Source organism: Streptomyces sp. NPDC059718 (assembly GCF_042733315.1).
Taxonomy (GTDB): Bacteria; Actinomycetota; Actinomycetes; order Streptomycetales; family Streptomycetaceae; genus Actinacidiphila.
Genome location: NZ_JBHWGA010000003.1, coordinates 1 through 57,671 on the forward strand (window position 1 = coordinate 1; position 57,671 = coordinate 57,671).

41 protein-coding genes and 2 pseudogenes (1 of these 43 running past the window's edge) are annotated in these 57,671 nt (G+C 72.7%); 25 read left to right on the plus strand and 18 right to left on the minus strand.

Annotation, left to right across the window (positions count from 1 at the left end; genetic code table 11):
- Positions 1–134: 134 nt before the first annotated feature.
- Entirely contained in the window at positions 135–944 is an 810-nt protein-coding gene (locus ACFV3E_RS04855) for a phosphatase (protein WP_500533398.1), read from the minus strand.
- Positions 945–1,047: 103 nt separating this feature from the next.
- A complete protein-coding gene (locus ACFV3E_RS04860) occupies positions 1,048–2,544 on the minus strand; it encodes a PucR family transcriptional regulator (RefSeq protein ID WP_500533399.1) in 1,497 nt (498 codons plus the stop codon).
- A gap of 128 nt (positions 2,545–2,672) precedes the next feature.
- Between ACFV3E_RS04860 and ACFV3E_RS04865 the strand changes: the two genes are divergently transcribed.
- The 5 genes from ACFV3E_RS04865 to ACFV3E_RS04885 all read left to right on the plus strand — a co-directional run bounded on the left by ACFV3E_RS04865 (position 2,673) and on the right by ACFV3E_RS04885 (position 12,324).
- On the plus strand, positions 2,673–4,145 hold the full coding sequence (locus ACFV3E_RS04865) for a sodium:solute symporter family protein (protein ID WP_500533400.1): 1,473 nt from the start codon (positions 2,673–2,675) through the stop codon (positions 4,143–4,145).
- Positions 4,146–4,197: 52 nt separating this feature from the next.
- Positions 4,198–5,160 carry an agmatinase gene (speB, locus tag ACFV3E_RS04870; RefSeq protein ID WP_499511985.1) on the plus strand — a complete coding sequence of 321 codons (963 nt, stop codon included), beginning with the start codon at positions 4,198–4,200 and terminating at the stop codon, positions 5,158–5,160.
- On the plus strand, positions 5,157–6,764 hold the full coding sequence (locus ACFV3E_RS04875) for a thiamine pyrophosphate-binding protein (protein WP_500533402.1): 1,608 nt from the start codon (positions 5,157–5,159) through the stop codon (positions 6,762–6,764). Before speB ends, ACFV3E_RS04875 begins: the two co-directional genes overlap by 4 nt.
- Positions 6,765–7,003: 239 nt before the next feature.
- A complete protein-coding gene (locus ACFV3E_RS04880) occupies positions 7,004–10,780 on the plus strand; it encodes an ABC transporter ATP-binding protein (RefSeq protein ID WP_500533691.1) in 3,777 nt (1,258 codons plus the stop codon).
- Positions 10,781–10,914: 134 nt separating this feature from the next.
- Complete coding sequence (locus ACFV3E_RS04885) at positions 10,915–12,324, plus strand: S28 family serine protease (protein WP_500533404.1); 1,410 nt, start codon at positions 10,915–10,917, stop codon at positions 12,322–12,324.
- 7 nt (positions 12,325–12,331) lie between these two features.
- Here the strand turns inward: ACFV3E_RS04885 and ACFV3E_RS04890 are convergent, their stop codons facing one another.
- From ACFV3E_RS04890 to ACFV3E_RS04905, 4 genes are all read right to left on the minus strand, one after another.
- Complete coding sequence (locus tag ACFV3E_RS04890; RefSeq protein ID WP_500533405.1) at positions 12,332–12,952, minus strand: hypothetical protein; 621 nt, start codon at positions 12,950–12,952, stop codon at positions 12,332–12,334.
- Positions 12,953–13,050: 98 nt separating this feature from the next.
- Positions 13,051–14,844 (minus strand): glycoside hydrolase family 3 protein, encoded by a 1,794-nt coding sequence (locus ACFV3E_RS04895; protein WP_500533406.1) that lies wholly within the window; start codon positions 14,842–14,844, stop codon positions 13,051–13,053.
- 79 nt (positions 14,845–14,923) lie between these two features.
- On the minus strand, positions 14,924–15,922 hold the full coding sequence (locus ACFV3E_RS04900) for a hypothetical protein (protein ID WP_500533407.1): 999 nt from the start codon (positions 15,920–15,922) through the stop codon (positions 14,924–14,926).
- A gap of 61 nt (positions 15,923–15,983) precedes the next feature.
- Positions 15,984–16,889, minus strand: coding sequence for a LysR family transcriptional regulator (locus tag ACFV3E_RS04905; RefSeq protein WP_500533408.1), 906 nt, complete (start codon positions 16,887–16,889; stop codon positions 15,984–15,986).
- A 111-nt stretch (positions 16,890–17,000) separates the two neighbouring features.
- On the opposite strand from ACFV3E_RS04905, the gene ACFV3E_RS04910 reads away from it, so the two are divergent.
- Positions 17,001–18,002 carry an EamA family transporter gene (locus tag ACFV3E_RS04910; RefSeq protein WP_500533409.1) on the plus strand — a complete coding sequence of 334 codons (1,002 nt, stop codon included), beginning with the start codon at positions 17,001–17,003 and terminating at the stop codon, positions 18,000–18,002.
- A 10-nt stretch (positions 18,003–18,012) separates the two neighbouring features.
- Here the strand turns inward: ACFV3E_RS04910 and ACFV3E_RS04915 are convergent.
- The 3 genes and pseudogenes from ACFV3E_RS04915 to ACFV3E_RS04925 all read right to left on the minus strand — a co-directional run.
- Positions 18,013–18,666: pseudogene (locus ACFV3E_RS04915) on the minus strand (sugar phosphate isomerase/epimerase family protein); the annotation flags it as partial.
- A gap of 10 nt (positions 18,667–18,676) precedes the next feature.
- A complete protein-coding gene (locus ACFV3E_RS04920; RefSeq protein ID WP_500533410.1) occupies positions 18,677–19,588 on the minus strand; it encodes a bifunctional helix-turn-helix transcriptional regulator/GNAT family N-acetyltransferase in 912 nt (303 codons plus the stop codon).
- A gap of 105 nt (positions 19,589–19,693) precedes the next feature.
- The gene (locus ACFV3E_RS04925; RefSeq protein WP_500533411.1) at positions 19,694–20,800 is read right to left on the minus strand and encodes a LacI family DNA-binding transcriptional regulator; all 1,107 of its coding nucleotides are present in this window, start codon (positions 20,798–20,800) and stop codon (positions 19,694–19,696) included.
- A 609-nt stretch (positions 20,801–21,409) separates the two neighbouring features.
- Between ACFV3E_RS04925 and ACFV3E_RS04930 the strand changes: the two genes are divergently transcribed.
- Genes ACFV3E_RS04930 through ACFV3E_RS04940 form a run of 3 tightly spaced genes read left to right on the plus strand, consistent with a single transcriptional unit; the run spans position 21,410 to position 24,608 of the window.
- Positions 21,410–22,567, plus strand: coding sequence for a Gfo/Idh/MocA family protein (locus ACFV3E_RS04930; protein WP_500533412.1), 1,158 nt, complete (start codon positions 21,410–21,412; stop codon positions 22,565–22,567).
- 2 nt (positions 22,568–22,569) lie between these two features.
- Positions 22,570–23,754 carry a dihydrodipicolinate synthase family protein gene (locus ACFV3E_RS04935; protein ID WP_500533413.1) on the plus strand — a complete coding sequence of 395 codons (1,185 nt, stop codon included), beginning with the start codon at positions 22,570–22,572 and terminating at the stop codon, positions 23,752–23,754.
- A gap of 2 nt (positions 23,755–23,756) precedes the next feature.
- Positions 23,757–24,608: a sugar phosphate isomerase/epimerase family protein gene (locus ACFV3E_RS04940; RefSeq protein ID WP_500533414.1), complete on the plus strand. Its 852-nt coding sequence runs from the start codon at positions 23,757–23,759 to the stop codon at positions 24,606–24,608.
- 239 nt (positions 24,609–24,847) lie between these two features.
- Here ACFV3E_RS04940 and ACFV3E_RS04945 read toward each other — a convergent pair whose 3' ends face one another.
- The 6 genes and pseudogenes from ACFV3E_RS04945 to ACFV3E_RS04970 all read right to left on the minus strand — a co-directional run bounded on the left by ACFV3E_RS04945 (position 24,848) and on the right by ACFV3E_RS04970 (position 31,206).
- Positions 24,848–25,291, minus strand: a complete 444-nt coding sequence (locus ACFV3E_RS04945) for a DUF937 domain-containing protein (RefSeq protein ID WP_500533415.1) — start codon at positions 25,289–25,291, stop codon at positions 24,848–24,850.
- A 64-nt stretch (positions 25,292–25,355) separates the two neighbouring features.
- On the minus strand, positions 25,356–25,745 hold the full coding sequence (gene rbsD, locus ACFV3E_RS04950; protein ID WP_499511972.1) for a D-ribose pyranase: 390 nt from the start codon (positions 25,743–25,745) through the stop codon (positions 25,356–25,358).
- Entirely contained in the window at positions 25,742–26,644 is a 903-nt protein-coding gene (rbsK, locus tag ACFV3E_RS04955; protein WP_500533416.1) for a ribokinase, read from the minus strand. The genes rbsD and rbsK overlap by 4 nt, the downstream gene beginning before the upstream one ends.
- Before the next feature lie 43 nt (positions 26,645–26,687).
- Positions 26,688–28,656 (minus strand): annotated as a pseudogene (locus ACFV3E_RS04960) (ABC transporter permease/substrate-binding protein).
- On the minus strand, positions 28,646–30,166 hold the full coding sequence (locus ACFV3E_RS04965; RefSeq protein ID WP_500533692.1) for a sugar ABC transporter ATP-binding protein: 1,521 nt from the start codon (positions 30,164–30,166) through the stop codon (positions 28,646–28,648). Before ACFV3E_RS04965 ends, ACFV3E_RS04960 begins: the two are co-directional and overlap by 11 nt.
- Positions 30,167–30,192: 26 nt before the next feature.
- Positions 30,193–31,206 carry a LacI family DNA-binding transcriptional regulator gene (locus ACFV3E_RS04970; protein ID WP_500533417.1) on the minus strand — a complete coding sequence of 338 codons (1,014 nt, stop codon included), beginning with the start codon at positions 31,204–31,206 and terminating at the stop codon, positions 30,193–30,195.
- A gap of 192 nt (positions 31,207–31,398) precedes the next feature.
- Between ACFV3E_RS04970 and recD2 the strand changes: the two genes are divergently transcribed.
- From recD2 to ACFV3E_RS04990, 4 genes are all read left to right on the plus strand, one after another.
- Complete coding sequence (recD2, locus tag ACFV3E_RS04975) at positions 31,399–33,618, plus strand: SF1B family DNA helicase RecD2 (RefSeq protein WP_500533418.1); 2,220 nt, start codon at positions 31,399–31,401, stop codon at positions 33,616–33,618.
- Between the two features lie 131 nt (positions 33,619–33,749).
- On the plus strand, positions 33,750–35,039 hold the full coding sequence (locus ACFV3E_RS04980) for a citrate synthase (RefSeq protein WP_500533419.1): 1,290 nt from the start codon (positions 33,750–33,752) through the stop codon (positions 35,037–35,039).
- 424 nt (positions 35,040–35,463) lie between these two features.
- Positions 35,464–36,210 carry an SDR family NAD(P)-dependent oxidoreductase gene (locus ACFV3E_RS04985; RefSeq protein WP_500369397.1) on the plus strand — a complete coding sequence of 249 codons (747 nt, stop codon included), beginning with the start codon at positions 35,464–35,466 and terminating at the stop codon, positions 36,208–36,210.
- Between the two features lie 219 nt (positions 36,211–36,429).
- Positions 36,430–37,167, plus strand: coding sequence for a DedA family protein (locus ACFV3E_RS04990; protein ID WP_500533420.1), 738 nt, complete (start codon positions 36,430–36,432; stop codon positions 37,165–37,167).
- Positions 37,168–37,206: 39 nt separating this feature from the next.
- Here ACFV3E_RS04990 and ACFV3E_RS04995 read toward each other — a convergent pair whose 3' ends face one another.
- Positions 37,207–37,869 carry a TetR/AcrR family transcriptional regulator gene (locus ACFV3E_RS04995; RefSeq protein WP_500533421.1) on the minus strand — a complete coding sequence of 221 codons (663 nt, stop codon included), beginning with the start codon at positions 37,867–37,869 and terminating at the stop codon, positions 37,207–37,209.
- Positions 37,870–37,988: 119 nt separating this feature from the next.
- Here ACFV3E_RS04995 and ACFV3E_RS05000 point away from each other — a divergent pair, with 119 nt between their 5' ends.
- Positions 37,989–40,268 (plus strand): MMPL family transporter, encoded by a 2,280-nt coding sequence (locus ACFV3E_RS05000; RefSeq protein WP_500533422.1) that lies wholly within the window; start codon positions 37,989–37,991, stop codon positions 40,266–40,268.
- A gap of 18 nt (positions 40,269–40,286) precedes the next feature.
- Here ACFV3E_RS05000 and ACFV3E_RS05005 read toward each other — a convergent pair whose 3' ends face one another.
- On the minus strand, positions 40,287–40,490 hold the full coding sequence (locus tag ACFV3E_RS05005) for a MarR family transcriptional regulator (RefSeq protein WP_499511963.1): 204 nt from the start codon (positions 40,488–40,490) through the stop codon (positions 40,287–40,289).
- A 193-nt stretch (positions 40,491–40,683) separates the two neighbouring features.
- Positions 40,684–41,352 carry a TetR/AcrR family transcriptional regulator gene (locus tag ACFV3E_RS05010; RefSeq protein WP_500533423.1) on the minus strand — a complete coding sequence of 223 codons (669 nt, stop codon included), beginning with the start codon at positions 41,350–41,352 and terminating at the stop codon, positions 40,684–40,686.
- Positions 41,353–41,411: 59 nt separating this feature from the next.
- Here ACFV3E_RS05010 and ACFV3E_RS05015 point away from each other — a divergent pair, with 59 nt between their 5' ends.
- The 11 genes from ACFV3E_RS05015 to ACFV3E_RS05065 all read left to right on the plus strand — a co-directional run.
- Complete coding sequence (locus tag ACFV3E_RS05015; RefSeq protein ID WP_500369407.1) at positions 41,412–43,433, plus strand: M3 family metallopeptidase; 2,022 nt, start codon at positions 41,412–41,414, stop codon at positions 43,431–43,433.
- A gap of 357 nt (positions 43,434–43,790) precedes the next feature.
- Positions 43,791–44,309, plus strand: coding sequence for an FxLYD domain-containing protein (locus ACFV3E_RS05020; protein WP_500533424.1), 519 nt, complete (start codon positions 43,791–43,793; stop codon positions 44,307–44,309).
- Positions 44,310–44,961: 652 nt separating this feature from the next.
- Entirely contained in the window at positions 44,962–45,672 is a 711-nt protein-coding gene (locus ACFV3E_RS05025; protein ID WP_500533425.1) for a hypothetical protein, read from the plus strand.
- Positions 45,669–46,697 (plus strand): phosphate ABC transporter permease subunit PstC, encoded by a 1,029-nt coding sequence (pstC, locus tag ACFV3E_RS05030; RefSeq protein WP_500533426.1) that lies wholly within the window; start codon positions 45,669–45,671, stop codon positions 46,695–46,697. The genes ACFV3E_RS05025 and pstC overlap by 4 nt, the downstream gene beginning before the upstream one ends.
- A 1-nt stretch (position 46,698) precedes the next feature.
- Positions 46,699–47,931 carry a phosphate ABC transporter permease PstA gene (gene pstA, locus ACFV3E_RS05035; protein ID WP_500533427.1) on the plus strand — a complete coding sequence of 411 codons (1,233 nt, stop codon included), beginning with the start codon at positions 46,699–46,701 and terminating at the stop codon, positions 47,929–47,931.
- Between the two features lie 56 nt (positions 47,932–47,987).
- On the plus strand, positions 47,988–49,694 hold the full coding sequence (pstS, locus tag ACFV3E_RS05040) for a phosphate ABC transporter substrate-binding protein PstS (RefSeq protein ID WP_500533428.1): 1,707 nt from the start codon (positions 47,988–47,990) through the stop codon (positions 49,692–49,694).
- Entirely contained in the window at positions 49,691–52,165 is a 2,475-nt protein-coding gene (locus ACFV3E_RS05045; RefSeq protein WP_500533429.1) for a hypothetical protein, read from the plus strand. Before pstS ends, ACFV3E_RS05045 begins: the two co-directional genes overlap by 4 nt.
- Before the next feature lie 100 nt (positions 52,166–52,265).
- Entirely contained in the window at positions 52,266–53,255 is a 990-nt protein-coding gene (locus ACFV3E_RS05050) for a hypothetical protein (protein WP_500533430.1), read from the plus strand.
- A gap of 56 nt (positions 53,256–53,311) precedes the next feature.
- A complete protein-coding gene (locus tag ACFV3E_RS05055; RefSeq protein WP_500533431.1) occupies positions 53,312–54,886 on the plus strand; it encodes an Ig-like domain-containing protein in 1,575 nt (524 codons plus the stop codon).
- 161 nt (positions 54,887–55,047) lie between these two features.
- Positions 55,048–56,937 (plus strand): hypothetical protein, encoded by a 1,890-nt coding sequence (locus ACFV3E_RS05060; protein ID WP_500533432.1) that lies wholly within the window; start codon positions 55,048–55,050, stop codon positions 56,935–56,937.
- Positions 56,938–56,985: 48 nt separating this feature from the next.
- Positions 56,986–57,671, plus strand: the 5' portion of a protein-coding gene (locus tag ACFV3E_RS05065) for a hypothetical protein (RefSeq protein WP_500533433.1). It continues 196 nt past the right edge of the window; the window shows 686 of its 882 coding nt (coding positions 1–686); the start codon lies at positions 56,986–56,988; its stop codon lies off the right edge, out of view.

The window sequence follows — 57,671 nt, forward strand, 5'->3', positions numbered from 1 at the left end:
TACTATTCCGCCTACCCCGGGGGGGGGGACTCCCCCGCGTGTTTCTCACCGGGGCCCGGGCGCGTCGGCTCGGAGGGGGCCGGGGGCCGCGTGGTCAGTTCCGGGCAAGGCCCCCTCGGGGGCGTGGCCCCCTGTCATGCGGAGCCGGTCAGGCCCGCCGCGTCCAGCAGGTAGGCGGTCATCGCGTCGTAGTGGCGCGGGTCGGTGACGTGGTCGTCCAGCGGGACGGTCACCGAGACCGTGCCCTCCGCCTCGGCGAGGAAGAGGGCCGGGTCGTTGCAGTCCGCGAAGCCGATCGCGTCGATGCCGCGCTGTCCGGCGCACCCCGCCCAGCCGTGGTCGGCGACGACCAGGTCGGGCAGCGGCCGGCCCTGTGCGGCCAGCGCGTCGAGGACCGCCGCCATCGGGCCGGGGGAGTGGGTGTGCCACAGCGTGGCGCCGCGCTCCAGCATGGCCACGTCGCAGAACTGGAAGACGCCGCCCTCGTCGGTGGACAGCCCGCCGGGGATCGCGATGACCTCGGCGCCGGCGGCCCGCACGGCCGCGGCCAGGGTGCGGTGGACGTCCAGCAGACCGCCGGGGTGGCCGGTGGCGAACAGCACCCGCTGCCCGCCCTCCACGGCCTTGCAGAGCATCCGGGCGGCGCGGTCCAGGGCGCTGATCGTCAGCTCGGGGTCGATGGTGTCCTGCCCGTAGAGGTACCCGGGGTCGGCCACGACCCCGCAGCGCTCGGCCATGACCGCCAGCACCGCCTCCTCGTCCGTCCACCGGTCGCCGAACTCCAGGCCGAACCAGTAGTGGCGGTCGCCCTCGGCGAGTCTGCGGTAGTGCGAGCGGTTGTTCTCGCGGGGAGTGGCGACGTCGCCCGCGATGCGCGTGCGTACGAGATGGTCGGCGAGGGCCTTGCGGGACGGCACGGTGACATGGGGCAGCATGACCCCCATTGTCGCCTGCTGTCGGACGTGCGTGCGGAGGGCCGCCGATCGACGCCGGTCCGTTACCTCCTGCCGGGACGTCAGAAAGCCCGCCGCGGCGGGGCGCACGGGTTCACAGCCAGCGCAGCGCGAACCACAGCTCCATGCGTACGTCCGGGTCGTCCAGGTCCGCCTCCAGCAGGGCCGCCGCGCGCCCGATGCGCTGGCGCACGGTGTTGCGGTGCACCTCCAGGGCGACGGCCGTACGGTCCCAGCTCCCGTGCAGGCCGATCCAGGTGCGCAGCGTCTCCACCAGGGCGGGCGAGTCCGCCACCGGCGCCAGCAGCTCCCGCGCCCTGGACCGGGCGTCGTCCGGGGTGACCAGTCCGCTCATGCCGGGGCCGGCTCCGCGATGGATCACCAGCGGCGCACGGGTGGCGACTGCCCGGCGCAGCGCGCCCGCGGCCTGGCCGTCCCCGGTGACGAGGGCGGCCACCGCGACCGGGCCGCTCACCCCGAGGGTCCACCCCGGCTGGGCGGTCACCTCGCGGCCGGCCGGCAGGAGGAGGCGTACGACGGTGTCGCCCGGCTCGATCAGCGCGGTGCCCAGCGCCGTGCCGAGGGCGGCGGCCGCCAGCGGTCCGGCCGGCCCGCCGCGCCTGCGGGCGTGCACGACGGCCCAGCGGGACTCCGGCCCCAGCAGCGGGGCCGCCTCCTGCGGCTCCGCGCCCAGCAGCAGCCGTACCAGAGCCGCCGACCGGCCCGCCTCCGCGCTGCCCAGATGCGGGCCGGTGAGCAGGGAGAGCAGGACCGCGGCGACGTTGGCGACCGCGTGGTCGCCCGGATCGGGGCGACCCGTGACCAGGACGAGCGCCGGCCGCTCGCTCGGGGTGCCGCCGGCCAGCGCGTACGCCGACAGGCGCGTCCCGCCGTGGGTGTCGGTCGCCGAGGAGGGCGCGTGCGCGTCCGGAGCCGGCAGGACCACCCCGGCCAGCCGTACCGCCGCCGCACGCGCCTGCGGGTCCGGGGCGGTGCCCGCCGCGTACACCTCGGAACCGTCCGGGGCGATCAGCGCGGCCCACGCGCCCAGGCGGCCGGCGAGCCTGCGCAGCACCGAGGGCACGGGGTCCGGGCGCCCGGCGGCCGCGGCGAGGGCCTGCTGTGCCTCGGTGACATGCCGCAGCTCACGGACCCGGGCCTCGCCCATGGCCTGCCAGACGGCCCGCGCGACCGCGGTGAAGGGGGTCCGCGGCGGCACCTCCACCAGCGGCAGGCCGTGCCGGTCGCAGGCGGCGACCAGCGCCGCCGGGGTCTCGTCGTGCACCGGGGCGAGACCGAAGCCGAGCGCCGCCGCCCCCGCCTCGACCGTGCGGGCCACGTAGCGGTCCAGGTAGGCGCCGGCGCCCGCCGCCGACGCGAAGTGCACCCCCGCGGTCAGCAGCAGCTCCCCGCCGAGCAGGTACGGGAAGGGGTCCTCCATCTCACTGGTGTGCACCCACTGGACGCGGACGTCCCGGTCGGCCGCGGACGGTCCCGCGACCTGACGCAGCCCGAGGTCGGGCAGGGCGAGCAGGGTGGCGAGCGGGATCGGCGGCGTGGGCGGCGCCAGGTCCTGACGCGGGGGAGCCATGTGCGTTTCCTCCATACGGACCGGGTGTGATGGATGAAACGTACACTTCAGCGCTTCTTCCCGGCCACCTATCGTCACCGCAAAGGAAAGCCCGCGGCACCGCCCGCGCGACCGATGGAGGAGGGCTCATGGCCGTCGACTACGCCGTGATCATCGGCTATCTGGCCGGCATGCTCGCCGTGGGCTGGTGGGGCATGCGCCGCGCCAGGTCCAAGAGCGAGTTCCTGGTCGCCGGCCGCAGGCTGGGCCCGTCGATGTACTCCGGCACCATGGCCGCGATCGTCCTCGGCGGCGCCTCCACCATCGGCGGCGTCGGCCTCGGCTACCAGTACGGCCTGTCCGGCGCCTGGATGGTCTTCACCATCGGCCTCGGCCTGCTGGCGCTGAGCGTCTTCTTCTCGGCCCGCATCGCCCGCCTGAAGGTCTACACCGTCTCGGAGATGCTCGACCTGCGCTACGGCGGCTCGGCCGGGGTCATCTCCGGCGTCGTCATGTGGGCGTACACGCTGATGCTCGCGGTGACCTCGACGATCGCCTACGCGACGATCTTCGACGTCCTGTTCGGGATGGACCGCACCCTGGCGATCATCCTGGGCGGCGCCGTCGTGGTGGCGTACTCCACGCTGGGCGGCATGTGGTCGATCACGCTCACCGACATGGTGCAGTTCGTGGTCAAGACCCTCGGCGTGCTGGTCCTGCTGCTGCCGATCGCGGTGATCAAGGCGGGCGGCTTCGCGGAGATGAAGGCGCAGCTGCCGAGCGAGTACTTCGCGCCGCTGGGCATCGGCGGGCAGACGATCTTCACCTACGTGCTGATCTACACCTTCGGCATGCTCATCGGCCAGGACATCTGGCAGCGGGTGTTCACCGCCCGCAGCGACAGGATCGCCAAGCTCGGCGGCACCGTCGCCGGTGTCTACTGCCTGGTCTACGCGATCGCCGGCGCCGTCATCGGCACCGCCGCCAAGGTGCTGTACCCGAACCTGGCCGCGGCCGACGACGCCTTCGCCACCATCGTCAAGGACGCGCTGCCGGTGGGCGTGCGCGGCCTGGTGCTGGCCGCCGCGCTCTCCGCGGTGATGTCCACCTCCTCCGGCGCGCTGATCGCCTGCGCCACCGTGGCCAACAACGACATCTGGTCGCGGCTGCGCGGCGTGGTCGGCCGCGGGCGGGACGACGAAGAGGGCGCGCACGACGAGGTCTCGGGCAACCGCGTCTTCATCCTGATCATGGGCGTGGTCGTCATCGTCACCGCCATCGCGCTGAACAACGTCGTCGAGGCGCTGACCGTGGCGTACAACCTGCTCGTCGGCGGGCTGCTGGTGCCGATCCTCGGCGGTCTGCTGTGGCGGCGCGGCACCGCGCCGGGCGCCCTCGCCTCGGTGGCCGTCGGCGGCCTGGCCGTCGTGGGCCTGATGGTCTGGAAGGGCATCCTGGCCAACGAGCCGGTCTACTACGGCCTGCTGGCCTCCCTCGTCGTCTACGTCGCGGTGAGCCTGACCACCAAGCCGACCGACGCCGCCGTGCTGGCGGCCTGGCGGGAGCGGCTGGCCGGACGGACCCCCGTCCCGGCCGCCGAGGGGACCGTCCCGGTCGGATAAGGTCACAAAGCGAGCAGAGCGCAACGAAGCGTACGAAAGAAGGCAGTTACCCATGAGCAGCACCGAACCGCGCGGCCCCATCGACTCCTCCCGCACCCCGCGGTACGCCGGTCCCGCCACGTTCGCGCGGCTCCCGCGCCTCGACGAGGTCGGCACCACCGACGTCGCCGTGGTCGGCGTGCCCTTCGACGCGGGCGTCTCCTACCGTCCCGGCGCCCGCTTCGGCGGCAACGCGATCCGCGAGGCCTCCCGTCTGCTGCGCCCGTACAACCCGGCGCAGGACGCCTCGCCCTTCGCGCTCGCCCAGGTCGCGGACGCCGGTGACATCGCCGCCAACCCGTTCAACATCAACGAGGCCGTCGAGACCATCCAGGCCGCCGCCGATGACCTGCTCGACACCGGCGCCCGCCTGATGACCCTCGGCGGCGACCACACCATCTCGCTGCCCCTGCTGCGCGCCATGGCCCGCAAGCACGGCCCGGTCGCCCTGCTCCACTTCGACGCCCACCTCGACACCTGGGACACCTACTTCGGGGCCGAGTACACCCACGGCACCCCGTTCCGGAGGGCCGTGGAGGAAGGCGTCCTCGACACCTCCGCGCTCTCCCACGTCGGCACCCGCGGCCCGCTGTACGGCAAGCAGGACCTCACCGACGACGAGAAGATGGGCTTCGGCATCGTCACCTCCGCCGACGTCTACCGGCGCGGCGCCGACGAGGTCGCCCAGCAGCTGCGCGAGCGCATCGGCGACCGCCCGCTGTACATCTCCATCGACATCGACGTCCTCGACCCGGCCCACGCCCCCGGCACCGGCACCCCCGAGGCCGGCGGCATCACCTCCCGCGAGCTGCTGGAGATCCTGCGGGGCCTGGCCTCCTGCCACTTGATCTCCGCCGACGTCGTCGAGGTCGCCCCCGCCTACGACCACGCCGAGATCACCAGCGTCGCGGCCTCCCACACCGCGTACGAGCTGACCACGATCATGACCCGGCAGATCGCGGCCGGCCGCGCATGAGCGGGCGCAACGGAGGCGACCTGGTCGTCGAATCCCTGACGGCGCTCGGCGCGACGACGGTCTTCGGCCTGCCCGGGCAGCACGCGCTGGGCGCCTTCGACGCGCTGCGGCGCTCGAAGCTGGAGTACGTGGGCCTGCGCGTGGAGAACAACGCGGGTTTCGCCGCGGACGCGTACGCCCGCGTCACGGGCGGCGCCGCGCCGCTGCTGGTCTCCACCGGCCCCGGCGCGCTGATGACGCTCGCCGCGCTGCAGGAGTCGGCCGCCGCCTCGGCGCCGGTCGTCGCCATCGGCAGCCAGGTGCCGGTCGCCGGGCTCGGCGGTGGCCGCCACGGCTACCTGCACGAACTCGCGGACCAGAAGGCGTCCTTCCGCGACATCGTCAAGTCGGTGCACACCGTCCGCACCGCGTCCCAGATCCCCTCGGCCCTCGCCGCCGCCTGGGAGTCGGCGCTGACCGCGCCGTACGGGCCGGTCTGGGTGGAGATCCCGCAGGACGTGCTGCTCGCCCCCGTCACGGTGCCGCCGGTCGGGGAGCTGGCGGCCGGGCCCCGGCCGCTGCGCCCTCGCGCCGAGCTGATCGCCGAGGCGGCGGTGCTGCTGTCCCGCGCCGAGCGGCCGGTCGTGCTGGCCGGCGGCGGCGTCGCGCGTTCGGGGGCCGAGGCCGAACTGCGCGCCCTCGCCGAGCGGCTCGACGCCCCGGTCGCCTGCACCTTCGGCGGCAAGGGGGCCTTCCCGTGGGAACACCCGCTGTCGCTGCGGAGCTGGCTGGAGGACCGGCACACCACCGACTTCCTGGAGGAGGCCGACGTCCTGCTGGTCGTCGGCTCCGGGCTGGGCGAGCTCTCCTCGAACTACCACACCTTCCGCCCGCGCGGCCGGGTGATCCAGGTCGAGGCCGACCTCGGCAAGCTGGAGTCCAACCACCCGGCGCTCGGCATCCACGCCGACGCCCGGCTCGCCCTCGGCGCGCTCGCCGCGGCCGTGGACGAGCGCCGCGACGCGGGCGCGCCCGAGGCGGTGGCGGCCCTGCTGGAGCGGGTCCGGGAGCGCCTCGACGGCCAGGACCTCGGTCTGGAGCGGCGCGTCCTCGCCGCCGTGCGGGACGCCCTCCCCGAGGACGCCCCCAGCTTCTGGGACATGACGATCCTCGCCTACTGGGCCTGGTCCGCCTGGCCCGGACCGATGCACTCCGCCCAGGGCGCCGGCGGCCTCGGCTACGGCTTCCCCGCCGCGCTGGGCGCGGCCGCCGCGGACCGCACCCGGCCCGTGCTGGCCGTCTCGGGCGACGGCGGCGCGATGTACTCCATCGCCGAGCTCGCCACGGCCCGGCAGTACGGCCTGCCCGTCACCTGGCTGATCGTCGACGACGGCGGCTACGGCATCCTGCGCGAGTACATGACGGACGCCTTCGGCGAGGCCACCGGCACCGAGCTGGCCCGGCCGGACTTCGTCGCACTCGCCGGGGCCTTCGGCGTCCCGGCGGTCCGTACGAGCCCCGAGCGGCTCCGGGACGACCTCGCGGACGCCCTCGCGGCACCCGGCCCCTCCGTGGTCGTGCTCCCCGCGCTGCTGCGGATGTTCGCGCCGACGCACCTGGGGTGAACCGGCGCCCGGTCCCGGCCGGGAGGGAGAAACGTTTCGGTGGGCTTTGTCCCGAGACCTCCGACCGAGCGCTGTCGGACCTTGGTCGTAGTTTTGTTGCAGGAGGATGAAATCCCCACTCCAGGGCGTTGTGATCCTCCGGCGAAAAGGACGGGACGGGAGGACACCGGGTGACGGCGAAGGACGACGAAGCGAAGGCCGGCGAGGCCGTGAGGGCCGAGGGCTGGCTGCGGCGGCTGATGGGGTACTGCTGGCGTTACCGGGGGAACGTGGGCCTCGCGCTCGGTTCCTCGCTCGCCGGCATGGCCGTGATGGCCCTCGTGCCGCTCGTCCCCAAGCTGATCATCGACGACGTCATCGTCAAGCACGACAAGCCGCTCGCCCCCTGGGCGGCCGTGCTGATCGCCGCCGCGGTCGTGGTCTACCTGATGACGTTCCTGCGGCGCTTCTACGGCGGCAGGCTCGCCCTCGACGTGCAGCACGACATGCGCACCGACATGTTCCACTCGCTCACCCGGCTGGACGGCGCGCGCCAGGACGAGCTCAACACCGGCCAGGTCGTCGGCCGGGCCACCAGTGACCTGCAGCTCATCCAGGGCCTGCTCTTCATGGCGCCCATGATGATCGGCAACGTCCTGCTCTTCGTCCTGTCGATCGTCGTGATGTTCGTGCTCTCGCCGATGCTGACCCTGATCGCCCTCGCCGTCGCGCCCGCCCTGTGGTTCCTGGCCGACCGCAGCCGCAAGCGGCTCTTCCCCGCCACCTGGTACGCCCAGGGCCAGGCCGCCGCCGTCGCCGGGATCGTGGACGGCTCGGTGACCGGCGTCCGCGTCGTGAAGGGCTTCGGCCAGGAGCAGCAGGAGATGTCCAAGCTGCGCTCGGTCAGCGAGCGGCTCTTCGCCGGACGGCTGCGCACCATCAGGTTCAACGCGCGCTACGGCCCCGCGCTCCAGGCGGTGCCCTCGCTCGGGCAGGTCGGCATGCTGGCGCTCGGCGGCTGGATGGCCGTGAAGGGCCAGATCACCCTGGGCACCTTCGTCGCGTTCTCGACCTACCTCGCCCAGCTGACCGGCCCGGTGCGCATGCTCACGATGATGCTCACCGTCGGCCAGCAGGCCAGGGCCGGAGTCGAGCGCGTCACCGAGCTCATCGACACCCGGCCCAGCCTGGAGGAGGGCGCCGGGCAGCTGCCCCACGAGGCCCCGGCCACCGTGGAGTTCGACCACGTCAGCTTCGGCTACGACCGCACCCGTCCCGTGCTGGACGACTTCTCGCTCACCGTCGAGCCCGGCGAGACCGTCGCCGTCGTCGGCGCCTCCGGCAGCGGCAAGTCGACCGTCTCGCTGCTGCTGCCGCGCTTCTACGACGTGACCGGCGGCGCCGTCCGCGTCGGCGGCCGCGACGTGCGCGACCTCACCTTCGACTCCCTGCGCGACGCCATAGGGCTCGTCCCGGAGGACAGCTTCCTGTTCTCCGACACCGTCCGCGCCAACATCGCCTACGGCCACCCCGACGCCACCGACGAGCAGATCCTCACCGCGACCCGGCACGCCCAGGCGGACGAGTTCATCAGCGCCCTGCCCGAGGGGTACGGCACCGTCGTCGGCGAGCAGGGACTGACCCTCTCCGGCGGCCAGCGCCAGCGCGTCGCCCTGGCCCGCGCCATCCTCACCGACCCGCGGCTGCTCGTCCTCGACGACGCGACCTCCGCCGTGGACGCCCGCGTCGAGGCCGAGATCCACGACGCGCTGCGCGAGGTGATGGCGGGCCGCACGACCCTGCTCATCGCCCACCGGCGCTCCACCCTCGCCCTCGCCGACCGGATCGCCGTGCTGGAGGCCGGCCGGCTGGTCGACGTGGGCACCCACGAGGAGCTGGAGGCCCGCTGCCCGCTGTACCGGCGGCTGCTCACCGACCCCGACGAGCTCGGCTCGGACGTCGTCACCCACGACCCCGCGGGCGAGGTCGTGCCGCTGACCGAGTGGCCCGGCGAGGGCGCGATCGCGGCCCCGGCGGCACGTCCCGCCGCCGAGGCGCCCGCGGAGGGCGGGGTGACGGCGGCCCTGTGGCCGCAGGACCGCCGGCACCGCGACGAGGACACCGGGCGGACCCAGTCGGCGCCCTCCCCGGCCGCCGCGCGCGGCGGCCCGGGCGGCATGGCCTCGGCCATGGCCGGGATGCCCGCCACCCCCGAGCTGCTCGCGCAGGTGGCGGCGCTGCCCCCGGCCCTGGACACCCCGGACGTCGACGAGGACCGGGCGGCCTCCGTCGAGAAGGACTTCGGCCTGCGCAGTCTGCTGCGCGGCTTCCGCGGCCCCCTGCTGCTCAGCCTGCTGTTCGTCGCCGTCGACGCGCTGGCCGGGCTGCTGCTGCCGGTCCTGATCCGGCACGGCATCGACTCCGGTGTGCGGCAGGCCGCGCTCGGGGCCGTCTGGGCCGCCTCGCTGCTGGGACTGGCCGTGGTCGCCGCGCAGTGGGGCGCGCAGTGGGGCTCCACGCGCCTGACCGGCCGTACCGGCGAGCGCGTGCTCTACACGCTCCGGGTGAAGATCTTCTCCCACCTGCACCGGCTCGGGCTCGACTACTACGAGCGCGAGCTGAGCGGCCGCATCATGACCCGGATGACGACCGACGTCGACGCGCTGTCGACGTTCCTGCAGACCGGACTGGTCACCGCGCTGGTCAGCGTGCTCACCTTCCTCGGCATCCTGGTCGCGCTGCTGGTGATCGACGTCCAGCTGGCGCTGATCGTCTTCGCCACCCTGCCGGTGCTCTTCGTCGCCACCTGGGTCTTCCGCCGCAAGTCCGTGAAGGCCTACGAGCTGGCCCGGGAGCGGGTCAGCGTCGTCAACGCGGACCTGCAGGAGCACGTCGCCGGACTCCGCGTCGTACAGGCCTTCCGGGGCGAGCGCGGCGGCGCCGAGCGCTTCGCCGACCGCAGCGACGCCTACCGGCAGGCGCGTGTGCGCGGGCAGTGGCTGATCTCGGTGTACTTCCCCTTCGTGCAGCTGCTGTCCAGCGTCGCCGCCGCCCTGGTGCTGATCGTCGGCGCCCACCGGGTCGGCGCGGGCACGCTCACCGCAGGCGCCCTGGTGGCCTACCTGCTCTACATCGACCTGTTCTTCTCGCCCGTGCAGCAGCTCTCCCAGGTCTTCGACGGCTACCAGCAGGCGTCGGTGTCCCTGGGCCGCATCCGCGAACTGCTCCGCACGCCGACCGCCACCCCGCCCGCCGGGTCCCCGCGCGGCGTCGGCTGGCTGCGCGGCGAGATCGCCTTCCGCGACGTGCACTTCCGCTACACCGAGGAGGGCGCCGAGGCGCTGTCCGGGATCGACCTGCGGATCCCCGCGGGCCAGACGGTGGCCTTCGTCGGCGAGACGGGCGCGGGCAAGTCGACCCTGGTCAAGATGGTGGCCCGGTTCTACGACCCGACCTCGGGCGCGGTCCTCGTCGACGGCCAGGACATCCGCGAGCTCGACCTGACCGGCTACCGGCAGCGGCTCGGCGTCGTCCCGCAGGAGGCCCACCTCTTCGAGGGGACGGTCCGCGACGCCATCGCCTACGGGCGGATGGACGCCACCGACGCCGAGGTCGAGGCCGCGGCCCGCGCCGTCGGCGCCCACGACATGATCGCCACGCTGGACGGCGGCTACCTTCACTCGGTCTCCGAGCGGGGCCGCAACCTCTCCGCCGGACAGCGGCAGTTGATCGCCCTGGCCCGCGCCGAGCTGGTCGACCCCGACGTCCTGCTGCTCGACGAGGCGACGGCCGCCCTGGACCTGGCCACCGAAGCCCTGGTCAACCGGGCCGCCGACCGGCTCGCCGTACGCCGCACCACCCTGGTCGTCGCCCACCGGCTGACCACCGCCGCCCGCGCCGACCGGGTCGTCCTCCTCGACCACGGCCGGGTCGTCGAGGACGGCACGCACGAGCAGCTCCTCGCCGCCGACGGCCGCTACGCCGAGCTGTGGCGCACCTTCGTCGGCGAGGACGAGAGCAGCGAGGCCGTCGCCTAGGCCCCCCTTGGTGCTCCCGCGGCCCGGACCCCGGTGGTCCGGGCCGCCGCTCTTTGCCCAACGCCCCCTGGCGGTGGGCCACTTCCTCCTCATAGGTTCACGGGCGACGCCCGTCGAACCCCGAAGGAGGGGGCATGCGCAACGCGCTCAGATGGCTGCTGGCGCTGGTGCTGCTCATAGGCACCGCCGGCGGTGGAGTCGCCACCGCGACCGCTGACGAGCCGGACATCAAGGACCGCATCCTGGCGATACCCGGGATGAGCCTGATCGAGGAGAAGCCGGTCACCGGATACCGCTTCTTCGTCCTCAACTACACGCAGCCGGTGGACCACCGGCACCCGTCCAAGGGGACGTTCCAGCAGCGGATCACCGTGCTGCACAAGGGGACCGACCGGCCCACCGTCTTCTACACCTCCGGCTACGGCCTCTCCACGACCCCCTCCCGCCGCGAGCCGACGCAGATCGTGGACGGCAACCAGGTCTCCATGGAGTACCGCTTCTTCACCCCGTCCCGTCCCGCCCCCGCCGACTGGTCGAAGCTCGACATCTGGCAGGCCGCCAGCGACCAGCACCGCATCCACCGGGCGCTGAGCCGGATCTACGCCGAGAACTGGCTCGCCACCGGCGCCAGCAAGGGCGGCATGACGGCCACGTACTACCGCCGCTTCTACCCGCACGACATGGCCGGCACCGTCGCCTACGTCGCCCCCAACGACGTGGTCAACGACGAGGACTCCGCCTACACCCGCTTCTTCCGCACCGTCGGCACCGCCGACTGCCGGGCGCGGCTGAACGCCGTGCAGCGCGAGGCACTCGTCCGCCGCGGCGAGATCGTCGCCCGCTACCAGCAGTACGCCGCCGACAACGGGCTGACCTTCACCACCGTCGGCAGCGCGGACAAGGCGTACGAGAACGTGGTGCTGGACCTGGTGTGGGCCTTCTGGCAGTACCACCAGCAGTCGGAATGCGCGGACGTGCCCGCGGCGACCGCCACCACGGACGCCCTCTACTCCTTCGTCGACTCCGTCTCCGGCTTCGACTTCTACACCGACCAGGGCCTGGAGTACTACACGCCGTACTACTACCAGGCGGGCACGCAGCTCGGCGCTCCGACCTTCGCGACCCCGCACCTGAAGGGCCTGCTGCGCTACCCCGGGATCTACCAGCCGCGTTCCTACGTGCCGCGTTCCATCCCGATGCGCTTCCAGCCCCGCGCGATGCACGACGTCGACACCTGGGTGCGCCACCACGCCGAGCGCATGCTCTTCGTCTACGGCCGGAACGACCCGTGGGGAGCCGAACCGTTCCGCCTTTCGCGAGGGGCGCACGACTCGTACGTGATGTGGGCGCCCGGCGCCAACCACGGGGCGGTCATCGGCGCGCTGGGCGCGGCCGACAAGGCGAAGGCCACCGCTGAGGTGCTGGAGTGGGCCGGGGTCGCCCCCGCGGCCGTACGTGCCGACCCTGAGGCGGCCAAGCCGCTGGCGGCCTACGACGCCAAGCTCGACCGGAGCACCGAGGCCGCCGGCCGGCTGCCCTTCTGATCGGGTGTCAGAGCCGGCTGGCGCATCCCACGCCCGCCGGCCCGCCGCCCACCCCGACGTACAGCGCCGTCCCCCGGGGGCAGGACCGGCGGTCGCGGGCCAGCTCCACGACCCGGAACTGCGGGGGGTGCGACCCCGAACCGTCGCAGGGCGTCTCCTTCACCTGTCCTCTCCGGGAGCTGTAGACGCAGTCGCCCGCGATCGTCCGGGGCTCGCCGCCCCCGCCGGGATCCCCCGGGTGCGGGGCCTTCAGGTTGCGCATGCAGACGTACCCCTGGGGACGGGCGGCGGTGACGGTGAGCAGGAAGTCCGTGGTCGGCGGGCAGCGGTCGCCGATCCGCGGGGTGGGCGAGGGAGCGGGCGAAGGCGAGGCGGGCAGCAGCCCGTACAGCCGGCCGACGACCCGGGCCCGGGCGCCCGGGTCCGAGCACGCCACCTCCCGGTAGGAGCCCACCGGGTCGCCGGCCGCGCACTCCCCCTGGTCCAGGAAGACCGCGTCGTGCGTGGCGGGTGAGGCGTCCGGGCCGGCGGCGCTGCTGCCCGTGCCGCCCGCCCCCGGCGAACAGGCGGCGAGCAGCACGGCGACCAGCCATGCCGCACCCAGGAGTTGCCCGGACAACACGCGCATGGCGGCCCCCCACCCGTCCCCCCGGGCGAGTTGCCCGTTTTCGGCAGGATAGGTGGCGTGGCCCGTTCCCGGGAGGGGCCGCCCCGCGCGTGGCGGGTTCAGTACCGCAGGCCCCAGCCGACGGGATAGAGCGTCCGCGCCGGGTCGTCCGCCGCCGGAACGGCCACCGGCAGCTTCCCGCGTGGCCGTACCTTGCCCGCCAGCACCCGTGCGGCCGCCCGCATCGACACGTCCGTCCAGCCGTAGGTGGCCAGCGCGGCGGCCACCCCGTCCAGCCGTGCGGCGTCGTAGGGGTTGCGGATCGCGATCTGCACCACCGGCACGCCGGTCGCGACGAGCGCGGCCACCAGCGCGATCTGACCCGTCGACGCACCGGTGACGTTGTACGTGGCCACCACCACGGCGTCCTTGTCCCGCGCGGCGGCCACCGCCTGGTCGATCGCGGCCTGGCCCGGCGCGGTCCCGGTCGACAGGACCTGCGCGGTGTGCCCGAGGCCGGCCAGGGCCGCGCCGAGCACCGCGGTGGGCGGCCCGCCGGTGCCCGAGGGCGCGGCAGGGTCGGCGCCGACGACCAGCAGCCGGCGGTGCGCGGGCAGCGGCAGCGCCCCCTGGTTCGCCAGCAGGGTGACGGTGCGTCCGGTGATCCGGTCGGCCTCCGCCAGGTGGCCGCGGGTGCCGACCACCCGGTCCACGCCGCGGTGGGTGACGTACGGGTCGTCGAGCAGCCCGCGCCGCGCCTTGAGCATGAGGACCCGGGTGAGGGACTCGTCGAGGCGTTCCTCGGTGAGCTCGCCGGACTTCACGGCGGCCAGGACGCCCTGCCAGGCGGTCTCCAGGACCGGCGGGTTGAGCAGCTGGTCGGCGCCGGCCTTCAGGGCGAGCACCGGGACCCGGTCGTCGCCGTACTTCTGGCGCACGCCCTCCATGCCGAGGGAGTCGGTGACGACCACGCCGTCGTAACCGAGTTCCTCGCGCAGGATGCCGGTGAGGATCGGGCGGGAGAGGGTGGCGGGGTCACCGGAGTCGTCGAGGGCGGGCACCAGGATGTGCGCGGTCATGATCGAGTCGATGCCGGCGGCGATCGCCGCGCGGAAGGGCGGGGCGTCCAGACGCCGCCACTCCTCGAGCGAATGCGTGATGATCGGCAGTTCGAAGTGGCTGTCGGTGCCGGTGTCACCGTGACCGGGGAAGTGCTTGGCGGTGGCGACGATCCCGGCCCGCTGGTAACCCTCCACCTGGGCGGCGACGAGCGCGGCGACGGCCTTCGGGTCGGCGCCGAAGGAGCGCACCCCGATGACGGGGTTGGCGGGGTTGACGTTGACGTCGGCGACCGGCGCGTAGTCCTGGGTGATGCCCATCGCCGCCAGTTCGGCCCCGGCGACGGCCGCGGCCGACCGGGCGTCCGCGGTGCTGCCGCCCGCACCGAGCGCCATCCCGCCGGGGAAGAGCGTGGCGGGGGAGCCGACCCGGGCGACGGCGCCGTGCTCCTGGTCGGTGGAGATCAGCAGGGGGATCCTGGAGGCCCGCTGTATGCCGTTGGACAGGTCGGCGATCTGGTGCGGATCGCGGGTGTTGTGGGCCCACGCGAAGTAGATGATGCCGCCGACGTGGTACTTGGCGATCAGCTCGGCCGCGTTGGAGACCCCGATCTCGGCCTGGTTCGCGGCGACGTCGGCCGGATCGGGGGCGGTGGCCGAATGGCCGTACACGCGCATGACGAAGAGCTGGCCGATCTTCTCCTCGATGCTCATGCGGTCGATGAGCGCACGGACGCGTCTGCGGTCCGTCGCGGCCGCGTTCGCGGTGCCCGGGACGCCGAGGGCGAGGGCGGTGGAGGCGGCCGCGGCGGCACCGAGCACCGTACGGCGGGACGGATGGGGACTGCTGTGCATGACGGACTCCTTCCGGCAGGAGGTGGGGGGCGTGCTGAAAGAAACCTTCAAGCAGACACGCTTAGCCGGAAAGTTATTGTCAGTCAATGAGTTGGGCACGCGCCGGGACGAGCCGGGACGGCACCGCGAGCACCGCCGCGTAGTGCTGGGTCTGGATGCAGCGGATGGTCTCGTCCCCGGTGGGGGACGCCGACAGTTCCCGCCGGCCGATGGTCAGGACGGCTCCGGTGGGCCGGCAGCCCGTCAGCACGAAGCCGAAGCGCCGCTCGTCGCCGCGCTGCGGATGCCGTGCCAGTTGCTCGCGCAGCGCGGCGGCCCCCTTGCGGGGCAGACCGGCGAGGAAGGCCTCGAGCTGCCGGGACGAGGTGACCTCGGAGCTGCGGCGGCCGCCGGGCGCCCGGGTGTCCTCGAGACCGCCGAACGCCAGCGTGTTCCCCGGGGCGGGCGGATCGGCCCGCGGGTCCGTCTCCTGCGCGAAGCGCGGCCGCTTCGGCATCCGGTCGCGCGGCACCTCGAACACGACGACCACCTGGTTGGCGACCAGGCACTGGCCCATCGGGGTCTGTGCGAGGCCGAGCACCAGCCGGTCGCCGCTGCGGAAGAGGATCGCGTCCTTCGTGCTGTTGCAGCCGGTGGTGCGGCTCCAGGCGACCAGGACCGAGCGCGAGAAGTCGGTCCGTGCGGCGCGCTGGGCGATGGCGTCGGCGATCTGCGGCGCCGACTTCATGAAGTAGCCGGGGAAACGGCCCAGGTCGCGCTCGTCGTCGAGGACCGTGTGCACCGCGGGCACCCCGCGCGTGGTCTCGGTGAAGTACACGCGCCGGGTGGAGACCGCCCCGTTCACCGGCGGGGACGCCGCGGTGGGCGGTGCCGGGTCCGCGGAGGCGGAGGCGGAGGTCGCCGTGCCCGGGCCGGCGGGCGCGGTGGTGATCGCGGAGGGGGCGGGGCCGCCACCGGCGTTGTCGGAGGGGGGTGCACCGGTGGCGGGCTGCTGCCGGCCGCATGCGGCGGAGAGGGTCGTCAGTGACGCGGCCAGCAGCGTGACCGACACCGCTTTGCGGAGATTTCCCAGCAGCATGCCGGTTGGACGGGATCGGTACGGAAGCGGTTCCCTGCGGGTGGGTGACATCCGCCCATGGTCAGGCAACAACCAGGGGGTAGTGGACGCGCAACGCCCGAACCGTCTCCGTGATGGCCGGACGTCGCGACGCCCCCGTCCGCCACAAGGCGTACAGCCGCCGCACGGGCGCCGGCTCCAGCGGCACCACGACCACGCCGTCCGGCACCGGCCCGCGCCCCAGCCGCGGCACCAGCGCGATCCCCAGACCGGCCGCCACCAGCGCCAGTTGCGTCTGGTACTCGGCGACCTGGAACGCCAGGTCCGGCTCGGTACCCGCCTCCCGCAGGGTCCGCACCAGCCAGTCGTGGCACACGTGTCCGGGCGGCTGGCAGATCCACCGCTGGTCGACGACGTCCTCGCGGACCAGCGCCGCGCGGGCCGCCAGCGGATGCCCGGCGGGGACGAGCACGTCGCAGCGGTCCTCGCCGATCACCACCCGCTCCAGGCCCTCGGGCGCGGGCAGCGGGGCGATGTCCCAGTCGTGCACCACGGCCAGGTCGACGACGCCGCGGGAGACCAGGTCGACCGACAGGTGCGCGCCCTCCTCCACCAGCCGCAGCTCCAGCGACGGGTGGGCGGCCGTCAGCCCGGCCAGCACCTCCGGGAGCAGACCGCGCGCGGCGGTCGGGAAGGCGGCCATGGTCAGCCGCCCGGTGGGGCGGCCGCGCCGTTCCTCCAGCGCCACCTCGGCCCGCTCCACGATCGCCATCAGCTCCTGTGCGGTCTCCGCCAGCAACTGGGCGGCCTCGGTGAGCGCCACGCCGCGGCCCTGCCGCTCCAGGAGCGTCGTACGGGTCTCCCGCTCCAGCTTCGCGATCTGCTGGGACACCGCGGACGCGGTGTAGCCGAGGGCCGTGGCCGCCGCCCCCACCGATCCGTGCACATGCACGGCGTGCAGCGCCCGCAGCCGGGCCAGGTCCAGCATCCGTTCACCTCGTCATCCCGTGCGCCAGAGGCACACCGTTCAGCAACGCTGAAGCCGACAGTGCAGCAATACTCGCTAGTGCTTAAGAGTACGGTGCCCGATGCTGGAGCGATGCGACCGGTACACCTCGCCCTCGCGGTCCTCGTCGCCGCGGTCTGGGGCGTCAACTTCGTGGTCATCGAGGTCGGGCTGGGCGACTTCCCGCCGCTGCTCTTCTGCGCCCTGCGCTTCCTGGTCGCCGCCGTGCCCGCGGTCTTCTTCGTCCGCCGGCCCGGCGTCGCGCTGCGCTGGGTCGTGGCCGTCGGACTCGTCCTCGGCGTCGCCAAGTTCGGCCTGCTCTTCATCGGCATGGACCAGGGCATGCCCGCCGGGCTGTCCTCGTTGGTGCTGCAGGTCCAGGCGGTCTTCACCGCCCTCCTCGCGGTCGCCCTGCTGGGCGAGCGGCCCGGCCGGGCGCGGATCGCGGGCATGGGCGTCGCGTTCGCGGGGATCGGCGTCGCCGCGTACGACGAGGGCACCTCGGGGCCGCTCGGCGCGTTTGTGCTGGTCGTCGCGGCCGCCGCCCTCTGGGGGCTGTCCAACGTCCTCACCCGGCGCGCCGCCCCGCCGGACGCGCTGAGCTGGATGGTCTGGGTCAGCCTCGTCCCGCCGCTGCCGCTGCTCGCCCTCTCCCTGGTCTTCGAGGGCCCCGCCGCGGACGCCGCCGCGCTGCGCGGCCTCGACTGGAGCGGCGCCGGCGCGATCGTCTACGTCGCCTGGGTCACCACCGTCCTCGGCTTCGGCGCCTGGGGTTTCCTGCTGCGGACGTACGACGCCTCCGCGGTGGCCCCGTTCTCCCTGCTCGTCCCGGTCTTCGGCATGACCTCGGCGGCCCTGCTGCTGGACGAGGGCGTCGGCCCGCTGCGCTGGGCGGCCGCCGTGCTGCTGGTGGGCGGCGTCGCCGTGACCTCGCTGGGCTCGCTCCGGGCGGGCGCCGGGCTCAGGCCGACTCGCCGAGCAGCCGCAGCAGGTGCGAACGCCCCCGCGACAGCAGCTCCGGCAGCGCCCGGACCTGCGGGTACCAGAGCTTCTCGTACTCCCAGCACAGCCAGCCGTCCCAGCCCGCGCGGCTGAGCACCTCCACCGTGCCGGCCAGCGGCAGCGCCCCGTGGCCGAGCGGCAGCGGGGTGGTGTCCTCCGCCGAGGACACGTCCTTGACCTGCACGTAGCCCAGGTAGGGGGCGAGCACCGGGTAGGTGTGCTCGGGCTGTTCGCCGCCCAGCCAGGGGTGCATCACGTCCCACAGCGCGCCCGCGTGGTGATGGCCCACCAGGCCCAGGATCCGCGCGACGTCCGCGCCGGTCCGGTGCGAGTCGTGGGTCTCCACCAGCACCCGCACGCCCGCGTCCGCCGCCTCCGGGGCCACCGCCGCCAGCCGGCGGGCCGCCCGGGTGTCGGCGGCGTCCCCGTCGTCGTCACCGGCGCCGGGGAACACCCGTACGTAGGGGGCGCCGAGGTCGGCGGCGAGGCGTACGTGGTCGCGCAGGCCGCGCAGCGCCGGAGCGTCCTCGCCCGGCGCTGCCACCTGCACGTAGGAGGCGACCGCCAGGACCGCGACACCGGAGCCCCTGAACTCCCCGGCCACATCGGCGCGCTGCCGCTCCGTCAGTCCGCTGTGCACCGGCTCCTCGTGGCCCGCCCGCAGCTCCACGCCGTGGTAACCGTGCTCCGCGGCGAGCCGGACCACGTCCGGCACGGGGAGCCCCGGCACGCCGAGGGTCGAGAACGCGAGCTTCACTTTTCGGACGTTACAGCACCAGCCGCCAGTCCTGCCCGACGAGATCGCGGCCGAAACTGCGATGCGGCTTCTCCCCGACGAGCTCGAAACCGGCCGCCTCGTAGATCCGCCGGGCGGAGACCAGCACGTCGTTCGTCCACAGCACCAGCTCGCGGTGACCGGTCGCGCGGGCGTGCCCGACGCAGGCGTCGACCAGCCGCCGGCCGATGCCGTGGCCCCGGGCGGCCGGGTCCACCAGCAGCAGGCGCAGCCGTGCCGTGCCGGGCTCGTCGGTGCGAACGCAGAAGACGCAGCCGGCGCGTTCGCCGTCCAGTTCGGCGATCCACGCCCGCTCGTGGCCGTCCGCGACGATCCGGGCGACGAGGGTCTCGTACTCGGCGTTCCAGCCGTACTCCTCGGCGTAGACCTCGGCATTGCGCTGGACCACCCAGCCGAGGTCGCCGGGCCGCGGCTCGCGCAGCCGGACCCGTGGCCCGGGAGGCGCGCCCGGCGCGGCGGTGCCGCCGAGGACGTCGCGGACGGTGCGCATGGCCTCCGTCAGACGTTCGCGGTCCCGCGGGGCGAGCCCGCCGACCATGGTCGCGACGGCCTCCCGCGACCGGTCCTCCAGGAGCCGGGCGGCCTCCCGGCCGTCGGGGGTCAGCTCCACGCGCTGCCGCCGGGCGTCCCGTGGTGACGGCGCGCGGGTCACCAGTCCCCGCTCCCCGAAGGCCGCCAGCATCCGGCTGAGCTGCCCGGCGTCCACGGACAGGGCCGTGCGCAGGTCGGCGGCGTCCAGCCCGCCGCCGGCGGCGTGGGCGAGCTCGTACAGGACGCGGGCCTCGGTGAGGGTGTACGGGGTGTGCAGATGGCGGCTGTAGTCGAGCGCGCCGATGAGGTTGGTGTAGAAGCGGTTGAACGCCCGGATCTCCTGGACGGCCACGGCGGGTTCCCCTCGCGGAAATTCTTTGACTGCGTCAAAGGTATCCCTGTGGGGCGGTTCTGGACAGGCGCCGGCGCGCCGGGTGTCCCGGAGGCCCGCGTGCCGCTATGCGCCGCTTCGCGGTGCCGCCGTCGAGGCGCGCACCATCAGCTCCGTCCGTACGGTCGCGAGCCCGCCGGGAGGCGGTGCCTGGCGGCCCATGACCAGGCGGCCGGCGCGGGCGCCCGCCTCCTGCAGCGGTATGCGCACCGTCGTGAGCGCGGGCGCGGCGTCCACGCTGAAGGGCAGGTCGTCGAAGCCGGCGACCGAGACGTCCTCGGGGGTGCGCAGCCCGCGCTCGCGCAGCGCCGCGCAGACGCCGAGCGCCACCGTGTCGTTGGCGGCGACGACCGCGGTCAGCCCGGGCTCGCGGCGCAGCAGTTCCAGCGCGGCGTCGTACCCGGAGGAGCGGTCGTAGTAGCCGTGCACGGTGAGGCGGTCGAGCTCGGCGGGGGAGCCCGCGAGCCTGGCCTCGGTCAGGGCGGCACGGTGGCCCTCCAGGCGGTGCCGGGTGGTGCTGCGCTCCGCGGGGCCCGCGACGTAGCCGATGGTGCGGTGGCCGAGGGCCAGGAGGTGCTCGGTGAGGCGCTGCGCGCCGCCGCGGTTGTCGAAGGCGACGGTCATCACGGCGTCCGCGGCGGGGCCGGGCAGTTCGGCCAGTTCCGGCAGGGGCGGGCGGCCGCACAGGACGATCCGGGTGCCGGAGGCGGCGAGCCGGGCGAGGCGGGCGGCGACGGCGGCGCTGTGCCCGGTGCCTTCCACGGCGCCCCCGGTGAGCACCACACCCGCGGCACGCTGCCGCTCCAGCAGGGTCAGGTAGTTGAGCTCGGCCTCGGGGGAGCCCCCCGTGTTGCAGACCACGGCGAGTTTCCCGGCGCCCGAGGGCAGCCCGGGCGGATGCTCGGTGCCGCCGCTGATCTCGCTCTGCACGGCGCTGGCGATGAGCCCGAAGAAGGGGTCGGCGACGTCGTTGACGAGTACCCCGACCAGGTCGGAGGTGGCGGCGGCCAGTGCGCGGGCGTGCCCGTTCACGACGTAGTCGAGGTCGTCGACGGCCCGCAGGACCCGCTCGCGCGTACTGCCCGCGACCGGGTAGTTGCCGTTCAGGACGCGCGACACGGTTGCGGCGGACACTCCGGCGCGCGCCGCCACGTCGGCCAGGGTCACTGCCATCTTGTCTGTTTCCTCCGGGTCGGTCCTCCTCGGGCCGTCCGCCCGTAGCCGCACATGCTCTCACCTCGGAGGCCGGTGGGGGAGCGGAGTCGCACAGCACATTGCGCGGGGTGCTCCACCGCCGTGGGGTCACTCTATGGGAAAGCGCTTTCTGTCGTCATTCGGGAGCCGCGGGGCGCGGCCGTGGCCGGGGGCCGGGCCCGCTCGTGACCCCGGTCCCGGCTTCTCCGCCGCGCGCGATCCGGTCGCGCCGAAGGCCCCGGCCTGGGAGGCGTGTTGACGCTCGGGAGCGGTGGCCGCCGCCGAGCGCCCGTGCGGCGCCCTGCCGCGGACGCTCGCCGGGGGCGCCCCGGGGCATCCGGTGCTCGCCCGCCTCGCGGCCGCGGGACCCGGCCGCCGCGCGGGCCGGGGCGTGTGGGGTCGCCGGGGCGAGGGCTCCCCGGACGCGGCGGCGTCCCCGCGTCCAGGACGATGACTCCACGTCAGGCGCCGGGTAGGCGCTTTCTTCCCGAAATCCCTCCCCTTGTCGAAGGTGTTCGGGGGCAGTTAGCGTGGCGATCTGGAAAGCGCTTGCTGCCGCTCGGGCCCCGCCGGAGAGAGGAACCCCACGTGACACGCAGGACCGTGCGGATCGCCATGAACGGCGTGACCGGCCGTATGGGCTACCGCCAGCACCTCGTCCGCTCGATCCTCGCCCTGCGCGAGCAGGGCGGGCTCGACCTCGGCGACGGCACCGTGCTGTGGCCTGAGCCCGTCCTCGTCGGCCGCCGCGAGCACGCGCTGCGCGCCCTCGCCGACCGCCACGGCCTGGACCCCGCACTGGTCTCCACCGACCTGGACGCCGTGCTCGCCGACCCCGCCACCGAGATCTACTTCGATGCCCAGGTCACCGGCGCCCGCGAGGAGGCGATCACCAAGGCGATCGCCGCCGGCAAGCACATCTACACCGAGAAGCCCACCGCGACCGGTCTGGACGGAGCGCTGCGGCTGGCCCGCCTGGCCACCGCCGCCGGCGTCCGCCACGGCGTCGTCCAGGACAAGCTCTTCCTTCCCGGCCTGCTCAAGCTCCGGCGGCTGGTCGACGGCGGCTTCTTCGGGCGGATCCTCTCCGTCCGCGGCGAGTTCGGCTACTGGGTCTTCGAGGGCGACTGGCAGTCCGCCCAGCGCCCCTCCTGGAACTACCGCGCCGAGGACGGCGGCGGCATCGTCGTCGACATGTTCCCGCACTGGGAGTACGTCCTGCACGAGCTGTTCGGCCGCGTGCTGTCCGTGCAGGCACTCGCCACCACGCACGTGCCCCAGCGCTGGGACGAGCAGCACAAGCCCTACGACGCCACGGCCGACGACGCCGCCTACGGGATCTTCGAGCTCGAGGGCGGCGTGGTCGCCCAGGTCAACTCCTCCTGGGCCGTGCGCGTCAACCGTGACGAGCTGGTGGAGTTCCAGGTCGACGGCACCGAGGGCTCGGCCGTCGCGGGGCTGCGCAATTGCCGTGCCCAGCACCGCTCCGCCACCCCCAAGCCGGTCTGGAACCCCGACCTGCCCGCCACCGAGGTCTTCCGCGACCAGTGGCAGGAGGTCCCGGACAACGGCGAGTTCGCCAACGGCTTCAAGGCCCAGTGGGAGTTCTTCCTGCGCCACGTCCACCTCGACGAGCCGTACACCTGGGACCTGCTGGCCGGTGCCCGCGGTGTCCAGCTCGCGGAACTGGGCCTGAGGTCCTCCGCCGAGGGCCGCCGTCTCGACGTACCGGAGCTGACCCTGTGACCGTGACGCTCCTTCACCTCCCCACCGAGGCGGGCGAGCTGTACGCCTACCGGCCGCGCACCGAGCCCGCGGCCCACGCAGGGGCCCCCGCGACGGCGGACGAGCCGCGCAGCCGCGTCGTCTATGCGGCGGCCCACGTCGTCGCCGACCCCTTCCGCACCGCGGCCGACCGGCCCGCCGCGCTGGACTGGGAGGCCACGCTGGCCTTCCGCCGCCACCTGTGGTCGCACGGCCTCGGTGTCGCCGAGGCCATGGACACCGCACAGCGCGGCATGGGCCTGGACTGGGCCGGGGCCGCCGAACTGATCCGGCGCTCCTCGGCCGAGGCCCGTGCCGAGGGCGGCCGTATCGCCTGCGGCGTGGGCACCGACCAGCTGGCGCCGACCGAGTTCGGCCACCCCCACGGCCTCACGGAGATCCGGGCCGCGTACGAGGAGCAGTTCGCCGTCGTCGAGGAGGCGGGCTCGCAGGCCGTCCTCATGGCCTCCCGCGTGCTGGCCGCCGTCGCCAAGGGCCGCGACGACTACCTGGAGGTCTACGGCCACCTCCTGCGCCAGGCCGCCGGGCCCGTCGTGCTGCACTGGCTGGGCCCGATGTTCGACCCCGCACTGGAGGGTTACTGGGGCAGCACGGACCTGGACGCGGCCACGAACACCTTCCTCGAGGTGATCGCCGCCCACCCCGGCAAGGTCGACGGCGTCAAGATCTCCCTGCTCGACGCCGGGCGCGAGGTCGAACTGCGCCGCCGCCTCCCCGACGGCGTGCGCTGCTACACCGGCGACGACTTCCACTATCCCGAGCTGATCGCCGGCGACGACCGGGGCTTCAGCCACGCCCTGCTCGGCGTCTTCGATCCGCTCGCGCCGCTGGCCGCCCGGGCCGTGCGCCTGCTGGACGACGGCGACCCCGGTGGCACCACGGGCTTCCGGGCGCTGCTCGACCCCACCGTCGAGCTGTCCCGCCACCTCTTCGGCGCCCCGACCCGCCACTACAAGACGGGTGTCGTCCTCCTCGCCTGGCTGGCCGGCCACCAGTCGCACTTCACGATGGTCGGTGGTCTCCATTCGGCACGCTCCCTCCCCCATCTGGCCCGCGCCTACGAACTGGCCGACCGGATCGGACTGTTCCCCGACCCGGCGCTTGCCGCGTCCCGCATGAGCCGGCTTCTCTCCGTGTACGGAGTGTGACATTGCGTACCGACAATCGGGCCTCCGGCGACCTCGCCCGGCTCAGCATCAACCAGGAGACCGTGCGGCAACTGCCCCTCCCCGAGCTGGTCGAGGGGCTGGTGACGCTCGGTGTCCCCGGCGTCGGACTGTGGCGCGGGCCGGTCCGGGAGTACGGCGTCGAGGAGACCGCGAAGCTGGTGCGCGAAGCCGGGCTCACGGTCACCACGCTCTGCCGTGGGGGCTTCTTCACCGCCTCCGACCCGGACGAGCGCGCCGCAGCGCTGGCCGACAACCGGGCGGCCCTGGACGAGGCGGCGGCCCTGGGCACCGGCACCCTCGTCCTGGTCTCCGGCGGGCTCCCTGCCGGGGACCGCGACATCGCCGGCGCCCGTGAACGCGTCGCCGACGCGGTCGCCGAACTCGCCCCGTACGCTCGGGAACGCGGAGTGCGCCTGGCGATCGAGCCGCTGCACCCGATGTACGCCTCCGACCGCTGTGTCGTGTCGACCCTCGCCCAGGCCCTGGACATCGCGGAGCGCTTCCCCGCGGAGCAGGTCGGCGTCGTCGTGGACACCTACCACCTGTGGTGGGACGACCGGGCGGCCGAGGGCATCGCCCGGGCCGGCGCCGGCGGACGGATCGCCTCGTTCCAGCTCGCCGACTGGGTCACCCCGCTCCCCGAGGGCGTGCTCCTGGGCCGCGGCCAGCTCGGCGACGGCTGTGTCGACCTGCGCGGATTCCGCGAGCGGGTGGACGCGGCCGGCTACGCGGGAGCCGTCGAGGTGGAGATCTTCAACCCCGTGCTGTGGGCGCGCGACGGGGCCGAGGTGCTGGCCGAGACGGCCGGCAGGTACCGCCGGCACGTGCTCTGAGAAATCTCTGAAAATTTCTTCCGGAAGCCGTGCAACCATCCCTGGGGCCGGTGTGTCTACGTAGCGTCAAGACCCGGAGGGGGGCCTCACAAGGGTCTTGAGTGGGGGAGAGCGCGGCACTCGGAGGGGGCTCGGGGTCTCGCGCAGAGGGAGGGGAACGCCAAAGGGGTCCGGCTCAGCCGGACCCCTTTCGCCATGTCCGACAAGCCCACTCGCCCGGTCCACCGGTCCGCCGCGGTTCAGCGTTTCTCGCGGGCCCGCCGGGCCAGCACGGACGCCATCACGGGGATCAGCGTCTGCAGCGCCGCCGTGACCGCCTCGACCGGGAGGCCGGTCCGCTTGGCCACCGCCCGCGCCGCCGGGGCGGCCACCTTGGCCAGGACGGCCGCCAGCACCCCACGGCCCGGTTCCGCTCCCGTACCGCCCTGCACCCCGGCGAAGCCGACGGCGGCCGCGGGCAGCGGCTCGGGCTCGTTCGCGGCCTGCTCCATGGCCTGGCACAGCTCCGCGGTGCCGCCGGGCGTCACCGCGTCGTCGGTCAGCACCCCCGTGATCGAGGCCACCGCGCTCCCCACGACCCGCTGCGCCTGTCCGGCGTCGGTCCCGAGCAGCTCGGTGATCTCCCGGAGCCGGTCGTCCCCCAGCTCCTCCAGCACCTCGTCCTTCAGCGGTCGGTCGCTCATGGTCGGGACGCTACGCGCGAATCGCCCGCCCGGCCCGCCGACCGCAGCCGGACGGATGTACGCCCTAGAAGGGCACGCCGCAGCGCAGGATGACGTTGGCGTACGGCCGGGACTCGCCGGTGCGGACGACCAGGCGGGCCTGCCGGGTGCGGGCCTTGAACTCCTCGTGCGGCACCAGTTCCAGGTCCGGGAAGGCACCGTCGAGCTGGGCGGTCACCTCGGGATTGTGCTCGCGGACCTCCTTGGCCGCGATCGCCCCCTCCACCACGAGCTCTTCCAGCAGGCCGTCGAGGACCTCGGAGAAGGACGGTGTGCCGGCCCGGAAGGCGAGGTCGACGACGATCGGCCCGGGAGGGATCGGGAGCCCCGCGTCGCAGACCACGACCAGGTCGGTGTGGCCCAGCACGGCGAGTGCGCCCGCGAGATGGCGGTTGAGGATTCCGGACTTCTTCACAGCTGACCCACTTCTTCGAGGGTGGGGAAGGATTCCTGCGCACCCGGTTTCGTGACGGCGGCGGCGCCCACCCGCACCGCGAACCGCACGGCGGTCACCAGGTCGTCGCCCGCGCCGAGCCGCCAGGCCAGCGCCCCCGTGAAGGAGTCGCCGGCGCCGGTGGTGTCGACGGCCGCCACCCGCGGGCTCGGTATGCGCACGGTGCCGTCCGGCGTCGCGGCGAGCGCGCCCGCCCCACCGAGCGTGACGACCACCGAGCGCGGGCCGAGGGCGAGCAGCCCCGCCGCCCACGCCTCGGGGGTCTCCCCGGCGTCCGGGCCCAGCAGGACACGGGCCTCGTGCTCGTTGACCACGAGCGGGTCGCAGCCGGCGAGCACCTCCCGGGGCAGTGCCGCGGGCGGCGAGGGGTTCAGTACGACCCGCGTCCCGGCCTCCGTGGCCGTCGCCACCGCGGCGGCCACGGACTCCAGGGGGATCTCCAGTTGCAGCGAGATCACCCGGGCGGCGGCCAGCAGCTCGCGCGCCCCGGTCACGTCCGCCGCGGTGAGCCGGGCGTTGGCGCCCGGCGAGACCACGATGCTGTTGTCACCCGAGGGGTCCACGGTGATCAGCGCGACCCCCGTGGGGGTGTCGCCGCCGAGGACGCCGGTGGTGTCGACGCCGGCCGATCTCAGCGAGCCGGTGAGCAGCCGCCCGTGGGCGTCGTCACCGACCCGCGCGAGGAGCGCCGTGCGCGCGCCCAGGCGGGCGGCGGCGACGGCCTGGTTGGCCCCCTTGCCACCCGGGTGGGTGGCGAGGTCCGAGCCGAGGACCGTCTCGCCGGCCGCCGGGCGGCGGTCGACATGGATCACCAGGTCGGCGTTGGCCGACCCTACGACCAGCAGGTCGTAGCCGTGCATCTGCGTGTTCCCTTCGGGGGTCCTGCCGTACCGGTGCGGTCTGTCAGGAGGAGAAGTCGGCGACGTTCTTCTCGGTGACGACCTTGACCGGAACCTTCACCAGGCTGCCGAGCTTCTCGCCCTTGGCGGCCTTCACCGCGTTCTGCACGGCCAGCTTGCCGAGCTCCTTCGGCTGCTGTGCCACGGACGCGGTCAGGGTGCCGGCCTTGACCGCGGTGAGGCCGTCGGGGGTGCCGTCGAAGCCGACGACCTTGACCGACTTGCCGGCCTTGTCGCCGAGCGCCTTGATCGCGCCGAGGGCCATCTCGTCGTTCTGGGCGAAGACGCCTGTCACGTCGGAGTGGGCCTGCAGCAGGTTGGTCATGACGTCCAGGCCCTTGGTGCGGTCGAAGTCGGCGGCCTGCTGGGCCACGACCTTGATGCCCGGGTAGGCCTTGATGCCCTCGTTGAAGCCCTGGCCGCGCTCGTTGGCTGCGGAGGTGCCGGCGGTGCCCTGGAGGACGACGACGGTGCCCTTGCCGCCCAGCGAATCGGCCAGGGTCTTGGCGGCGAGCCGGCCGCCCTCGACGTTGTCGGAGGCGACGGTGGTGGCGAGCTCGGCCTTGTTGACGCCGCGGTCGGCCGCGACGACGGGGATGCCGGCCTTGTTGGCGGCCTTCACCGAGGGACCGGCTGCGTCGGAGTCCACCGGGTTGACGATGATCGACTTCACGTTCTGGCTGGTGAAGTTCTGCAGCTGGTTGGCCTGCTGCGACGCGTCGTTCTGCGCGTCGGTGACGGTCAGGTCGACGCCCTCCTTCTTCGCCTCGGCCTGCGCGCCCTCCTTCAGCTGCACGAAGAACGGGTTGTTGAGGGTGGAGACCGACAGGCCCACCTTCACGTCGGAGGACGAGCCGGAGCCGGAGTTGCAGGCGGTCGCGGTGAGCGCCAGGGCGGCGACGGCGACGGTGGTGGCGGAGATGAGCTTGGTGCGCATGGTGGTTCCTTGCTGGTGCGGTGCGGAGAAGAAGTGGGGGTCTGTGGTGCGCGCGGCGCGGTCAGGCGCGACGGCGCAGGGTGTCGAGCAGGACGGCCAGCGCGATGACCGCGCCGATGACGACCTGCTGCCAGAAGGCGGAGACCGACAGCAGGTTGAGGCCGTTGCGGAGGACGGCGAGGATCAGCGCGCCGATCAGGGTGCCGGACGCCTTGCCGACGCCGCCGGAGAGGCTGGCGCCGCCGATGACGACCGCCGCGATGGCGTCCAGCTCGTAGCCGTAGGCGGCCTGCGGCTGCGCCGAGGCCAGGCGGGAGGCGAGCACGATGCCCGCGACCGCCGCGAAGAGGCCGGACAGCGCGTAGATGATGATCTTCTGGCGCTTGACGCGGATGCCGGAGAGGCGGGCCGCCTCCTCGTTGCCGCCGATCGCGTACATGGCGCGGCCTATGTAGGTGCGGCCGAGGATGATCGCCGTGGCGGCGCCCGCGACGATCATCACCAGGACCGGGACGGGCAGCCAGCCGCCGATGGTGTCGCCCAGGTGGGAGACGGAGTCGGGGAAGGCGATGGGGCTGCCCTGGGAGATGACCAGGGTGAGGCCGCGGCCGATCGACAGCATCGCGAGGGTCGCGATGAACGGCGGCAGCTTGCCGAAGGAGATCAGCAGGCCGCTCAGCAGACCGCTGGCGACACCCGTGGCGACGGACAGCACGACCGCCAGCCACACCGGCAGGCCCGCCGAACTCGCGCTCCAGGCCAGCACCGTCGCGGAGAGCGCGGCGACCGAGCCCACCGACAGGTCGATGCCGGCCGCCACGATCACAAAGGTGGAGCCGAAGGCGAGGATGGCGACGACGGCCGCCTGGACGCCCACGTTGAGCAGGTTCTGCGTGGACAGGAAGTCGCCCGACAGGAACGACAGTGCCACCAGCAGGACCACCAGGGCGCTGAGCGCGCCGTTGTTGAGGAGCACACGGCGCGCCGCGGCGACGCCGCCCGTGTCCGTACTGCTTTTGAGCGTGTCAGTGGCCACGGGAGCCCTCCACATCCTTCGTTGCTGTTGCGTTGCCGCCCTCGGTGGGCGCTGTGCCGACGGCCAGGGCCATGACGGAGTCCTGGGTGGCCTCGTGCGAGGGGAGTTCACCGGCGATCCTGCCCTGGGACATCACCAGGACGCGGTCGCTCATGCCCAGCACCTCGGGGAGGTCGCTGGAGATCATCAGCACCGCGTGGCCGGAGGCCGTGAGCTGGTTGACGAGTTGGTAGATCTCGACCTTGGCGCCGACGTCGATGCCCCGGGTCGGCTCGTCGAGGATGAGCACCTTGGTGTCGGCCAGCAGCCACTTGCCGATGACGATCTTCTGCTGGTTGCCGCCCGACAGGGTGCGTACGTGCTGGTGCAGCCCGGCCATGCGGACCTTGAGCTGCCCCGAGATCCGGTCGGCCGCCTTGCGCTGCCCGGCCCGGTCGACGAACCCGGCGCGGGTGGCCCGGCCGAGCGTGACCAGCCCCAGGTTCTCCTGGACGGTGGCGTCCAGCACCAGGCCCTGACCCTTGCGGTCCTCCGGCACCAGGCCGATGCCCGCGTCCATGGCGGCGTTGACGTCGTGGCGGCGCAGCCGCTTGCCCAGCACCTCGACCGTTCCGGAGTCGTACGGGTCGGCGCCGAAGACCGCGCGGACGACCTCGGTGCGCCCGGCGCCGACGAGCCCGGCCAGGCCGACGACCTCGCCGGCCCGCACCTCGAAGCTCACGTCGTGGAAGACGCCGCCCCGGGTGAGGCCCTCGACCCGCAGCAGGGGCGCGCCCGCTTCGGCGCGCTCGCGCGGGTACTGCTGCTCGATGCTGCGGCCCACCATCAGCCGGACCAGTTCGTCCTCGGGGGTGCTCGCGGGCACCTGGGAGACGCTGCGGCCGTCACGCAGGACGGTCACGCGGTCGCCGAGCGCGGCGATCTCCTCCAGGTGGTGGGTGATGAAGACGATGCCGACGCCGTCCTCGCGCAGCTTGCGCACGATCCGGAAGAGCTTGTCGACCTCCTCGCTGGTGAGCACCGCGGTCGGCTCGTCCATGATCAGGACGCGCGTCTTCAGGCTGAGCGCCTTGGCGATCTCCACCATCTGCAGGCGGGCGATGCCCAGTTCGGAGACCGGGGTGCGCGGGTCGACGTCGACGCCGACCCGGGCCAGCAGGGCGGCGGCGTCCGCGTTCATCTGCTTGCGGTTCACCAGGCCGAGTCGGCGCGGCTGGCGGCCCAGGAAGATGTTCTCGGCGACGCTCAGCGCCGGGACGAGGTTGAACTCCTGGTAGATGGTCGCGATGCCCAGCTTCTCGGCGTCCTGCGCACCATGGATGCGCACCTCCGCGCCGTCGACGAGGATCCGTCCCCCGTCGGGGCGGTTGGCGCCGGAGAGCATCTTGATCAGGGTGCTCTTGCCCGCGCCGTTCTCGCCGAGCAGGACGTGCACCTCGCCTCCGCGCAGGTCGAAGTCGACGCCGTCGAGGGCCACCACACCGGGGAAGACCTTGCGGACGCCCTCCATGCGGAGGAGCTCGGGGCTGCTCGTGCTCAACGGGAACTCCCTTCGGACGCGCCGCAGGAGCGGCGGACTACGAGACGGGCGGACACGGTGACCGACGGCGCCGGCCTGCCCTCCACCCGGTCGATCAGCGAGCGCACGGCCGCGCGGCCGAGCTCGCCGGTGGGCTGGGCGATGGCGGTGATCGGCGGATCGGTGTGGAGGAACCACGGGATGTCGTCGAAGGCGGCGAGCGCGATGTCGTCGGGCACGCGCAGGCCGCAGGCGCGGATCTCGTCCATGGCGCCGAGCGCCATCAGGTTGTCCGCGGCGAAGACCACGTCGGGCGGGACCGGCAGGTCCAGGAAGCGGGCGGTCGCCCTGCGGCCGCTGTCCGCCTGGAAGTCGCCCTGGCCTATGTACTCGTCGGGCAGCTGCAGACCGAAGGCGGCCAGCGCCTCACGGAAGGCCCGCACCCGCTCGCGGCCCGTGGTGGTCGCGGCGGGGCCCGCGATGATCGCCAGCCGGCGGTGGCCCAGGCCGTGGAGGTGGGCGACCAGGTCGCGCACCGCGTCGCAGCCGTCGGTGCGGATCACCGGGACGTCGTTGCCGACGCCGGGGATCCAGCGGTCGACGAAGACCATCGGGGTGCCGGAGAGTACCGCGTCCAGGATCAGCGGGGAACCGCCGTCGGTGGGGCTGACCAGCAGCCCGTCGATGCGGCGGTCCAGCAGCGTGCGGATGTGGTGGTCCTGCTGCTCCGGCCGCTCGTCGGCGTTGCCGATGATCACGCTGTAGCCCAGTGCCCTGGCCTCGTCCTCCACCGAGCGGGCGAGCTCGGTGAAGAAGGGGTTCAGCACGTCGCTGATGACCAGCCCGAGGGTCCGGGTCTGGTCGGTGCGCAGCGAGCGCGCCACCGCGTTGGGCCGGTAGCCGAGCTCGGCCACGGCCTCCAGCACCCGGGTGCGGGTGCCCGGGCGGACCGCCGGGTGGTCATTGAGCACGCGGGAGACCGTCGCGACGGAGACACCCGCGCGTGATGCCACGTCCTTGATGCTCGCCACCCGTCCCACCTCCTCGTGGAATCGATTACAAAGAGGATTGGAATCGATTACATGCTCCAGGGCAAGAGCACGAAACCGGATCGTTACATTCAGAGGCCCCGCCGGGCGGAGTTGTCCACAGCCCTCGGCGGCCTGTCGGGGCCGGGCGGTACCGTCGGATCACATCGCAGATCCGGGGAGGTGGCCCGCGCCGTGGGGGAGTTGAGACTGGCCGTCGTCGAGGGCGTCCTCGAACGGATCACGTACGCCAACGAGGAGAACGGGTACACGGTCGCCCGGGTCGACACCGGTCGCGGCGCCGGCGATCTGCTGACCGTGGTCGGCTCGCTGCTCGGCGCCCAGCCGGGCGAGTCGCTGCGCATGGAGGGCCGTTGGGGCTCCCATCCGCAGTACGGCAAGCAGTTCACCGTGGAGAACTACACGACCGTCCTTCCGGCCACGATCCAGGGCATACGGCGGTACCTCGGCTCCGGGCTGATCAAGGGCATCGGCCCGCGGATCGCCGAGCGGATCGTCGAGCACTTCGGCACCGACACCCTGGAGGTCATCGAGCGGGAGCCCGCGCGGCTGGTGGAGGTCCCGGGCCTGGGCCCCAAGCGCACCAAGCTGATCGGCGCCGCCTGGGAGGAGCAGAAGGCCATCAAGGAGGTCATGGTCTTCCTCCAGGGCGTCGGCGTGTCCACCTCGATCGCGGTGCGGATCTACAAGGAGTACGGGGACTCCTCGATCTCCGTGGTGAAGAACCAGCCCTACCGGCTGGCGGCCGACGTCTGGGGCATCGGCTTCCTCACCGCCGACCGCATCGCGCGGGCCGTCGGCATCCCGCACGACAGCCCCGAGCGCGTCAAGGCCGGTCTCCAGTACGCGCTGTCGCAGGCGACCGACAGCGGCAACTGCTTCCTGCCCGAGGAGCAACTGCTGTCGGACGCGGTGAAACTGCTCCAGGTGGACACCGGGCTGGTCATCGACTGCCTCGCGGAGCTGGCCGGCGAGGAGGGCGTGGTCATCGAGCCCGTGCCCGCCCCCGACGGCGGTGGCGAGCCGGTGCGCGCGGTGTACCTGGTGCCCTTCCACCGGGCGGAGATCTCCCTGGCCGGCTCGCTGCTGCGGCTGCTGCGCGGCACGGAGGACCGGATGCCCGGCTTCCGTGACGTGGACTGGGGCAAGGCGCTGACCTGGCTCGCCGAGCGCACGGGCGCGGACCTCGCCCCCGAGCAGCAGCAGGCGGTGCGGCTGGCGCTCACCGAGAAGGTCGCCGTGCTGACCGGCGGCCCGGGCTGCGGCAAGTCCTTCACCGTCAGGTCCGTGGTGGCCCTGGCGCAGGCGAAGAAGGCCAAGGTCGTACTGGCCGCGCCCACCGGCAGGGCGGCCAAGCGGCTGGCCGAGCTCACCGGGGCCGAGGCCTCGACGGTCCACCGGCTGCTGGAGCTCAAGCCGGGCGGAGACGCCGCGTACGACCGGGAGCGGCCCCTCGACGCCGACCTGGTCGTCGTCGACGAGGCCTCGATGCTCGACCTGCTGCTGGCGAACAAGCTGGTCAAGGCCGTGCCGCCGGGGGCCCACCTGCTCTTCGTCGGTGACGTCGACCAGCTGCCCAGCGTCGGCGCCGGCGAGGTGCTGCGCGATCTGCTGGCCGAGGGCGGCCCGGTCCCGTCGGTCCGGCTGACCCGCATCTTCCGGCAGGCCCAGGAGTCCGGCGTGGTGACCAACGCGCACCGGATCAACTCCGGAGCGCACCCGGTCACCCAGGGGCTGGACGACTTCTTCCTCTTCGTGGAGGAGGACGGCGAGGAGACGGCCCGGCTCACGGTGGACGTGGCGGCCCGCCGCATCCCGCGCCGGTTCGGCCTCGACCCGCGCCGCGACGTCCAGGTGCTCGCCCCCATGCACCGCGGCCCCGCGGGCGCCGGCGTGCTGAACGGCCTGCTGCAGCAGGCCGTCACCCCGGCCCGCCCCGACCTGCCGGAGCGGCGCTTCGGCGGCCGCACCTTCCGCGTGGGCGACAAGGTGACGCAGATCAGGAACAACTATGAAAAAGGCGCCAATGGAGTCTTCAATGGAACGGTGGGGGTCGTCACCTCCCTGGACGCCGTGGAGCAGCGGCTCACCGTACTGACCGACGAGGACGAGGAGATTCCTTACGACTTCGACGAGCTGGACGAGCTGGCGCACGCCTACGCGGTGACGATCCACCGGTCACAGGGCAGCGAGTATCCCGCCGTGGTGATCCCTGTCACCACCGGGGCGTGGATGATGCTCCAGCGGAACCTGCTGTATACCGCCGTTACCCGGGCAAAGCGATTGGTCGTGCTCGTGGGTTCGCGCAAGGCGATCGGCCAGGCGGTGCGCACCGTCTCCGCAGGCAGACGCTTCACGGCACTCGACCACCGGCTGACTCGGGCGGCAAAATAGGCACTGAGTGCCATCATTCGGCTCCTCGACCGACCCCGAGTGCACGTGGCCACGCCAAATGGGGGACAGTAGGGGTAGTCAGGGCACCTACCAACCTCGAAGAAGAGGCACGACGTCGGTGAGGGAATGACGTGAGCGACAACTCTGTAGTACTGCGGTACGGGGACAGCGAGTACAGCTACCCGGTGATCGAGGGCACCGTTGGGGACGACGGCTTCGACATCGGCAAGCTGCGCGCCAACACCGGCCTGGTCACCCTGGACAGCGGCTACGGCAACACCGCGGCCTACAAGTCCGCGATCACCTACCTCGACGGCGAGCAGGGAATCCTCCGCTACCGCGGCTACCCCATCGAGCAGATCGCCGAGCGCGGCACCTTCCTGGAGACCGCGTACCTTCTCATCAACGGTGAGCTCCCCACCGTCGACGAGCTCGCCGCCTTCCGCGGCGACATCACGCAGCACACGCTCCTCCACGAGGACGTCAAACGGTTCTTCCAGGGCTTCCCGCGGGACGCCCACCCGATGGCGATGCTGTCCTCCGTGGTCAGCGCGCTGTCGACCTTCTACCAGGACAGCCACAACCCGTTCGACGAGAAGCAGCGCTACCTCTCGACGATCCGGCTCATCGCCAAGCTGCCGACGATCGCCGCGTACGCCTTCAAGAAGTCGGTCGGCCACCCCTTCGTCTACCCGCGCAACGACCTCGGCTACGTCGAGAACTTCCTGCGGATGACCTTCGCCGTGCCCGCCGAGGAGTACGAGCTCAACCCGGTCGTCGTCGACGCCCTGGACAAGCTCCTCATCCTCCACGCGGACCACGAGCAGAACTGCTCCACCTCCACCGTCCGCCTGGTCGGCTCCTCGCAGGCCAACCTGTTCGCGTCGATCTCCGCGGGCATCAACGCCCTGTGGGGCCCGCTGCACGGCGGCGCCAACCAGAGCGTGCTGGAGATGCTGGAGTCCATCCAGGCCGACGGCGGCGACGTGGACGCCTTCATCCGCAAGGTGAAGAACAAGGAGGACGGCGTCCGCCTGATGGGCTTCGGCCACCGGGTCTACAAGAGCTTCGACCCCCGAGCCAAGATCATCAAGTCCGCGGCGCACGACGTCCTGTCCGCCCTCGGCAAGTCCGACGAGCTGCTGGACATCGCGCTGAAGCTCGAGGAGCACGCGCTCAGCGACGACTACTTCGTCTCGCGCAACCTCTACCCGAACGTGGACTTCTACACCGGCCTGATCTACCGGGCCATGGGCTTCCCGAGCACGATGTTCACCGTGCTCTTCGCGCTCGGCCGGCTCCCCGGCTGGATCGCCCAGTGGCACGAGATGATCACCGAGCCGGGTTCCCGGATCGGCCGTCCGCGCCAGGTCTACACGGGCATCGTCGAGCGGGACTACGTCCCGGTCGAGGCCCGCTGACGCGAGCGCCCCGCGCACAGAGAAACGCCCCGCGCCGAATCCCCCCACGGGTTCGGCACGGGGCGCTCCTGTTTCCCGGAGCGGATCCCCCCACGGGTCCGTACCGGGCGTTCTTTGGGTGCGCTCGCCCAGCCGGGACCAAGCACCCGGGAGGGCCGCTCAAAGCTCTCCGGGCAGTTCGCCCCGGCATGGCGACCGGGCTGTCCCCCAAAGACAACCCGCTCATCATCTCACCGAGTCCGCCGGGAGCCCGGTGTCTTCGCCGGGTTAGACCCCCTCGTAAACCAAAAGGTTACGTTCCAGCCAGTGTGATCTCGGTCTCGGCTACGCATCTCCTACGCCATCCGCATCATGGCAGACCCCCGTGCCGGTCGCGTAGCCCCCGTCCCGTAACGTGCTGTTCCTCCTCGAGGGGCGGAGCGTGATGTCGCAGAACGCAAGTGTGGGCCGGCACGTCGTGGTGACCGGCGGGGGCACGGGAATCGGCCGGTCGGTGGCCACCCTCTTCGCCGAGGCCGGCGACCATGTGACCATCGTCGGCCGGCGCCGCGAGGTGCTGCGCGCCACCGCCGACGAACTGCGCTCCCAGCACGGTTACGACGTCACCCCGGTCGTCTGCGACCTCGCCGACCCCGACGACGTGGAGGCGACCCTCGAGCGGCTGCCCCGGCGCATCGACGTCCTGGTCAACAACGCGGGCAGCCGGGAACTCGCGATCGGGGCTGGCCCGCACGGGGTGCTGGCCCGCTGGCGCGGCGACTTCGAACGCAACGTCCTCACCGCCGTCCTGGTGACCGAATCCGTACGTGACCGGCTCCCCGAGGGCGGCCGGGTCATCACCGTCACCTCGGTGGCCGCGCTGCGCGGCGGGGGCTCCTACGGGGCCTCCAAGGCCGCCCTGCACGCCTGGAACCACTCCCTGGCGGCGCAGCTCGGCCCGCGCGGCGTGACCTGCAACATCGTCGCCCCGGGCACCGTGGCGGGCACCGAGTTCTTCGGCGCCCGGCTCGACGCCGCCGAGCTGACCCGCAGGGCGGGCCGGACCCTGGTCGGCCGGGTCGGGCGGCCCGAGGACGTCGCCTCCGCGGTGGTCTTCCTCGCCTCCCCCGAGGCGGGTTTCATCACCGGGGAGATCCTGCAGTGCAACGGCGGCGAACTGCTCGGCCGCTGAGCTGACGCACGCGCGTCCCGCGGGGAGTACGCCGGGCGTACTCCCCGCGCCACAGCCGGTCGCTGCGGCCCCGTACCTGAGGATGAGGCGCCCCCGGGAAAACCCTGGGAATGCCCCGATCCCGGCGAAATCGCCTTGCCCCTCCATCGCGGCCCTGCCAGCGTTGAGGCCTGGAACGGGAGACGGGGGACGGGCCGGGGCGGGAAGAGGGGCGGCCGGATGGACGTTGCACGGATCGTGTCGGCCCTGGACTTCACCGCAGGCCTCGAGGGGTACCTGCGGGACGGCCACGTCATCTGGGCGTACGCGGTGCTCGCCGCCACCACCGCGCCGCCCCTGGTACCCAACGCGGCGCTCCTGGTCACAGGGGGCGTGCTGGCCGCCCAGGGAAGGCTGGACATCGCCCTGGTCCTGCTGGTCGTCGCCGGCAGCGCGCTCCTGGGCGACCTGCTGATCCACCGCACCGGCCGCGCCGTCAGCGGCCGGGTCCTGACCCGGCTGTACCGGCGGCAGCGGCGCCGTGCGCTGCTGGAGTGGGCCAGCGTCCGGATACAGCGGCACGGGATCCCCTTCGTCATCGGCGTCCGCTTCCTGCCCAGCGGGCGGGTCGTCGGCGGCCTCTCGGCGGGCATCGTGCGCTACCCGGCCCGCCGTTACCTGATCGGCGCGGGCGTGGCCGAGGCGGTCTGGGCGACGTACTCGGTGGGCCTGGGCTACTTCGGCGGCCTCGCCATGTCCAACTCGCTGTACGCCGTCGCGCTGGGCCTCGGGGTCTCCCTGGCCGTGGCCGGAATCGGCAGCGTGGCGCAAGTGCTCTCCGGGCGCCGCTCGGCCCCGGCGGGTACGACGTCCCCCGGACGCGTGGTGGCCTCGGGCGGCGCCGGGTCCTCCGGGACGGACGAACCGGAGGGGGACGCCCCGCAGGGGAAGCCCGCGGACCGGGCGCTGCGGGGCTGAGGCGCGCCGCCGGGGGAGCGGGCCGTGCCGGTCCCGGTCTCAGGGGGTCGCGGCGGGGGTGCCGACGGCTTCCGTGATGGCGACGGCCCCGGTGCCGACGTGCGGGGCGAGGTAGCCGTACAGCGCGGCCTTGACCTCGCCGACGTACGCGTCCCGCTCGGCGCCCTCGTGCGCCAGGACCAGGGCCAGGCCCGCCTTGAACAGGCCGAAGGCCATCGCGGCCACCCGCGCCCGCTCGGCGGCCGAAAGGGCGGGCGCGCGCAGGCCGAGCAGGGTCTCCACGCGCTCCAGCAGGGAGGTGTGCAGGGTGTCGTGCTCCATGACGACCGTGCCGGGGATGTCGCTGTCGTGGACCAGGGCGAGGAAGGCGGGGTTCTGGCAGTTGAACTCGATCATCGGGGCGACGATGACCTCGAGCATCTCGCGCAGCGGCAGCGAGGCGTTCTCGGGGGTGAACAGCTCCCCGTGCCCCTCGCGCATCCGCTGGTTGAGGATGCCGCCCAGCTCGATGGCGATGGCCTCCTTGTTCGGGAAGAACTGGTAGAGCGTGCCCGGGGACACGCCCGCCTCGCGGGCGATCGCGTTCGTGGTGGCCGCGGTGTAGCCCACCTTGCAGAACACGTCGGCCGCCGCCTCCAGCAGCTGCGCCACGCGCCGTTCGCCGCGGGCCTGCCGGCGTCGAGGCTTCTGCTCCTCAGGCACGTGTAATCCCCAATCATGTTTGACAAACGCGAGTGGTCGCTCACATTCTGAAGAAACGCGAGTGATCGCTCGTGTTCGCCATTTTACGGCGGTTCCTCAGGGGAGGGGACACCTCTGTCATGTCGGATGTCAACCGTGAGCGCCCGCCGGGGGGCTGGACCCGGGCGATGACCGCCCGTCCTCGTCTCACCCTGCTGCTGGCGCTGCTGTTCACCGCCCTCGCCGTGGTCGCGGGCAGCGGCGTCGCGGACCGGCTGCGCAGCGGCGGATGGGAAGCCCCCGGCTCGGAGTCGGCCTACGCGGCGGACGCGCTGGAGAGGTACTTCCCGGACTCGCAGCCCAATCTGATCCTCCTCGTCGACGGCCGCGGCGCCGCTGTGGACTCCCCGGAGGTGGCGGCCGAGGGACGGGAGCTCGGTCGCCGGCTCGCGGCGGACGAGGACATCGCCGGCGTCACCTCGTACTGGACGACCCGAGCCTCCGCGCTGCGCGCCGAGGACGGCCGTGAGGCCATGATCGTCGCCCGGATCGGCGGCGACGACGACGCCGTCGCCGCGGCCGTCGAGCGCATCGCCCCCGAATACCGGGGACCGCACGGCGCGGTGGAGGTCAAGGTCGGCGGCATGGCCGCGTTCCGGCACGACCTGCAGACCACGATCCAGGAGGACCTGGCCCGCGCCGAGCTCATCGCGCTGCCGATCACCCTCCTGCTGCTCATCATGGTGTTCGGCAGCGCCGTCGCGGCCGTACTGCCGCTGGGCGTCGGCGTCGTGGCGATCCTGGGCACCAACGCCGTGCTGCGGGGCATCACGACGTTCACGGACGTCTCGATCTTCGCTCAGAACCTCACCACGGCCCTCGGCCTCGGACTCGCCATCGACTACGCCCTGTTCGTCGTGCGGCGCTTCCGGGAGGAGCTGGACACCGGGGCCGACCCGCTGACCGCCGTGGGCGCCACGCTGCGCACGGCCGGGCGCACGGTGCTCTTCTCGGCCCTCACCGTGGCCGCCGCGCTCTCCGCGATGTTCCTGTTCCCGCAGTACTTCCTGCGCTCGTTCGCGTACGCGGGCATCGCCGTGGTGCTGCTCGCGGCCGCCGCCGCGCTGGTGATCCTGCCCGCAGCGCTGGTGGTGCTCGGCCACCGGGTCAACTCCCTCGACCTGCGTCGTCTCCTGTCGCGCCGGCGGAGCGCGAAGGCCGGACGGGAGCCGGGCGCGGGCTACGCGAGGCTCGCCCGCCTGGTGATGCGGCGTGCTCCGCTGTTCGCGATCGGCACGGTCGCCGGGCTGGTCCTGCTGGGACTGCCCTTCCTGCAGGTGCAGTTCGGCACCGCCGACGACCGCCAGCTGCCCGCGACGGCCGAGGCGCACGTCGTGCAGCAGCACATACGCGACGGGTTCCCCGGCAACCCCGGCGGAGAGATCACCGTGCTCGCCGAGGGCCGTCCCACCGCGGCCCAGCTCGGCGACTACAGCGGCAGGCTGTCCGCGCTGCCCGGAGTGGTCGTCGTCGACGGCCCGGCCGGCCAGTACGCGCAGGGCCGGCGGACCGCGGCGCCCGGTCCGGCCGAGGCGGCCAGGGCCACCGACGGCGCGGCGTACCTCACCGTGCTGCCGAAGGCGGAGTCCGTGGACGAGGCGAGCCAGGACCTCGTCGGCAGGATCCGGGCGGTCGACGCCCCCTTCAAGGTCTCCGCCACCGGCACCGCGGCCCAGTTGGTCGACACCAAGGACGTCATAGCCGACCGCCTGCCGTGGGCGGCCGCGCTGATCGCCGCGGTGACCTTGGTGCTGGTCTTCCTCCTCACCGGCAGCGCGGTCATCCCGCTGCAGGCCGTGCTGCTCAACGCGCTGAGCCTCACCGCCATGTTCGGCGCGGTGGTGTGGGTGTTCCAGGACGGTCACCTGTCCGGCCTGCTCGACTTCACCGCGACGGGCAGCATCGAGACCACACTGCCGGTGCTGATGTTCTGCGTCGCCTTCGGACTCTCGATGGACTACGGCGTCTTCCTCCTGTCGCGCATCAAGGAGGAGCACGACCGGACCGGTGACCACCGCGCGGCGGTCGTCTTCGGGGTGCGCCGCACCGGCGGGCTCATCACCGCGGCCGCGGTGATCCTGGCGGTGGTGATGGTGGCCATCGGCACCTCGCGGATCGCCAACACCAAGATGCTGGGCCTCGGGATCGCGCTCGCCGTCCTCATGGACGCGATGGTGGTGCGCACCCTGCTCGTGCCCGCCGTGATGCGGCTGACCGGCCGGGCCACCTGGTGGGCGCCGCGGCCGCTGAAGGCGCTGCACGACCGGTTCGGGCTGAGCGAGGGCGAGGGCCCCGGCCGGGCCCCTGTGCGGGAGGAGCCCGTACCGGAGCCGGAGCCGGAGCCGGCCCGCTCGGGCTGAGCGGCGGCCGGGCCGACGTCAGCCGAACTCCTGGCGTCCTCGGTTCCCGGGGCGCCGGGAGCTCCACAGACGGATGGTGTCCGCGTACCAGAACGGCTTGCCGCCCTCCACGATGTCGGGGGGCGGCAGGTGCCCGTGCTTGCGGTACGAGCGCACGGTGTCGACCTGCACCCGGATGTGAGCGGCGATCTCGGCGTACGACCAGAGGGTCCGGTCCGTCATCTCCCACGCACCTCCCATGCGCCGGCCTCGGGGGGTGGCCGGCCTCGCCGGGACAACGACATGCGATCAAGGGCGGAAGGGGCTGTTGATCGTCTGTGACGCGGAGCCCGCGTAACGGTGACAAATGTGGCGAAGGCATGACCGGCCTCCCTGATTGTCGGAGAAGCCGTCCGGGTGCGGGAAGCCGCGCGCCTCAGCCCTCGAACCGGGCGGGCAGCGGGGCGACTTCCCCCTCGGCCGCGTCCCCGTCGGCCACGGCCCTCAGACGATTGAGGATGGCGGTGCCCGCCCGGGTGTAGGCCGCGACGTCGTCGAAGAGCACCGACTGCAGGTTGCCGGTGTCCAGCAGCGCGACCAGCTCGAAGGCCAGCAACGGGATGTCGGCATCCGCGCGCAGCTGTCCCGTCCGCCGGGCCTTCTCGAGGGTGATCTCGACGTAGGTCGTCCACTCCAGCCGGGCCTGGGCGACCACGTCGTGCACCGGCCCGCTGCGCGCGTCGTACTCCGCCGACACCGCCAGCAGGAAGCAGCCGCCCGGGAACACCCGCCGCCGCGAGTAGTCCAGCCACGACTCGCACAGCCGCCACACCCGCGCCAGCCCCGCCGGCAGCTGACGCGACGGCTCCACCACCTGCCGGATGTACACCTCGCGGGCCGCCCGCACGGTGGCGAGCTGCAGCTCCTCCTTCGACCCGAACAGGGCGAACACCCCGCTCTTGCTGAGCCCGAGTTCGGTAGCCAGCCGGCCCAGCGACAGCCCCTCCAGACCCTCGACCGAGGCGATCGCCATGGTGCGGTCCAGCACCATCCGGCGGGTCTGGTTGCCGCGCTCCACCCGGCCGTCCGTACGCGTAGCTGCCATCCGGGCATCCTAGGGAAGGCCACGTCCCGGCGGCAGGCACCGGGCGTAAGGTCGGTGGCGTGACCTCGACGAATCCCTTCCTCAGCCCGAGCACCCTCCCGTACGAGCTGCCGCCCTTCGCCGACATCCGCGAGGAGCACTACCTCCCCGCCTTCGAGCAGGGGATGGCCGAGCAGCTCGCCGAGACCGAGGCCGTCGCCGCGAACCCCGAACCACCGGGCTTCGAGAACACGATCGTCGCCCTGGAGCGCTCCGGAGACCTGCTGGACCGCGTGTCGAAGGTCTTCTTCAACCGCGCGAGCGCCGACACCGGTCCGGGCATCCAGGAGATCGAGGCCAGGATCAACCCGGCCCTCGCCGCCCACGCCGACGCCATCCACCTCGACCCCGTCCTCTACGGCCGCGTCAAGGCGCTGTACGAGACCCGCCGGGAACTCGGCCTGGACGCCGAGGCGCTGCGGCTGCTGGAGCGCTACCACACCCGTTTCGTCCGCGCGGGCGCCGAACTCACCGAGGAGGGCCGCGAGCGCCTGAGGGCGCTCAACGCGGAGATCGCGGAAGCCTCCACCGCCTTCGAGCAGAACCTTTTCGCCGACACCAAGGCCGCCGCCCTCGTCCTCGACGGCGCCGACGAACTGGCCGGGCTCTCCGCCGACGCCGTCGCCGCCGCGGCCGCCAACGCCACGGCCCTCGGCCACGACGGCCGGTACGTCCTCAGCCTGAAGAACTTCTCCAACCAGTCCGAACTGGCCTCGCTCGACGACCGTGCCCTGCGCCGCCGCCTGCTGGAGGCCTCGCTCGGCCGCGGCCTGACCTCCAACCGCGAACTCACCGCCCGCCTCGCCCGGCTGCGCGCCGAGCGCGCCGCCCTGCTCGGCTACGAGAACCACGCCGCGTACGTCGTCGCCGACCAGACCGCCGGCACCCCCGAGGCCGTGACCTCGCTGCTCGCCCGTCTGGTCCCGCCCGCCGTCGCCAACGCCGAGCGCGAGGCCGCCGCCCTGACCGCCGCCTCCGGGCTGGAGGACTTCTCCGCCTGGGACTGGACGTACTGGTCGGAGAAGGTCCGCAAGGCGGAGTACGACATCGACACCGCCGTCATGCGCCCCTACTTCGAGCTGGACCGGGTCCTCCAGGACGGCGTCTTCTTCGCCGCCGGCCAGGTCTACGGTCTGAGCTTCACCGAGCGCGCCGACCTCGCCGGCTACCACCCCGATGTCCGGGTCTTCGAGGTCTTCAACGCCGACGGCTCGCCCCTCGGCCTCTACCTGGGCGACTACTTCGCCCGCGCCTCCAAGCGCGGCGGCGCCTGGATGAACAGCCTGGTCGACCAGTCCGCGCTCTTCGGCCGCAAGCCCGTCGTGGTCAACAACCTCAACGTCGCCAAGCCCGCCGCCGGCGAGCCCGCGCTGCTCACCTACGACGAGGTCAACACCCTCTTCCACGAGTTCGGCCACGCCCTGCACGGCCTGTTCTCCGACGTCCGCCACCCCTTCTTCTCCGGTACGGCCGTCCCGCGCGACTTCGTCGAGTACCCCTCCCAGGTCAACGAGATGTGGGTGACCTGGCCGCAGGTGCTGGCCCACTACGCCCGCCACCACGAGACCGGCGAGCCCATGCCCGCCGAACTGGTGGCCCGGATGGAGGCCGCGGAGCGGTTCGGGCAGGGCTTCCGTACGGTGGAGTACCTGGCGGCCGCCGTCCTCGACTGGGCCTGGCACACCATCCCGGCCGGCCACGACCCGGGCGACGCGGAGGAGTTCGAGGCCGCCGCCCTGAAGGAGGCCGGGCTCGCGCTGCCCGCGATCCCGCCGCGTTACCGCAGCACCTACTTCGCGCACATCTTCGCCCACGGCTACAGCGCCGGGTACTACTCGTACATCTGGAGCGAGGTGCTCGACGCGGACACCGTGGAGTGGTTCAAGGAGAACGGCGGCCTGCGGCGCGAGAACGGCGACACCTTCCGCCGCGAACTGCTCTCCCGCGGGGGCAGCGTCGACCCGATGGCCGCGTTCGAGGGCTTCCGGGGCCGTGCGCCGCGCATCGAGCCGCTGTTGACGCGCCGCGGCCTGACCGGCTGACCGCCTGACCGGCTGACCGCCTGACCGCCTGACCGGCTGACCGGTTGACCTCTCTCCGGGGTCCTTCCCCGGCCGAGGGACGGCGACGGCGTCCGTTGCGTCGTCCCGCCGCTTCCCGCCGGGCCGGTGGCCGGCGAGGCCCAACGCCTCGTCGGCCGACCGGCGGTGGTGCCCGGCGGGGCGGGACCCGCGATCCCCTGAGGCGCTCCGGGCCGCCCGATCGGACCCTTGGCGCAGACCTATCAGGAATGATCTATACCGGATCGGTCACGGCAACATTACAGACAGCTTTTGTCTCTGCGCGCATGGTGAACCTCTGTCACGGTGTCTTCACAACCGAGCCTCAGGGGGTTCACCATGTCTCAGCCGTCGCACGCCTCGCCACCGGGCCACCACCCGCCGCCCCAGGAGCCGGACTGGAGCCGGCCGCCGAAGAAGACGGGGGCGGGGAAGATACTTGGTTTCGGGATCGTCGCCATCGTCATCGTCGTGGGCGGCAGCGTCGCCTTCGCCCTCAAGACCGGGGACGACAAGGGCGGTTCGGGGGGTGACTCCTCCGCGGTCAGCGCGTCCCCGGCCGAGGACAGCGGCGGGAAGGCGGCCCCGGGTGACGCGAAGGTCACCTCGTGCGGCCTCGCCGACTTCAGCAAGTTGCCCACTGCCGAGGTGACCCTCACCAACCACAGCTCGGAGACCTCCGACTACCAGGTGCGCATCGAGTTCGTGGACGGCGGCGGAACGCGCATCGCCCAGGCCGTCGCGACCACGACGGGCCTGACCGCGGGGGACGAGGCGCAGACGAGCGCCCAGGGGAGCGACCCGGCCTCCGGCGAGATCGACTGCAAGGTCACCGAGGTCCTGCGCAAGGCGAGTTGACCCCTCGCCCGCCCTGCCGCCGAGGGTGAGCGCGTGGCACACTCCGCCTCCCCCTCCGGCAGCCGGTGACTCCGTTTCGCCTTCCGGACCCCGCGGCACGCGACCGCGGGGTCCGTCCGGCGGGACGGCGCGCAGTGCCCGCGGGCGCCCGGCCGGGACCCGTGGCACCAGGTGACGGGCCTGCCCGCCGACCGGCGAACGACGGTGCACCCGGGAGCGCTTCCCGCCGAGGCCGTCGCCGTGCGGGCGGGAGCCGGATTCCGTGAAGGTTCCGCATGGGCCCCGACACCCTCCAGGTCGCGGCGAAATGGCGGAAAAGCGTCACGGACGTGCGGTAACCCCGGGTGGGTCCCCTCGTCTCACGGACCGTCCCGGTCGCCCTGGGGTGTCGTGCGGGGACGGTCCGTGTCGGACCACCCGCCACGGGCCCTCGTTCCGGTGCGGAGCGTCACCGATGCCCTGATCCTGATTACCTTGCGTGGACCTGCACGTTTCGTTCATCTTCTCTCCGTTCGGCCTTCACTCTTCCTTGAACGCAGCCCCCTCATGGGCCGCGACTGTCAGTGCCGCCTGAGGACGTATTTCGGCCTGGGGCACAACAGCGCGAAGGGGAGGGAGGTCGGCCGCCATGGTCCGGCCACGCGTTCTGTACATGTCGGCTCACAGTGGTGGCAGGTACCTGCCACAGGCCTCATCGCCTGCGGGACCGGGGAGCCCGGAGGATCCCGGGCCCTCCGCAGAGGTCCCGTCGCGTACGGCGAGACCCGACAGGGGAGCCAGACCCGACGGCCAGGACCGCCGCGGTCGTGACGACCGCGGCGACCGGGCCGACCGGGCCGACCGGGCCGGGGCGCCGGTCAGCGCGGTCGGCTGGCGGCTGGTCGGCGCCAACAACCGTGAACTGGGCCGCAGCGCGGGCACCTACGCCTCCCTCGCGGAGTGCCAGGCCGCCGTGCTCCTGCTCCGCGAGCACATCGGCCAGGTCCGGGCACAGCTGTCCATGGCCGACGCGGGCGGCACCTGGACGTGGCGCGTCGAACTCGGCGGCAGGAACGTCGCCGTGTCCGGGCGGACGTACCACCGCCTGCGCGAGTGCCAGCAGAACCTCGGCCTCTTCCTGGCCGCGGTCACGGTCGCCGAGATGACCGAGGGCACGGCCCACCGCCCACGGTTGCGCGGCCTGCGCGCATCGGCGCCCGCGCGGTCTACGCGAGAAGAACCGGACGAACCCCGCGGCGGGCGGGCCCGGCGGGAGACCGCCGTGCAGGCTCCCCCGGTCGCACCCACCGCAGCAACCGCAGCAACCGCAGCAACCGCAGCAACCGCGCCTGCCGGGACCCGGGTCGGGGCGGTGGCGCGATGACCTCCCTCGTTCCCGGTCTCACCGGCTCGGAGCCCGCTCCCGCCACCGAGGACGTACCGCGCGACATCCGGTCGTCCGCCGAGCCGGCCGACCGCGTCTTCCGCACGGTCGCCCGGGGCAGCGGTGCCGCGGTGCTCGCGATCATGCTGCTGGTCGGCTTCTTCCTCACCTACCGCGCCTGGGAGGCGCTGAGCGTCGCCGGCTTCTCGTTCCTCACCACCACCGCCTGGGAGCCCGACTCCCACCACTTCGGCATCGCGGCGGTGCTCACCGGCACGGTGCTGATCGGCCTGGTCGCCATCTGCTTCGCGCTGCCCCTGGCGCTGGGCACGGCGCTGTACATCTCGGAGTACGCCCCGCGGCGGCTGAAGCGGTTCCTGGTCAGCCTCGTCGACCTCATGGCGGCGGTGCCGAGCGTGGTCTACGGCCTGTGGGGGGCGTTCTTCCTGCAGGGCCACGTCGTCGGACTCTCCCGCTGGATCTCCACCTACTTCGGCTGGATCCCGATCTTCAAGGTGAACGGGGCCGAGCCGCACAACCCGCTCGCGAGCATGACCGTCTACACGTCCTCCACCTTCATCGCCGGCATGGTGGTGGCGCTCATGGTCACGCCGATCGCCTGCTCGGTCATGCGTGAGACGTTCTCCCAGGCACCGCCCGGCGAGCGCGAGGGCGCGTTCGCCCTCGGCGCCACCAAGTGGGGCATGATCCGCTCCGTCGTCCTGCCCTTCGGGCTCGGCGGCGTGATCGGCGGGACGATGCTCGGCCTCGGCCGGGCACTGGGCGAGACCATCGCGGTCTACATGATCATCTCGCCGGTCTTCGAGATCCAGCCGCACATCCTGCAGAACGGCGCCATCTCCGTGTCGTCGCTGATCGCCCTCCGCTACGGATCCGCGAGCGAACTCGGCATGTCGGCCCTCATGGCCGCGGGTCTCGCCCTCTTCGTCATGACCCTCATCGTCAACTTCATCGCCTCCTCGATCGTGGCGCGCAGCCGCTCGGGCGCGGGGGCGGAGGCCTGAAATGACCGATCTCCTCAAGACACCGCGGACGACGACGCCGATCCGCGAGGACGACGCGGGGCCGGAGGTGCGCCGCAGCACCTCGCCCGTGACGGCGGAGGACCGGCTGGCACTGGCCGGCGCACTGGCCGGTTCCGTGGCCCTGACGTTCGTGCTGTTCGGCTGGATCGCCCCGTTCGACTCGCTGCTGGGCTTCGTGGTCGTCGCCTACGTCCTGTTCATCGGCCTGTACGCGGTGCTGGTCTCCCTCGACCAGAACCGCGTCGCGGTGCGCGACCGGGTCGCCGCCGTGATCTGGCAGAGCCTGGCGACGCTGCTCCTGCTGGCCCTGCTCTTCGTGGTCGGATACGCCCTGTACCGCGGCAGACCCGCGCTGACACACCTCAACTTCTTCACCCAGAACATGGGGGGCACGGGCCCTCTGGCGCCGCTCACCCAGGGCGGCGTGCTGCACGCGATGGTCGGCACCCTGGAGCAGATCGGCATCGCGCTGGCGATCACCGTGCCGCTGGGTCTGATGTGCGCGGTGTTCCTCAACGAGGTTCCGGGCGCCTACGCCCGCTTCGTACGGACCGTCGTCGAGGCGATGACCGCGCTGCCGTCGATCGTGGCGGGCCTGTTCATCTACGCCACGTTCATCCTCATCTTCCACTTCGAGAAGTCCGGCCTCGCCGCCGGGCTCGCGCTGAGCGTGATGATGCTGCCCATCATCATCCGCGCGGCCGACGTGGTCATCCGCCTGGTGCCGAGCTCCCTGCGCGAGGCCTCCTACGCGCTCGGTTCGGGACAGTGGCGCACGATCTGGACCGTGGTGCTGCCGACCTCCCGTTCCGGTCTCACGACCGCGGTGATCCTGGGCACCGCCCGCGGCATCGGTGAGACCTCCCCGGTGCTGCTCACCGCCGGATCCAACCCCTCGCTCAACGCCGACCCGCTGAGCGGGCCCCAGGTGTCACTGCCGCTGGCCACCTTCCAGTTGGTGGCCTCTCCCCAGCCCAACATGATCGCCCGCGGGTTCGGCTGCGCAGGGCTGCTGATGGCGCTCGTGCTGCTGCTGTTCCTGCTGGCCCGCGTCCTCGGCGGCCGCGGCCCGGGCGAGCTGTCCCGCGGCCAGCAGCACCGGCGGGTGCTGGCCTCCCGCCGTGACGCGGAGCGCATGAGCCGCCGTCCGGATCCGCTCGCGCAGGCCGCAGCCGCAGCCGCAGCCGCAGCCGCGACCGGGACCCGGCCGTGACCGTCCACCCCGCCCGCACGCAGGGCACCGACCGCACCGATCAGGAGTCACCCGCCATGCCCGGAGCACGTCCGGCACCGTCCGAACGTTCCCGCGTCAGAGCTCTGACCGCCCTCGCCCTGATGCTGGCGGCGCTGCTGTTCGGCGCCTCGCTGCCCGTCGCCGAGGAGGCGGCCGCCGCGACGTACGTCCCGATCGCGGGCGTCGGCTCGACGTGGAGCCAGAACGCCATGGACCAGTGGACGGCCAACGTCCAGCAGTACAACATGAAGGTCACCTACACCGGGACCGGCTCCTCCGACGGCCGCAACCAGTTCCGCAACGGCACCGTCGACTTCGCCGTCTCCGAGATCCCCTACGGCATCAAGGACTCGGGTGTCGTCGACACCCCGCCGCGCCGCAAGTACGCGTACATGCCGATCGTGGCCGGCGGCACGTCGTTCATGTACAACCTCAAGATCGGCAACAAGCAGGTGACCAACCTGCGGCTGTCCGGCGAGGTCATCACCAAGATCTTCACCGGTGTCATCAAGACCTGGAACGACCCGGCGATCAAGAAGGACAACCCTGCGCTCGCGGCCTCGCTGCCCGCGCGTCCGGTCGTCCCCGTGGTCCGCTCGGACGGCTCCGGCACCACCGCGCAGTTCACGACCTGGATGGCCAAGCAGTACGGCGGGCTGTGGGACGACTACTGCCGCAAGGCCGGCCGCACGACACCGTGCGGCACGACGTCCATCTACCCCAAGATCCCCGGATCCTCCGCTGTCGTCGCCCAGGCGGGCTCCAACGGTGTCTCCGGCTACGTCGCCGCGCAGCGCAACGTCGGCACGATCACCTACGTCGAGTACTCCTACGCGAAGGTCACCACGCACTTCCCGGTGGTCAAGGTGCTCAACAAGGCGGGCTGCTACGTCGAGCCGACCGACAAGAACGTGGCGGTGGCGCTGCTGAAGGCGCAGATCGACGACCAGACGCTCACCCAGAAGCTGGACGGCGTCTACAACGACACCGACCGCCGGACCTATCCGCTGTCCAGCTACAGCTACATGATCATTCCCACCAAGGTCGAGAACAACTTCAGCGAGCTGAAGGGCAGGACCCTCGGCGCGTTCGCGTACTACTTCCTGTGCGAAGGCCAGAAGAGCGTCGGCAAACTCGGGTTCTCCCCGCTGCCGATCAACCTGGTGAAGGCCGGTCTCCAGCAGGTGCGTCGCATCCCCGGGGTCGACGTCGAGTCGATCGACGTCAAGAAGTGCCAGAACCCCACCTTCTCCACCGACGGCACCAACACCCTGGCCAAGAACGCGCCCTACCCGGCGGCCTGCGACAAGCAGGGTTCCAGCCAGTGCGCCACCGGCACCGGCGGCAACAAGACCCCGACCACGGTCCGCGGGGGCTCGGGTTCCTCGGGCGGCTCGGGCTCCGGCGGTTCCGGCAGCGGTACCAACGGCGGCACGAACGGCAGCGGGAACGGTTCCTCCGCGGGCGCGAACGGCGGTGGTACGGACGGCACGTCGTCCGGCGGTGCCGACGCGAGCGCCTCGCCGTCGGTCGACCCGGACACGGGACAGGTGATCGCGAACGACGCTTCGGCCACCGGCGGCGACGACGGGGCGTACGCCACGTCGGTGACCACCTCCAGCAGCATCGGCGGCGGCACGCGCACCGCCCTGATGGTGCTCGCCGCGGTGCTGCTGCTGGCGCTGACGGTCGGGCCGCCGCTGCTCACGTCGCTGCTGAACACGAAGCGGAGGCGGTCGTGATCCCCTCGCGCTTCCGCCGGGCGGCACATCGCGCCGTACTCGTCGCCTGCGCCTTGGTGATGGCCGCGGCGGCCGCGCCGGCCACCGTCTCGCAGGCAGACTCAGGCTCCGAGATGACCGTCTCCGGCAAGGGGGAATTCGCCGGTCTCAAGGTGACCGTCGACCAGACGAGCAGCCTGGTCAACCAGGTCGTGAAGATCACCTGGAAGGGCGCGGTCCCCACCGTCGACGACAGCAAGTACCCCGCCGACTACCTGCAGATCATGCAGTGCTGGGGCGACGACCCCTCGGGCCCGAGCCCCGAGCAGTGCCAGTTCGGCGGTTCGGCCGACCTCGGCGCGGGCACGGGCGGGCAGGCGGCCGGCGCCTGGACCAACACCCGGCAGCTCAGCTACGGCGGCCTCAAGGACCCCGCGCAGACGCTCCCGGCGCCCGCACCGGGCAGCAGCATCTCGTTCGCGCCCTTCCGCGCCGTGAGCGGAGACGTGTTCGACAGCGGCAACACCAACGATTTCTTCGACTCGAACACCACCAACGAGGTGCCCTACGCGCGCACCGGTTCCAGCGGCACCGGAGAGGTGTACTTCGAGGTCCAGACCGCGGCGGAGGCCCCCGGTCTCGGCTGCGGGGACGTCCCGAAGGGGAAGTCCGGCGCGCGCTCGTGCTGGCTCGTCGTCGTCCCCCGTGGTGAGACGGAGGTCGACGGGACCTCGTACCGGGCGCAGTCGGACGGCCTGCTCCAGTCCTCGCCGCTGTCGGCGACCAACTGGAAGGAGCGCCTGGTCTTCCCGCTGCGCTTCGAGCGCGCCGGCGCCTACTGCCCGATCGGGGCCGCCGAGCGTCCCACCCTCGGCACCGAGATGGCCGCCGAGGCCGTGCACCGCTGGCAGCCCACCCTCTGCCAGACCGGCAACAAGACCATCTACGGCTTCGCGCAGGCCGGCGACGTCGGCGCTCGCGAGAACCTGACCGTGGACGAGCCGGGCATGGTGTTCCTCAACCGTGCGGCGGATCCGGCCACCTTGCCCCCGGACACCAAGCCTGTCTACGCGCCGGTGGCCCTGTCCGGGCTGACCCTCGGGTTCTTCATCGAGAGCCACGCGGCGTCCTCCGCCTCCGAGGAGGTCCACGCACGCAACGGCAACCGGCTGACCTCGCTCAACCTCACACCGCGACTGGTCGCCAAACTGCTCACCGAGTCGTACCAGGACGGCAACTCGCGCTTCGCCGAGAGCACCGCGAAGAACCCGTACAACCTGGGGCACGACCCGGAGTTCATCAAGTACAACCCCCGCTACGAGGACCTGGACTTCCTCGGCGCCCTCGGCGACGCGCTGGTGCCGCAGCCGCTCTCCGACGCGGCCTCGCAGCTGTGGAACTGGGTCGACAGCGACCCCGCCGCGCGGGAGTTCCTCGACGGCACGCCCGACAACGAGGGCAGCCACGGCGATCCGGGCTTCTCGGGCATGACGGTCAACCCGAACTACAAGGGCCTGGACCTGCCCGTCGACGGCTTCCCGAAGAGCGACCCGTACTGCCAGCAGTTCCCGGACCACCCGGACCAGCCGCTGTGCATCCTGGACAAGCACCCCTACGCGACCGACATGAAGAACGCGGCCCGCTCCGCCGCCCGCGGCGACACACTGGCCCGCGGCAACTGGGACCCGACCAGCCAGCCGCCCGCGTACAAGAAGGATCCCCCGCAGCCGGCGGGCCGGCGGGCCATCCTCGCGGTGACCGACACCGCGACCGCCCGGCGTTACGGACTGGTGACGGCCAACCTGCAGAACGCCTCCGGCGCGTTCGTGGCACCCACCGACGCGGCCATGCTCGCTGCGCAGAAGGCGATGAAGCCCGGCCCGGTCAGCGGGGTCCTGGTGGGCGACCCCAAGGCCCGGGCCAAGGACGCCTACCCGCTCACGCTCCTCACCTACGCCGCCACCATCCCGGAGAAGCTGTCCAAGCAGGAGGGCCGCGACTACGCCGCGCTGCTGCGGTACGCCGCCGGGAAGGGCCAGGTGCCCGGAGTGACCGCCGGCACCCTCCCCGACGGGTACGCCCCGCTGCCGGCGTCGCTGCGCAAGCAGACCGAGTCGGCCGCCGACGCCATCGTGTCCCGGTCGGGCCCCTCCGCGCCCGAGGAGGAGAGCGAGAACACCTCCGGCGGCACGGGCGGCGGTGGCGGCGGTCAGACCGTCGACACCCCGCCTTCCCCGACGCCTTCCTCCTCGCCCTCGACGAGCACCCAGGTCCCCACGGCGCCGCCGGTCCCCGTCGCGGCCGACGTCCCGCTGTCCCGCACGCCCGAGTGGGTGCTGGGCGCCGTGCGCTACGTCCTCCTGATCGCCCTGGTCGCCGGGCTCGTCGCGGCCGTCTGCGGCCCCCTCCTGCCGAGGGTGGCGCCGCGGCTCGCGGCAGGTCTGCAGACCTGGCGTGCCAAGGGAACGTCCGGCCGAGAGCCGAGGGGGTGATGCCCGAACCCGAGACCACGACAGGTCCGCGCCAACGAACTGTCTGAAACAACCGTGCCGGGCACCACCCGGCGCAAGCCTATCCGAGAGGTAAACGCAAGTGAACATACGCAAGTTCGCGGTGGCCGCCGTCGGCGTCGCCGGTCTGCTCACCGGCACCGTCTGCGCCAGCGTCGCCGTCGCCGACCCTTCCGGCGCCCCGGCCTTCCGCCAGCTGTCCGGTGTGGGCTCCGACACCACCCAGGACGTCATGAACGGCATGGCCCAGTCGATCACGATCGGCGGCCAGAAGGTGATCGGCTCCTACGACGCCACCGGTTCGGCGAAGATCACCACCAAGAGCGGCACGACCTGCACCATCGACCGCCCGAACGGCTCGGGTGCCGGCCGCAACGCGCTGGTCGCCTCCCTGCAGGCGAATGACAACTGCCTCGACTTCGCCCGTTCCTCCAGCCTCAGCCTGGGCGCCGTCGACCCGGACCTCACCTACGTCCCGTTCGCCGTGGACGGCGTGACCTACGCGATCACCGGCTCCAGCCAGATCCCGCGCAAGCTCACGCTGAACGACCTCAAGCAGATCTACACCTGCAACAAGGACTACGTGGGCACCGCTCCCAACTTCACCATGACCGCCTACCTCCCGCAGGCGGGCTCCGGCACGCGCAGCTTCTGGGAGTCCACCGTCGGCATCTCGGACACCGACGTGAAGAACGGCATCTACCCCTGCATCAAGGACGCCAAGGGCGGCAACCCGGTGCAGGAGCACGACGGCCGCATCCTCGACGACAAGTCGATCGTGCCGTTCTCCATCGCCCAGTACAACTCGCAGTCCACGCAGACCATCGCGGACCTGCGCGGCAAGGCGGTCCTCGGCACCATCGACGGCCTGGCGCCGACCGTGCTGAACAGCAGCTTCGGTGTGAAGCGCGACGTCTACAACGTGATCCCGACCAGCAAGGTCGGCACCGCGCCGTGGAGCACGGTCTTCGTCGGCTCCAACTCGCTGATCTGCCAGAAGACCGACGTGATCAACACCTACGGCTTCGCCGCCAACGCCAACTGCGGTGACACCAGCAAGCAGACCCCCTGATCCACGCCCTGCTGTCTCCGTCACTTCCGCAACCTCCGAAGAGGGAGAACACGACAGTGTTCAAGAACAAGCTCTCGCGGGCCCTGGCGGGCGGTCTCGCGAGCCTGGTCGCCGCCTGCGCGGCGGGCCTGATCGCGGCCCCGGCCGCGCACGCCGCCGAGATCGGCACCGTCACCTTCAACCCGGCCACCGGCACCGACACCACGGGCATCGCGCTGACCACCTCGGACGCGTGTCCCGACGAGGCGACCAACGTCATCGTGTCCGTGACCGGTTCGGGCTTCCCGGCCGAGGGCCAGACCGTCGTCGGCAACGCGTCGAAGGACATCTACCCGATCTCCGGTGACGGCGGGATGATCGTCCCGCTGACGCAGACCATGCGCGACTACGCCAAGGACGCCGGCTTCAACGAGCTGAAGGGCGAGTACTCCTTCAAGGTCACCTGCCGGCTGGCCTTCGGCTCCTCGAACTTCGGCGACTTCACCGGCTCGATCTGGTTCACGTCCAACGAGACGTACCAGAACACCGACCCGAGCGTGAAGACCGACACCTCCACCGCCCTCGCGGTCTCCCCGGCCAGCCCGGTCACCGAGGGCGAGACCGTGACGCTCACCGCCAACGTGGCCCCGGCGGCCGCCGAGGGCAAGGTGCAGTTCAAGGACAACGGCACCGCGCTCGGCTCCCCGGTCTCCGTCTCCGCCGGCACCGCGGTCCTCACCACGAACGCGCTCGCCGCGGGCGACCACGACCTGACCGCCGAGTTCACCCCGACCGGCGCCGCATACAACCCGTCCGCCTCCACCGCGGTGGCGTACAAGGTGAACGCGCCGCAGGCGACCGCGACGACGACCTCGCTGGCCATCTCGCCGTCCGACACCACGCCGCAGTTCAGCCCGGTCACCATGAACGCCACGGTCACCCCCGCCGCCGCGGCCGGTTCCGTGAAGTTCCAGGACACCGTGGGCGGCGACACCACCACGCTGGCCACCGTCCCCGTCTCGGGCGGCCAGGCCTCCTACACCAGCAGCAGCCTGGCGAAGGGCGAGCACAGCTTCTCCGCGACCTTCGTCCCGGCGAACAGCGCGGCCTACACCGGTTCCGACTCCGGCGCGGTCCCGTACCTGATCGGTGACTTCGCCGGCGTCTCCGCCTCGCAGGACATCACCACGACCGTCGAGTCCGGCGCCCTGGTCATCAGCGTCGACAACCCGCACGTCACGCTGCCGTCGCCGGTGCTGAACGCCGACGGCGACCTGCTGACCACCGCGGGCGACATCAACACCGTCACCCTGACCGACGCCCGCGCCGGCAACCCCGGCTGGAGCGTCAGCGGCCAGGTGACCGACTTCTCCGACGGCGGCACGCACGCCATCAACGGCCAGAACCTGGGCTGGACGCCGAACGTGGTCGACCACGCCCCGGCGCAGACCGTCACCGCCGGCTCCGCGGTCTCCGCGGCGCAGGGTGTCGCCCCCGGCGACGCCGGTCAGGGCGGTCTGAAGTCCTCCCGCTCCCTCGCCACCGGTACCGGCCTCGGTACCGCGCACCTGGGTGCGGGCCTCGCCCTGAACGTGCCGACCTCGACCGTGGCCGGCACCTACACCGCGACCCTCACCCTCACGGCGATCTGAGCCGGCGGACGGCCCGGGGGCGGTGACGCCCCCGGGTCCGGCCAGGGCCGGGACGGGCAGCGATGCCCGTCCCGGCCGCACGGGTCCGGCCCGCTCCGCACGACCCGGCAAGCACGTCCCGCGCCACCCCGTCCCACCCGCGCCCGATCGGACGACCTGACATGATCACACGATCAGCCCGCCGTATCGCCGCCGTCCTGGCCGCCTGCGTCCTCGCCGTACTCCCGGCCGCCGAAACGGCGTCGGCCGCCGCCGCCCCGCAGGCCGCCGCCTCGCACGCGGCCGCCGCACGACCCGGCGCGGGCCCGAACGGGCGCACCACCTTCGGCGTCCAGCCGTCCACGGCCGACAAGCCCGACGGCCGGCCCAACTACTCCTACGGCGTGACCCCGGGTGCCGTCATCCGGGACCACATCGCCATCTGGAACTACAGCGCCAAGCCCCTGACGCTGAGCGTCTACGCCGCCGACGCCATCAACTCCGCCGAGGGCGGCTTCGACCTGCTCGCCCGGGCCGCCAGGTCCAGCGACGCCGGCACCTGGATCAAGCTCGGCAGGTCCCGGGTGACCGTGGCCGCCCGTTCCCGCGTCATCGTGCCCTTCACGCTGACCGTGCCGCGCACGGTCACCCCCGGCGACCACCCCGCCGGCATCGTCGCGTCGCTGTCCGCGGTGCGCACCGGCGCCAAGGGCGACCGGGTCCAGGTCGACCAGCGCGTCGGCGCCCGGATGTACCTGCGGGTGGCCGGCCAACTCAGGCCGCTGCTCGCCGTCGAGGACCTGCACACCGACTACCACGGCACGGCCAACCCCTTCGGGACCGGCACCGCGACGGTGTCGTACACCGTGCGCAACACCGGCAACGTCCGGCTGGCCGCCGAGCAGACGGTCCGCGTCCGCGACGCGTTCGGGGGCATCGCCACGGTGAAGGGCTCGCGCGACCTCGCCGAGATCCTCCCGGGCAACGCGCTGAGGATCAGCGTCACGGCCACCGGCGTCCTGCCGACGGTGCGGGACACCACCACCGTCTCGGTCGACGCGGTCTCCGTGCGCGGTGACGTCGCGATCCCCGACCTGCCGAGCCTGACCCGCTCCCAGGGCTTTTGGGCCGTGCCCTGGTCCCTGTTCGCCGTCCTGGCGGCCGTCGCCGCGGTGGCCGTCGCGTGGTGGGTCCGCCGCAGGCGCCGCCGCCGCGGACCGCGCCCGGACGCAGCCCGCACCGCCGGGACCGCGCCGAAGAAGCCGGCCCCCGCCTCGCGCGCGTCGGCTCCCGTCGCCATGGTGGCGGCCGCCCTCTCGCTGTGGGCGGCCGCGCCCGCGGCCCACGCCGCGGCACCGGGCGGCCTCACGGTCGCGCCGCAGCACGGCAGCGCCGTCGAGCCCATCACCCTGACCGCCGCCGGGCCCTGCCCCGACGGGACGCGGAACGTCATCGCCCGGGTCAAGGGCGCCGGATTCCCCCGTGACGGCAAGATCGTCGTCGGCAACTCCGAGATCGGCACCTACCCGGCGGCACCCGGCGGCGGACTGGTGGTCCCGCTGACCTACACGATGCAGGACTACGCCCTCGACGCGGGCTTCAGCACCCTGCGCGGCACCTACGCCTTCACCGTCAGCTGCCTGGAGGCCCCCTTCGGCCTCAAGAGCCTGCGGGACTTCAGCGGTTCGCTCCGCTTCACCTCCAAGACCTCCTACACGGACGGCACCCGGGCCACCCCCGAGAAGCCCGCGGCGGGATCCTCCGCGCAGCCGGGCGGCACGGCAGGGCAGGGGCAGTCGTCCACTCCTGACGGGTCCGGCCCGTCCGCCCCCGCCGGCGGTCCGGGTTCCCCGCCCTCCGGCTCCCCGTACGCCTCCGGCGCGCCCGCGCAGGGCGGAGTCACCGGGGTCGTGAACGCCGCCTCGGCCGACCCGGCCGGGGGCGGGCACGGCTCCCTCGTCGCCTGGTCGCTCGGCGGCTTCGCGGTCGCCTTCCTGGTGCTCCTGGCGGGAACCGCCCAGTGGGTGCGGGGGCGCAGGGGACGTGCCGCGCGAGCGGGCACATCCGGCTGAGCACCCGTCACCCCGTCCATCCACAAGCAAGACAAGAGGAGAAAGACAGTGTCCTTCACACGCCTGCACCGCTCGACCGCGGCCGCACTCGGCTCGCTCGTCCTGGCCGGCGGGGCGGTGGGCATCATGGCCGCGACCTCCGCGCACGCGGAGACCATCGGCACGCTGAAGGTGACCCCGGGCACCGGCTCGGACACCGGCGGAATAGAGCTCTCCACCTCGGGCACCTGCCCGGCGGAGGGGACCTACGTCATGGTCAAGGTGACCGGCTCGGGCTTCCCTGAGCAGGGCGCGAACGTGGTCAGCAACGCGCCGGGCAGCATATACCCCGCGACGGAGGAGGGCGGCTTCCGCGTTCCGCTGACGCAGACGATGCGCGACTACGCGAAGGACGCGGGCTTCGACGAGCTCAAGGGCCGCTACGAGTTCACGGTCATCTGCCGCGGGGCGTTCTTGGACACCACGTACGGCGACTTCAAGGGCTCGGTCTGGTTCACCACCAACACCACCTACCAGGACACCGACCCGGCGGGCGGCACCCCGACGCCGACGCCGAGCACCACCCCGACGAACACCACCACGCCGAGCGGCACCCCCACTCCGACGACGACCCCGACGGACACCGGAGAGCCGACCGACACCGGCGAGCCGACGGACACCGGCGAGCCCACGGACACCACCGGCGGTGACACCAGTGGTGACACCGGCGGTGACACGGGTGACGACACCACGGG

Coding starts and splice junctions, on each gene's coding strand:
- ACFV3E_RS04855 (WP_500533398.1), bottom strand. CDS start 944: ATGGGGGTCATGCTGCCCCATGTCACCGTGCCGTCCCGCAAGGCCCTC.
- ACFV3E_RS04860 (WP_500533399.1), bottom strand. CDS start 2,544: ATGGCTCCCCCGCGTCAGGACCTGGCGCCGCCCACGCCGCCGATCCCG.
- ACFV3E_RS04865 (WP_500533400.1), top strand. CDS start 2,673: ATGGCCGTCGACTACGCCGTGATCATCGGCTATCTGGCCGGCATGCTC.
- speB (WP_499511985.1), top strand. CDS start 4,198: ATGAGCAGCACCGAACCGCGCGGCCCCATCGACTCCTCCCGCACCCCG.
- ACFV3E_RS04875 (WP_500533402.1), top strand. CDS start 5,157: ATGAGCGGGCGCAACGGAGGCGACCTGGTCGTCGAATCCCTGACGGCG.
- ACFV3E_RS04880 (WP_500533691.1), top strand. CDS start 7,004: ATGGGGTACTGCTGGCGTTACCGGGGGAACGTGGGCCTCGCGCTCGGT.
- ACFV3E_RS04885 (WP_500533404.1), top strand. CDS start 10,915: ATGCGCAACGCGCTCAGATGGCTGCTGGCGCTGGTGCTGCTCATAGGC.
- ACFV3E_RS04890 (WP_500533405.1), bottom strand. CDS start 12,952: ATGCGCGTGTTGTCCGGGCAACTCCTGGGTGCGGCATGGCTGGTCGCC.
- ACFV3E_RS04895 (WP_500533406.1), bottom strand. CDS start 14,844: ATGCACAGCAGTCCCCATCCGTCCCGCCGTACGGTGCTCGGTGCCGCC.
- ACFV3E_RS04900 (WP_500533407.1), bottom strand. CDS start 15,922: ATGCTGCTGGGAAATCTCCGCAAAGCGGTGTCGGTCACGCTGCTGGCC.
- ACFV3E_RS04905 (WP_500533408.1), bottom strand. CDS start 16,889: ATGCTGGACCTGGCCCGGCTGCGGGCGCTGCACGCCGTGCATGTGCAC.
- ACFV3E_RS04910 (WP_500533409.1), top strand. CDS start 17,001: ATGCGACCGGTACACCTCGCCCTCGCGGTCCTCGTCGCCGCGGTCTGG.
- ACFV3E_RS04925 (WP_500533411.1), bottom strand. CDS start 20,800: ATGGCAGTGACCCTGGCCGACGTGGCGGCGCGCGCCGGAGTGTCCGCC.
- ACFV3E_RS04945 (WP_500533415.1), bottom strand. CDS start 25,291: ATGAGCGACCGACCGCTGAAGGACGAGGTGCTGGAGGAGCTGGGGGAC.
- rbsK (WP_500533416.1), bottom strand. CDS start 26,644: ATGCACGGCTACGACCTGCTGGTCGTAGGGTCGGCCAACGCCGACCTG.
- ACFV3E_RS04965 (WP_500533692.1), bottom strand. CDS start 30,166: ATGGAGGGCGTCCGCAAGGTCTTCCCCGGTGTGGTGGCCCTCGACGGC.
- ACFV3E_RS04985 (WP_500369397.1), top strand. CDS start 35,464: ATGTCGCAGAACGCAAGTGTGGGCCGGCACGTCGTGGTGACCGGCGGG.
- ACFV3E_RS04990 (WP_500533420.1), top strand. CDS start 36,430: ATGGACGTTGCACGGATCGTGTCGGCCCTGGACTTCACCGCAGGCCTC.
- ACFV3E_RS05000 (WP_500533422.1), top strand. CDS start 37,989: ATGTCGGATGTCAACCGTGAGCGCCCGCCGGGGGGCTGGACCCGGGCG.
- ACFV3E_RS05005 (WP_499511963.1), bottom strand. CDS start 40,490: ATGACGGACCGGACCCTCTGGTCGTACGCCGAGATCGCCGCTCACATC.
- ACFV3E_RS05010 (WP_500533423.1), bottom strand. CDS start 41,352: ATGGCAGCTACGCGTACGGACGGCCGGGTGGAGCGCGGCAACCAGACC.
- ACFV3E_RS05020 (WP_500533424.1), top strand. CDS start 43,791: ATGTCTCAGCCGTCGCACGCCTCGCCACCGGGCCACCACCCGCCGCCC.
- ACFV3E_RS05025 (WP_500533425.1), top strand. CDS start 44,962: ATGTCGGCTCACAGTGGTGGCAGGTACCTGCCACAGGCCTCATCGCCT.
- pstC (WP_500533426.1), top strand. CDS start 45,669: ATGACCTCCCTCGTTCCCGGTCTCACCGGCTCGGAGCCCGCTCCCGCC.
- pstA (WP_500533427.1), top strand. CDS start 46,699: ATGACCGATCTCCTCAAGACACCGCGGACGACGACGCCGATCCGCGAG.
- pstS (WP_500533428.1), top strand. CDS start 47,988: ATGCCCGGAGCACGTCCGGCACCGTCCGAACGTTCCCGCGTCAGAGCT.
- ACFV3E_RS05060 (WP_500533432.1), top strand. CDS start 55,048: ATGATCACACGATCAGCCCGCCGTATCGCCGCCGTCCTGGCCGCCTGC.